This is a genomic window from Bacillus sp. YKCMOAS1 (genome assembly GCF_030268125.1).
GTDB lineage: Bacteria > Bacillota > Bacilli > Bacillales > Bacillaceae > Bacillus > Bacillus safensis.
In genome coordinates, this window is the sequence record NZ_BSEI01000003.1 from 171,450 (window position 1) to 229,120 (window position 57,671).

The following is a 57,671-nucleotide window of genomic DNA, read 5'->3' on the forward strand; positions in this document are numbered from 1 at the left end:
CATGAAAATCAATAAAAATAAACGGTGTCCGTTTGGATGCTTCCGCAATTAATTCATCTACTTTTTGAAATGGGCAGTCAATTGGCGGTAAAAACGTACGTCCTTGCAGGTTAATGACAGCCAATTCTTTTCCTTGTTTTTTAATAAACGTGAGACCTTTTCCAGGTGTGCCTTCTGGGAAGTTAGCAGGACGGACCATATGGGCTGCGTCATCGATGAAATCGAAAATGTCTCTTTTATCCCAAGTATGGTTGCCCATTGTGAGCACATCAGCTCCTGCTTGCAGGAGCTCATGATAGATTTTTTCAGTCAGACCTTTCCCGTGAGCAGCATTTTCTCCGTTGACAATGGTAAAGTGCGGCTGATATTTTTTCTTCAGCTTTGGCAAGTATTCTTTCAGTGTATCTCTGCCAGGTGAACCGACGATATCTCCAACAAATAATATTTTCATGCGCTTTTGAACCCTTTCTCTTATAAATTGATCTTCTTATCAGTGTTGCATATTTACACAAAAAAATAAAGCGGCGCTAAGCGCACCGCTCTATTTTGCATACTCTACTGCGCGAGTTTCTCGAATGACTGTCACTTTAATGTGACCAGGGTAATCGAGCTCGTCCTCAATTCGCTTACGAATATCCCTTGCTAGACGGTGAGCTTCAAGATCATTAATTGAATCTGGCTTCACCATTATACGTACTTCACGTCCAGCCTGTATCGCAAACGATTTTTCAACACCTTCATAAGATTCAGAGATATCTTCTAATTTCTCAAGTCTCCGAATGTAATTTTCAAGCGTCTCACTTCTTGCACCAGGGCGTGCTGCAGATAATGCATCAGCTGCCGCAACAAGAACAGCGATAATAGATGTCGGTTCTTGGTCACCGTGGTGAGAGGCAATACTGTTGATGACAACAGGATGCTCTTTATATTTCGTCGCAAGCTCAACGCCAATTTCTACGTGGCTTCCTTCTACTTCATGATCAATGGCTTTTCCAATGTCATGCAGAAGACCTGCTCGTTTTGCAAGCTTTGCATCTTCTCCAAGCTCTGAAGCCATGAGACCTGCAAGATGTGCAACCTCAATTGAATGCTTCAGGACATTTTGTCCATAACTTGTACGGAATTTCAAGCGGCCGAGAATTTTGATCAGATCCGGATGCAGACCGTGAACTCCGACTTCGAATGTCGTTTGCTCACCCATCTCGCGGATATAATCATCGACTTCACGGCGTGATTTTTCCACCATTTCTTCAATTCGTGCAGGATGAATGCGGCCATCCTGGACTAGCTTGTCCAGAGCTATCCTCGCTGTTTCACGTCTAATCGGATCAAAGCCCGATAGGATAACAGCTTCAGGTGTATCATCTATGATCAAGTCAATACCAGTTAACGTTTCTAACGTACGGATATTTCGTCCTTCACGTCCGATAATACGACCTTTCATCTCATCATTTGGAAGATTGACTACAGATACCGTTGTTTCAGCTACATGATCAGCTGCACAACGCTGTAACGCAAGTGAAAGAATGTTTTTCGCCTTTTTGTCAGCCTCTTCTTTCGCTCGGTTTTCAGATTCTTTCGTCATGACTGCAATGTCGTGGGAAAGCTCATTTTCAACTTGATCCAGAATGATTTGTTTCGCTTCATCTCGAGTTAGACTTGAAATGCGTTCCAACTCGGCTTTCTGCAAACGAATCATATCATCCACTTTGCTTTCCATCTCTTCAATATGTTGTTGTCGTTCATTCAGAGAATGATCTCTCTTCTCCAACAGGGACTCCCGTTTATCTAAAGATTCGTCTTTGCGATCAAGATTTTCTTCTTTTTGAAGTAAACGGTTTTCTTGTCTTTGAAGCTCATTTCGTCTTTCACGAACTTCTTGCTCCGCCTCTACACGAAACGAATGAATTTCATCTTTCGCTTCCAAGAGCGCTTCTTTCTTCAATGCTTCCGCATCACGCTTTGCATCCTCAACAATTTGTTCGGCCATGTTTCTTGCGCCGGATATTTTTGCTTCTGCAATGGTTTTACGAACAAAGTAGCCAACAACTAAACAGATTAGGCTCAGCAAAATGGAGATGATCGTAAACATCGTAGGCGACATATTTTCACCTCCTCTTGCTATGAACTTGGTTTTACAAATAAAGTGTCGGCATGTACATTGTTTTGTGTCTCAACATACAGGGCCTTCACAGGGAATGAGATCCTCACTGCCCTTGTCAAGTTTAAATTAGTTATCAATCATGTTAAGAAAAACAAGTGATACATTCCCATTGTAATTGTGTCGGAAATACTTGTCAAGCTAGCTATCTTAGCGTTTGCAAAAGCAGATCAGAATTATTCTTGATTCAGCAGCTGATATACTTTATTGTTCACTTGGCCCAGTTTAGTGTTATTTTGTATATTGGAGAACAAAACAACGATGGTTTGACCAGATTTGCTAAAGCTGTTCAAAATGTTGAAGCCCGGCATGACACCATGGCTTGAATAGCTACCGGGAGCAACATAAAATCCCATTCCGTATGTGGAGCTGCTTCCTGGCGTAAACATCTTTTTATAGCTCTTCTGCGAATACAGTTTGCCGTCAATCAGGGCTTGGTCAAATTTGTACATATCTATAGCACTCATATAAATATCTCCAGCACCGTACAGCTGAGATAGATCGGGCATATACGGTGTAACCGCTTTGCTGCCTTTCAGCTTATACCCGACAGCAGGATAAGGTTCTTTTTTATATGTTTTGTAAAAGCCTGCATGCGTCATTCCCGCCGGTTTAAAAATATGATTCTTTATATATTGTTCATAGGACTCACCGCTTACTTCAGCAACAATATAAGCAAGAACAGAATAGTTGGAATCCTTGTAGCTCCATACGCCCGGCTGACGATTAATTCCCTGACGTTCTATGTCTTTTATTAATTCGTCCGGAGTAATTGCGCCGTTTCCTTCAATATGTCCGTTTATTCCCGATGTATGTGTAAGCAGATTTTTCAAAGTAATTGTATGTCCGTTAGGGAAATGAGGTAAATACGTGCTTACCAGATCACTTGTCTGAAGTTTCCCCTTTTCCTCAAGCTGTAAAATGGCGGTTGCAATCAGCGCTTTTTGTGACGAACCGACATAAAAAGATGTTGATGGATTATTTCGAATTTTTCGTTTACGGTCTGCATAACCAAAACCTTTATTTGTTACGATTTCTCCATTTCTAACAATCATGGAGCTTCCGCTGAAACCAATCTCCTTTAAATAGCTGCTGATTTTGTGATTGCGGTCCACTGTTTTGATTTGTTCCTCTGATTTTTTGGCGGTTTTCCTTTTGACTTCTTTTTTCTGACTGTTTTCTAAAGCTATTGCAGTTTTTTGAAACGGGTTCTTCTCTTCACTATTTCGATGAAGCACATTCCACATCGTTAAGCAAATCATCGCTACTAAAAAAACAAGCACAATTTTTCCCTTCTGACTTGGTTGTTTCCGGCTACGTTTTGTATTTCTTCTGCGGGTCGGGCTTGTCATTAGTTTTTCCTCCCAAAATAAATGCCATTTTGTACACTTTAGACGGATGAAGTACTGAAAAAGTTGTCGAAAGTTTTTTGCAAAATAAAAAAAAGGCTGAGTTTTTTCACTCAGCCTTTTTTATCATTTCATACTGATTTAATTTTTATTCTAATTCTAATTGTTCTAGCGCCTCTTCAGCTTCCGGCTGCGCTACCCCGTTATTATCCAAACCGTAATGCTCGCGAATTTGCTCCTGGATCATCAGCATGATATCTTTGTTTTCTTTTAGGAACTGTTTCGCATTTTCACGGCCTTGCCCAAGACGTTCCTCTTGGTAAGAATACCAAGCACCGCTCTTTTGTACGATATCTAGTTCGCTTCCAAGGTCGATGATTTCTCCCTCTTTTGAGATCCCTTCACCGTACATAATGTCTACTTCCGCAATACGGAATGGCGGTGCTACTTTGTTTTTCACCACTTTAATTCTCGTTTTATTCCCCATAATATCATTGCCTTGTTTCAGCTGTTCAGCACGGCGCACTTCTAAACGAACAGACGAATAGAACTTCAGCGCACGTCCACCAGGCGTTGTTTCAGGGTTACCGAACATGACCCCAACTTTTTCACGAATTTGGTTAATAAAGATGGCAATTGTTTTTGATTTGTTGATAGCACCTGATAGTTTACGAAGTGCTTGGGACATCAAACGTGCTTGAAGACCAACGTGTGAATCACCCATGTCTCCTTCAATCTCTGCTTTTGGTACAAGAGCAGCTACAGAGTCAATCACAACAATATCAACTGCCCCACTGCGGACAAGAGCTTCTGCAATTTCAAGTGCTTGCTCTCCTGTATCCGGCTGAGAAAGTAACAGTTCATCAATGTTGACACCTAGTTTTTGAGCGTAAACTGGATCGAGTGCATGCTCTGCATCAATAAATGCAGCTTGTCCTCCCTGCTGCTGAACTTCAGCAATGGCATGAAGGGCTACTGTCGTTTTACCAGAACTCTCTGGACCATATACTTCGATAATACGGCCTCGGGGATATCCGCCTATTCCAAGCGCAGTATCAAGTGCTAATGAACCACTAGGTACTGTTGAAATACGTGTATCTGTTTGCTCTCCTAGTTTCATAATAGAGCCTTTACCAAACTGTTTTTCTATTTGTTTAAGAGCCATATCTAAGGCTGCTTGACGATCACTCATTCTATTGTTTCCTCCTTTATCAATTCCACTATCTATACTATACCTTGTTTTACGTCATTTGCCAAGAAAAAAACGAACACATATTCGATTTTTTCTTGGCAGATTTTTTAAGAAAAGAGTGTTTTCTATTAGAAAAAACGCTCTTTTATAAAGGAGTAAACCTAACAAAAAACAAAATTAACTCTCTTTTAATAAGTTGAGTAAGTGATGTAGACCATATTTCACAGCGCGCTTTCGAATGCCTGACCGGCTGCCCGTAAACATCCATTCAAACACGTCCGTCTGGTCTTTCATCGATAGTCCAATGAACACTTTTCCAACAGGCTGACCCTCTTGGGTATCAGGTCCTGCTACACCCGTAAAGCTAATGCCAATATCACTTCCGGTCAGCTTTCTAACCCCTTCAGCAAGCTCTAAAGCACACTCTTTGCTGACAGCACCATAAGAAGACAGTGTTTCCTCCCGGCAGCCAAGTACCTGCTGCTTTACTTGGTTTGTATAACAAACCACACTACCGTTCAAAATGGATGATGCTCCTTCGAGATCTGTCAGCCATTCGGAGAACATTCCACCAGTCAGACTTTCTGCTGCTGCTACTGTTTTCCCGTGCTCGTGCAAGGCTTTGGACGCTTCGCGGACAAGTGATGTATCCCCATATCCGTAGAAGTACTCTCCTACCCGCGCTAAAATTTGCGCTTCTGTTTCTTTTAACAGACGTTCTGTTTCTTTTTCATCCTCATGCTTAGCAGTCAGCCTTAGCGTCACTTCACCGTCAGATGCGAGTGGTGCAATCGTCGGGTTGGTTTGAGCATCAATTAAATCTTCTAGGTCTGTTTCAAGCTGCGATTCACCGATTCCGAAGAAGCGCAGAACAACAGACACAATTTTTTCCTTTAAGCCAAGCTTCTCAGAAATCAGGGGCTTTGCCTCGTTTTCAAACATCGGGTGCAATTCACTTGGCGGTCCAGGAAGAAGCATATAAAACGTATCGTCTTCTTGAACAAACATACCTGGAGCCATCCCGAAACGGTTCACGAGCACATCTGATCCTTCTAGAACGAGTGCCTGCTTACGGTTGTTCGGTGACATATCGCGGCCGGTCTTTCGAAAGTAGTCTTGAATCGATTCAAATGCTTCTTCATTTAGTACAAGCTCTTTACCAAGCGTGCTCGCAATTGTTTCTTTTGTTAAGTCATCTTTGGTTGGTCCAAGACCACCTGAGAAGATAATAAAATTAGATCTTTCCTGCGCTACCTGAATGGCCTGTTTTAAACGCTCTGGATTGTCACCAACTGCTGTGTGGTAATAAACATTCACACCAATTTCAGCTAGTTGTTTGCTGATGAATTGTGCATTCGTATTCGTAATTTGCCCTAGCAAGAGTTCGGAACCGACTGCAATAATTTCTGCTTTTCTCTCTGACTTCAAAGCGTACACGTCCTTTTTAATTAGAATTCTTTAAAGCTTCCCAGTTTTTCGCAAAGTAATCCCAGCCTGAGACAACAGTGAAGAACACCGCTACCCACATCGCTAGATCACCAAACGGAAATGATACAAGTTCAAACGGCAGGTTATGCAGTAAAAGTGCTGAAATCGCAATGATTTGCGCCCATGTCTTCACTTTTCCAAGCATATTCGCCGCCACTACTTCACCGCCTCCGGCTAATACAAGCCTTAGACCAGTTACAGCAAATTCACGGCTAATGATCACAATCGCCATCCATGCCGGTGTGAGATTGTATTGAACAAGTATAATTAAAGCAGCTGAAACAAGCAATTTATCTGCAAGCGGATCTAAAAATTTACCAAAGTTCGTCACTAAATTAAGTTTACGTGCGTAGTATCCATCAATCCAGTCTGTTGTTGAAGCGACAATAAACAGGATCGCTCCAACAAGGTGCGTCACTTCGATGCTGACGTCGCCAAAGCGTGCGACACCCCAATCAAACGGTGCAAGCATAATGATCATAAAAATAGGGATCAAGGCGATCCTAGAAAGAGTTATTTTATTCGGTAAGTTAAACATGAAATCCAATCCTCCAATAATGCAATTTTTTATGTATATATAATAGTAGGAACAAAAGAAAAGTCATCTACTTGCTTAAGATGACTTTTCCTTTCCTTTATTCACAATCACAATGTTTTGTGTCATGGTGTTCTTAGGGTCTAATTCGTACTTAAGTGTCTCGTCATTTACCTTGATATCAATTCCAGACGCATTGCCTAGACGGATATCGACCTGAGAAAGATCAGACAGGTCTGTTTTAAACGATTCGCCATCTTTTAGTTCACCCATCTTCAGCACTTTTCCAGATTCGTCTCTTACGCGCAGCCATGAAGCTTGCGAAGCAGAAATGGTTAACTCCATTTCGTCTGCACCTGATACTTCATACGTTGTTGTCGAGCCTTCTGTATTCGTAGCCTTTAAAGAGACAGTTTCATCGTCTTTTGATGAATCGTCTTTTTTAGATGATTTTTCTTTATCATCTGACGAAGTTTTTTCTTTTTTCTTTTGATCTTTTGCAAGAGATGAATCCTCAGATACTTCATATTTAGATTCTGATTGCTGAGGGGCCACCTGATTATTCTTCTGTCCGCTATCATGATTGACCGCCTGCACGATCACATAAATGATGGCGATGACCACAATGATGCCTCCAATAATTAAAATTGTCGGCAATAATTCAAGGACTTTCGAGGCAGGCTTTGGCAGCTCTCTTTGCGGCTTAATATTCGATAATTTATCAGATACTTCATCATTGTACGTGCTTGGAACATCTTTACGAAACTCTTCGAACAATTGTTCAGGATTCAGTCCAACGGCTTCGGCATATTGTTTAATAAACGCTCTGACGTAAAATTTACCTGGAATAATATCATAGTTTCCTTGTTCGATTGCTAGCAAATAGCGCTTTTGGATCTTGGTAACCGTCTGAAGATCCTCCAGCGACATCCCTTTTTCCTCTCTGGCCTCAACGAGCCGTTTTCCCAATTCAGTCAAAACAAACACCTACCATTACCATATTAAAAATCGAAGCCAGAAAAACCAGAATGATCAAACACTTGTGGTTCTTCAGCGTGTTCATATGTAATCTCTTCGTCTGCGCTATTACGCAATTCAATGATATAGTCGAAATCATCCATTGTATATTCTGAATTTTGAATAAAGATGTCTGGATGCTCGACCACCTTTGTTGCCGGCAGTCTCATAATTTCCCTTAAAAGCTGCAAATGCTTCTCAGAACCTCTTCTTGTCGATACAATCCCATCAATAATAAAGACGTTATCTGGGCTGTATTCATCTGCGATCAGCTGACTTCGGATCGTCTGTTTCAAAAGAGTAGACGATACAAACAGCCATCTCTTGCTTGCACAAACACTTGAAGCCACAATTGATTCTGTTTTTCCGACACGCGGCATACCGCGAATCCCAATCAATTTATGTCCTTCTTTTTTAAAGAGTTCAGCCATAAAATCAACAAGAAGACCGAGCTCGTCTCTTTCAAAACGGAACGTCTTTTTGTCATCCGCATCACGCTGTATGTATCTTCCATGACGAACAGCTAAGCGGTCACGAAGCTTTGGCTGTCTTAATTTCGTTACTTTTATCGTTTCCATTGTATTTAAAATTGATTCAAGCCGCTTAATTTGATCTGTGTGGTCACAGCGTAAAAGCATTCCGCGTCTTGATACATCAACACCATTGATTGTCACAATATTAATTGAAAGCATCCCCATTAGAGAAGAAATGTCTCCTAAAAGTCCGGGACGGTTTACCTGTATCTCATATTCAAAATACCATTCGAGCTTTGCCAAATGATATTACCCCCTTCATTGTGGCAAATTTTTACCTTCCTTTATCATAAAGCATTTTCACATTTTTAGAAAGCACAATGTTGTGAAACGGTTAAAATAAAAAGAGAGGCACAAACGACCCCTCTTTTTGTTTAGTGCGAGCTATTATTTTCAACTAACTTGACCATCATATTTGCAATGGCACGCTGCTCATCTTCTGATGCAACGCTCCAAAGGTCAGCAAGTACTCTTTCCTGCTCGTTCTTTGCCTCAACTTCGTTAGCTAGATATCCGCCAATTTCATATGCAAGGTTATTGATGGTCTCATCTTCTAAACCTTTATCCTGCGCATGATTTAAGCGATCACCTAAAAAGTTTTTCCAATGGTCCCAGTTCTCAAGTACAGACATGTCGATTCCTCCATTCGAAAAGATGAATTACAGCCATAGCTTTTGTCATGGAGAGACGAATTATACACGTTTTTTAACAGTACCAGCCGCCATTAACAGATAAAATTTGACCTGTGATATAACTTGACTGTTTTGAGGCGAGAAACCAAATGACATCGGCAACTTCCTCAGGCGATGCAAGCCGGCCAAGCGGGATTTCTTCTTCCAGCATTGCGATGTCTTCCTGCGTAAAACTATTCATCATGTCTGTTTTGACAGCACCTGGGGAGACAGCATTTGCTCTAATTCCACTTGGGGCAAGCTCTTTTGCTAATCCTTTTATAAAAGCATTTTGCGCACCTTTGACCATGCTGTACAGCACTTCACACGATGCTCCCGTTTCTCCCCATATCGAGCTGACCGCAATGATATGGCCTGCTTTCTTTTGGATCATGGCAGGTAAAAGGGATTGGGTAAGCTCATATGGACTTGTGACATGAAGCTGCACCATACTGGCTAATACATCTTTTTCTGTGTCTGTCACCAATCCGACATGGCTCCTGCCGCTATTTAAAACAAGTATATCTGGACAGAGTGGCAGGCGGCTGACAAGCTCATCTGCTCCGCCCGTTATAGCTAAATCTGCTTGAACGACATGCGTCTGAATGTGATATGCCTCATCCAAATGAGCGGCGAGGCGCATAGCTGCCTGTTCATTTTTATGATAATGAAGCATTAGGTTGCAGCCTTCTTGGGCAAGCTTTTTGGCTGCTGCCTGCCCAATCCCGCCACTGGCACCTGTTATCAGCGCCCAACGACTCATCACATTGATTCCTTCTTTCTATATAGAATAACTATTCTTTTCGTTTAAATGGGAACCAGTTGGCTGATCCGAACAATTTCACCATTACAGGTACGAACAATGGTAGCACAACGAGTGCGTACAATAAAAGTCCTGTGAGGACAAGTGTTGCAATCTGCAAGAGAGACAGCACACCTGATGGAAGCATTGCGGCAAATGTTCCTGCCAGAATAACAGCAGCAGACATAATGACAGACCCCATATTTTTCATTGATTCGGTCATGGCAAACTGGATGTCTTTTGTTTTGTATTCATTGAACCGCTCCATTAAGAAAATCGAATAATCGACTCCGAGCGCCATTAATATGACAAATCCAAAGAATGGTACAGCCCAGTTAATGCCTGGATATCCGAAGAAATGGGTGAAAATAAATTCTGTTATACCGATTGCTGTAAAGTAAGTCAATATGAGTGAACCTACCAAGTACAGCGGCATAACAAGCGAACGGAACAAGATCACCAAAATAAGGAAAATACCAATCATCATGTAAAGCACTGTCTTATTGAAATCTTGGTCTGACAGCTGTTTCAGATCAGCGTTCATACTTGATACACCTGAAACACCAAATGACGCATCTTTTAGGTTTGTTTCAGGAAGTGCCCTTTCAACAGAAGCTTCCACTTGTTTTATTGTCGACAGAGCTTCATTTCCATATGGATTTTTTTCTAAAATGACATCAATTTTTGTCATCTTGCGATCATCTGACATGTATGAATCAAATACTTGCTTGAACGCTTTATTTTTTAAGACGTCTTTTGGAATAAACCAGCCGGCCATGTCTTGATCTGGTGCATTTTTCAGTTCGTCTAAGTAGTCACCTGCACCCATTAAGCCGCTCGAAATTTTCTCAAGTCCAGTTACGCTTTTGTTCAGGCCATCTGTCAGCTTTGTCAGATCATCCCCAAAGCCGCCAATCTTTTCTTTCATTTGCTTTTGACCATTAATGATGTCGCCCGCTCCATTTGCAAGCTTTGGCATACTATCAGCTAATTGTCCTTGGCCTTTAGACGTTTGATCCAGTCCAGTTTCAACTGCATCTAAGCCAGCAATGAGTTCATCGATTTGACTCGTCAAGACTTTTTGCTGCTCTGAAGCTTTTGCGATAAAGGCATCAGCTGCTTCAAGCTGCTTTCTAGCTTCTTTCGCTTGTTTAGCATAGCTGTCTGCCTGTTTCGCCCCTTCTTGCAAAGTCGCAGAAAGTTCATTGTACGAAGCTTTGATCGCTTGATACGATTGATTTTCTTTTACCTGCGGGATTTGCTTTTCCAGTGTACTAAATTGTGTATTTGCTTGTTTGATTAACGCTTTTACATCTGCTGCGGCAGAGGATGATGTATCCACTTGCGCTAACGCCGCCTTTAGTTCTTTAGAAATGCTTTTATACAGTGAAACTTGCTGATTCACTTGTGCGACTTGAGCCATTAATTCCTTTTTCGCACCTTTGATTTCAGCTTTAATGGTTGCTACACCTTTTTTGTTTTGATCAATTCCGTCTTGCAAATCCCTTAAATGTTTTTCAACATTTTGAATGCCTGTTTGCACTGATTCTGTACCAGAAATCAGCTGGTTAATCCCTTTTCCTGATGATTTGATTTGCGGCGTTTGATCCTCAATGGATTGACTCATTGTTGTCAGTGCATCTTGGATGTTTTTCAATCCTTCATTGCTTTTATCAAGCCCTGTGTTCAGTTCCTTGGCTTGTGATTTCACGTACAGATCACTCAGCCCTTTACCGACAGGACGGGTGGCACTTCTGACTTTGCTGACGCCATCTGTTTGTTCAATTGCACGGCTAAGTTTTTCGATGGCAATCAGCCCTTCATTGTTGTCTAAAACATCAGCTGATTTCACGACCACTGTTGCCGGAAGTGCTTCACCCGGTCCAAACTTGTCAGAAATGGTATTGAATGCGTTGACCGATTCGTATTTGTTACCAATTTCATCTAAGCTGTTATAAGAAAGGGTTCCTTTATACATCAGAATGGGCGGAAGTGTAATGATTCCTACGATTAATAAGCTGAAAAGCGGTTTCTTAAATGAAAAGCGGCCTGCTGTTTCCCACATTTTTGACTGCGGGTGAGCAATATCGCCTTTAATCGGCCAAAATAACACCTTTCCTAAAACCGCCATAAAGAACGGTACAATCGTGAGAAGGGCCACAATGAGCACAGCAACCCCGACTGCTACTGCAACAGCTGATTTATAAAGCTGGAATTGTGCCAGACCAATACATGTAAAACCGATTAGAACCGCAATTCCGCTGAATAAGACGGTCTTTCCTGCTGTTTTATACGTAATGAGAATCGCTTCAATTTTATCTTTACCGTGTGCGATCTCTTCCTTAAAGCGGCTGAGAAGCAGTATACAGTAGTCCGTTCCAATTCCAAACATGATCGCGACCATAAAGATTTGAGTAAAGGTCGAGAGCGGAAAGTCTACATATTTTACTAAATAAGCCACGATCGATTGACTCACCAAGTAAGAGAGTGCCACTGCGACTAACGGAACGAAAGGCGCCACAGCTGATCTAAAGACAAGAACAAGGACGACGAGAATAAACCCAATCGTAATGAATTCTGTTTTCTTCAAGCCTTCCTGCGAACTTGTGATAACATCATCATCAATTAACGGCTGCCCTGTCATTTCAAATTTCAGGTTTAAGCTTTTCAGCTTTTCATTGACTCTTTCTTTAAAATCAGACGCTTTGATTTTGTTTGAGTCATATGTAACTGGAACAAGAAGTGTCGTTTGATCTTTGGAGAGCATTTGTTTTTTAATATCTTTATTGGCTTCAAAGTAAGAAGTGATGTCCTCTATGTGGAGGTCTTGATCCTTTTCTAAAATGTCCATTGCCTTTTTTAAAGAAGTTTCTCTTTCTTTTACAATGTTCTTTTCTTGAAAGACAATGATGATTGATTTTTCTGTATCGCCGTTTTCAGACATTTTCTTTAATAACTGATTGGCATATGAGGACGGATAGCCGTCTGGTACAGAAATTTGCCCCTTTTCTTTTGTTAATTGCGCCATATTAGGAGCGGTGATGAGTAACACTGCCGCTAATACGACCCACAGGATCGTGATCAGCCATCTACCCTTTATGATTGCTCTCATTAGTACTTTGTGCCTCCTCTTCGATGATCACTTGATAGATCTTTTCATATGTTTGAATAAATGATTCCATTTCTTTTTCTTCAAGCTTTTCAAAATAAGATCGAACTAGGTCTTGAAGCTGCTTTTCCATTCGGCTGACTACATCTTTGCCCTCTGGCGTGACGTACAGGTGAACATTTCTTCTGTCAGCTTGATCATGTTCACGAAAAATATAGTTTTTCGTAAAAAGACGATTGGTCATGGATGTTACAGCACTTTTGTTTACATTACATACATAAGCCAGATCCGTTGATGTACACCCCGGATGTAAATTGATGTATCGAAGGGAGTAATATTGATCAAGCGTCAGCTCTTTATCAAGCTTTTCTGTGATCATACTCGATACTTTTTTCTCCATCATGAGATAGACATCTGCATACCTCTGGATGAGCTGGGCAATTTTATTTTGTTCCATACGCTACTCCTTTTTAGTTTAAGTGTTTAACTATTAAAGAGTTTAACTAACGAACAAAACAATTGTCAATGAATATCCTCGCAAATAAAGCGGGTTTTTCAATGAACATAAAAAAAGACAAACTCTGCCGATATGAGTTTGTCTTTTTACATTTATTTTGTTTTTGGGACGACTTTGAAAACGGACATCCGTTCTTCATCAATTTCTTCATCTAAAATTTGCTGAATATCAGCTAATTGAATTTGTTCCAGCACTGTGACGACATCAAATAAACTCATGTCTAAGAAAGCATATCGAGTAAATTGGTTCGCAATGTATTCTGGAGAATTCATGGCTTTTAAAAAGCTACCGATTTTTTTCTTGCGTGCAAGCTCAATTTTCTCCTCTGTCATGAGGCTTTTTGCTTGAAGAAGGGTTTCTTTTAATACTTTTGCAAGTTGATCGGGATCATTTGTATCCCCGCCAACAGAAGTGAAGCCAAAGCCGCCTTCTTCTGTATAATCGTAGCTGAATGTTTCATCAATTAAGCCTTTTTCATACATCTGTTCATATTGTAAAGAGCTTTTGCCAAACAGCGTCTCTAAAATGAGGTTCATCCCAAGCTCATGCTTTAGCAGCTGATTTCCTTTTTTATGCGGATTTTTTGTTTTCAAACCGAACATACATTTAGAGCCTTGTACGTTCATTGGAAGTTCGTATTCTTTCCGGTATACACCTTCAGGCTCATTGATGTCTTTTCGTTTGATCTCCGGCTGGTCTGTAAATGGCTTTTTCGCCTGGTTTGCTCTGACTTGATCTAAAATTTGCTTCGGATCAACCGGACCGACAACGAATAGAAGCATATTGCTCGGGTGATAGAACGTTTCATAGCATTCATACAAATGATCTTTTGTAATAGGGGCAATGCTCGCTACTGTTCCAGCAATATCTATTCTCACAGGATGTTCTTGATATAAATTTTCAATCAGACCAAAGAATAAACGCCAGTCCGGATTGTCATCATACATGTTAATCTCTTGGCCAATGATGCCCTTTTCTTTTTCGACTGTTTTTTCAGTAAAATAAGGCTCTTGAACAAAGTCAATGAGTGTCTCAAGGTTTTGTTCGACATTTGAGGTGCTAGAGAATAAATAAGCCGTTCTCGTAAACGTTGTAAAAGCGTTTGCGGATGCTCCTTGTTTACTAAAGGTATGAAACACGTCTCCATCTTCTTTTTCAAACAGCTTATGCTCTAAGAAATGGGCAATTCCGTCAGGCACTCGAATCATGTCTTCTTTGCCAAGCGGCACAAATTCATTATCAACTGAGCCATATTTTGTTGTAAAGGTTGCATAGGTTTTGTTAAACCCTTGCTTTGGCAGCACATAGACGTCAAGTCCGCTTTCCATTTTTTCGTGATAGACCGTTTCTTGCAGCTGATCGAATTGAATTGTTTTCACTGTCATGAAGCACCCTCCGTTCCTTTAAGAAAATAGGTCGTATCCCATTCGATTTTCTGACCCACTTTGATGATGTCCTCTTTTGTCACTCGGTCTAATGCTTCTAAAAAGGAATCAAGGGTTTCCCCAGTTGGCACAACGGCATGCTGATACAAATATTCTGCTGTCCCATAAGACGTATCGATCGTTTCAAGCAGCTGGTTTTTGACGACTGCTTTTGTTTGATCAATTGCTTCATCAGAAAAATCACCTTTTTGCATCGCTTCAAATTGTTCTTTGATGATGTCTACTGCCTGCTGGTAGTTGCCGACTTCAATTCCTGACATGACCATCATCAAGCCTTTAAAGCTCTCAAGTCTAGACACAGCGTAGTACGCAAGACTTGCTTTTTCACGAACATTGATGAATAGCTTAGAATGCGAGAAACCGCCGAATATACCATTAAACAAATGCAGCGCCGGATAATCTTTATCTGCAATCGTTGTATGTGTGCGAAAACCGATGTTCAGTTTGCCTTGTTTTACGTCCTCTTCATCAATGACCTCTTTTGGTTCATTTTGAGGTCTTGCTGATTCAGTCTGTTGTTTGACCGGTTCTCTTTCACTTGTTTTAAAGTATTGGGAGACCATTCGGCTGATGTCTTGTTCGTCAACATCTCCTACTACATAAAGATCAAGCTGATTTGATTGAAGCGCATGCTCATAAGCTTCAAAGAGCGAGTGAGCGGTGATTGCGTCGATGTCTTCCATTTCACCATTGACGTGCAGTGCATATGGTTCACCTTTACACATTTCCTGCACGAGTCTTAAATTCGAATAACGCATTTTGTCATCATAGACTGCCTGAATTCGCTGTTTTAACGTGCGTTTTTCTTGATCTACATATAATTGACTAAACACCCCATCTTCAACATACGGGTGGAATAATAGGTCAGATAGTAAGGTAATCCCTTTTTCTAGTAAAGGGGTTTGATCCTTTAAATATTTTTCATTCGCCATTTCCAAGCGGAAGGTAATGATGTGATTCTCACCTTTTTTCGCCATGTCTGCTGAAACGGTTGCTCCATAGAGCTCATCAAAATAAGCACGCAATGCACCTGTTTTCGGCATCTTTTCTGTTCCTCTTAACAACACATGCGGGAAAAGAGAACGCATGGTGACGTCATCTTTGGATAACGGTGCAAGCATTTTAAAAAGGATTGTCACGGTTTTAAATTTTTCTGTTTTGACAATATGAGTATGAAGACCAGGTGTGTCCAGTGTCTTCTCTTGTAAGTACGTCATGAGAAACCTCCTTTGTTCATCCTATTTATTATGTATTAGAACATAGCTGATATATACGTGAAACAGCCATTTAATAGACATTATATCAATCAGAGGAAAGGATAGGAAATAAAAACGCCTCTGCTCAAAGCAGAGACGCCAGTCATTATTTCGTTCTAAACGGCCACCAATTCCATTTACCAAAAATACGAACCATAACCGGAATAAAGAGCGGCAATACAACAAAAGCATATAATAAAAGTCCAATGAGTACGACCGTTGCAATTTCAACAAGTGATAATACTCCTGATGGCAGCATAGCGGCGAACGTACCTGCTAGAATGGCCACTGCAGAAATAATGACAGAACCCATATTTCTCATCGCTGATATCATCGATGCTTGCACATGCTCTCCCTTCCATTCATTAAAACGATCCATGAGGAAGATGGAATAATCGATCCCGAGCGTCACAAGAATAACAAAGCTGAAAAATGGGACAGCCCAGCTGACACCATCGTAGCCAAAAAATGTTTTAAAGATCCATTCTGTTAACCCGATCGATGTAAAATACGTTAAAATCAGTGAAAGTGTTAAGTATACCGGCATGACGATTGACCGTAATAAAATAATTAAGATAATAAAAATACCAATTAACATGAAGATGACAGTTCGAATAAAGTCACCGTCAGACGTTTCTTTTAAGTCCACATTTAAACTTGAGATACCAGATACACCGTATTTGGCATTTTTGAGTCCACTTACAGGTAAATATTGATCAAGGGTTTCCTCAATTTTTGCGACACCTTTCATCGCTTCATTGCTGTATGGATTCACATTTAGGATGACTTCAAAAGTCGTTAATTTACGATCTGGAGACATATACGTATGGAAGATTTGCTTAAATTCTTGGCGTTTCAGCACTTCTTCTGGAATAAACCAGCCCGTTATTTCTTCATCTGGCGCTTGCTGAAGCTGCTTTAAGTAGCCGTCAGCCTCGGTGAAGCCGCTTTTGACCTGCTCAAGCCCTTCAATACTTTCATCTAATCCATCTGTTAATAATGTAAGTTTTGATGAAAGCTGGCTAAATCCTTTTTTGATGGCTTTTTGGCCGTCTGTCAGCTGATCTGCACCATCTTCAATTTTAGGCATTTCTTTAATCAATTGTTTTTGGCCCTCATTTGTTTGGTCAAGACCGTCATAAATTTGATCAAGCCCATCCATGAGCGCTTGCACTTGTCGTTTTACTTCTTTTTGCTTGCTTGATAAGGTTTGGATCACTTGATCTGCCTGCTTGATCTTTTGCTTAAAGTGAGAGGCTTCCTCTTCATATACACTCATTTGATCCCCTGCTTGATCAAGCATTCCTTTTGTTTCTTTGAATACTTTCTTGATTTCTTTATATTCTTCCATGTCTTTTACTTCTGGAAGACGATTTTCTAGTGCTTCAAATGAAAGATTTTCATAAGATTTCTTTACTTTCTTAATGGTTGTCATCAGCTGTTGATTCGATTTCGCATGGCGTTCCAGTGTATTCACCACTTGCTCTAGCTCTTGAATCATCGTTTCGCTGCTGCGATATTCTTGCTCTAATTCTTTTTTCGCTTCTTTGATTTTACTTCGAATCGTGCCGACGCCTTCTTTACTGCGCCTCACCCCATCTTCTAATGAGATAAGGGATTCCCTGACTTCTCCGATACCGCTTTTGATTGCTTTCGTTCCATCAATCAGCTTGTCAATGCCTTGAGCGGATTCTTCAATTTTTGGTTTTTGTTTGAGAAGGGCCAGATTTGTTTCTGTCAAGCCATCAGAAATTTTCCCGATTCCTTCATGTCCTTTGCCAAGTTCTCCTCCCAGTTCTTTCGCTTGAGAGGTGACATAAAGCTGGCTCAGCCCGTCTCCAACAGGGCGCGTGACACTGCGGACTGTTTTGACTTCGTCAATATCATTTAATTTACGGGTCAGTTTTTCAATGATCACAATCTTTTCTTGATTATCTAGCTTATTGTCACTTTCAACAAGCACATTCAGCGGCAGCGCTTCACCAAAGCCAAATTGCTCTGATATCGTATTAAATGCAGACACCGACTCATACTTATTCCCAATTTCATTTAAACTGTTATAAGATAGGGTGCCGTCGTACATCAGAATAGGAGGCACCGTAATAAGAGCGACTAAACCTAAGCTGATCAGCGGGCTTCTAAATGAAAAGCGCCCAGCCCATTCCCACATTTTACTTTGCGGGTGCCGAATGTTTTCTCTTTTAGATGGCCAGAATAGAGATTTTCCGAAAACAGACATAAAAAAGGGAACGATGGTGACAAGGGCTATCAGCAGAACACCCACTCCAACGGCAACACTAACGGCTGATTGATACAATTGGAATTTAGCAAATCCAATACTTGAGAAGCCGACTAACACGGCTAAGCCGCTGAAAAATACCGTCTTCCCTGCACATTGATACGTGACGATAATCGACTCTTTGACATCACGGCCTTGACCGATCTCCTCTTTAAAACGGCTTAACAGCAGGATGCAATAATCTGTTCCGATACCGAACATAATGGCTACCATAAAAATCTGAGTAAAATTAGATAGAGGAAATTGTGTATATTCTACAAGAAAAGCCACAATACACCGGCTGACAGCGTAAGAAATGCCTATCGTAATGAGCGGAACAACAGGTGCCAATATCGATCTGAAAACAATTATTAAAATAAAGAAAATAAAAATCATCGTGATAAGTTCAGTTTTCTTCAGACCTTGTTGAGAGCTTTTAATGACATCTGAATCCACAAATTTTTGACCCGTTATTTCATATGAGACATGATAGGGCTTTAAAACTTCCTCAATTTGTTCTTTAATCTTCACAGCTTTTGTTTCGTAGTGGTCGAATTTGAATGGAACAAGAAGTGTACTTTTATCCTTTGATAAAAGTTGTTTTTGAATGTCCGGATCTACATGAAAATATGAAGTAATTCCGTCAATGTGGAGTTCTGGGGCATGTGTCATGAGTGCAGCTAAAGCCTTTTTTAATTCCTGCTCTTTCGCAGGGAACAGATGTTGTTCGGAGAATACAAGCACACCTGTATCTTTTTTCCCGTTCTTATCTGACAGCTTATCCAATAGGTGAAGTGCCTCAGCTGTTGGTGTCCCCTCCGGAACCTTTAATTGCCCTTTTTCTCTTGTTAATTCCTCTAAATTGGGCGCAGTAATAAACAGTATCACAGCTGTTATCATCCACACCACTAATACAATCCATCTTGCTTTAATTATTTGCAACATAGCTGCTTCAAGCTCCTTCTAGTTCATCAATCAATTTGCTGTATTTGAGCGTGTCTGAAGTGCTGACTGCGTCTCCTTCAAATGGCAGGATGACCTATTCAATTGTCCTTACGTGTTGAAGAAACACATCTCCATCATCAGCACGCGAGCTCAATTTCTGCCTAAAGAAAGACAGAAAATGAATGTTTTTGAACACCTCCAATTTGGGATAATTTAAAAGATATTACTATACATTAGTTTAACTATCAAAATTTTACATGTCAATTTATAAAAAAGAAAAAAGATGGCAAAATGCCGTCTTTTTTCTATATTTAAACTGTTTTCAATTGTTCACTCTCATCCTCTTCATCTGGCTGGATGAAAAAGAGGACCAAAAATAGTGAAATGAGACTGCAAATGGTCGAGAGAATAAAAACAATGGAGTCCCCTTTATCCATAAGATAGGCAAAAATCGGAGGTCCTAAAGCAACACCGATAAAACGCATACTGCTATAAAATGACGTAATGGTACCGCACTGTTCTTTTTCAATTCCTTCAGTAATCAGCGCATCAAGTGCAGGCAACACAATACCGATACCAACACCGCCAATGCTTAAACAGATAAACAATACGTAAAAGCTGTGATTCCACCATAAAAAAATATAAGAAAGTGATAACAAAGCCATACCTGCGATTAAAAAGATTCTCATTTTGCCTTTTTCTTTTCCAATCGTTTTTCCAGCAACGAAGGAACTGATTGATAGAAAAAGGAGCGGAATACTCAGCAGGAACCCTTTTTTGACACCTTTTATTTGATAAGCAGCCTCTAGATTATCGGATAAGTAAAAAAGCACACCAAAAAGAAGAAACATAATAAAACCGCCAATAGCAAAAATGGCATAAAGCCAGCGTCCTTCATGCTTAAAAATGGTCTTTGTTGATTTTAAAAATTCTTTAAATGAGGGCGGGTCCTCCTCTTTTTTTGCCGACTCTACCATGAACAGTACCATGAGAAAGCTGATGGCCGAAAAGAACGGAATGAACCAAAACGGCACATACCAAAACCATGAAGCAAGAAGTGCTCCAATAATCGGGCTTAGTACCTTTCCCGCTGTGTTGGAGGTTTCAATGGCGCCAAGTCCCGCACTGACCTCTTCATCATCATGAAACAAATCTCCTATAAATGGCATAACAACAGGTGCCGCTCCAGCTGAACCGACACCTTGAAGGACCCTGCCAAGAAGAATCCACATATACGGTTCTTTCATGATTGTTGAGGCGACTGCTGCCACAGCCCCTCCAAGTCCGGCGATTAAAAGACACGGCAGCAGTACCTTTTTCCGCCCAATCCGGTCTGATAAATAACCGGCGATTGGAATACATAAGATTGCTACAACCGAATATACCGTAATAATGAGAGAGACTTGAAAGGAAGTGATCGAGAGTTTCTTTTCTATCTCTGGCAATACAGGTATTAACATCGAGTTCCCTAGTGTCATGATTAAAGGGACTGATGATAACGCAATGATATTCTTTTTACTGACTGTTTTCTCGCCCAACATCATTCACCCAATTCTATATACTGTTACGTATTAGTGTGGCAAGTTTGACGAGTATTATGTATGGCAAACAAAAAGCAGCCGCCTATGAAAGCGACTGCTTTTTAAAATCGTTTGCGTATGACATGAAAGCTGAATTTATCTGCTCGAAAATAATTGAGGGAGTATAAGACCGGCTGATCATCCTGATCATAGTGCATTTGTTTGAGTAATAATAACGCCGTTTCAGGGTCACAATCTAGAATCGGTGAGACCTGATCGTGGTATCCAATTGGTTCAATGTCTGCAACTGCATATTTAATCCCACTGTGCGGTTCTCTTCCAAAAAGCTCAAAAAGAGACTCTTCTTCATGTGTAAAAGATGCGGGAAGGTGTTTGACTGGAATTTTATCTAAACAATAAACAACTGGCTGTCCATCTGCCGTTCGAACTCTTTCCATTGAAAAAATCCCATCAGATTCATCACACTGAAAACGAATGACATCATTCTCTGTTGGCTCCCCTTCTTGCGAGGATAAAAAGATGGTACCAGGCGTCATATTGACCTGCTCAATCATTTTCGTGACACTTGTCAGCTGTTCTATGCCTGTCGAAAAAAGTGGTCTTGAGTTGACGAAAGTCCCCACACCATGCCTTCTTATTAAATACTTTTCTTCTTCTAATATACGAAGGGCTTCACGCAGTGTCGCTCTGCTCACACCTAAAAGCTTTGAGAGCTCAAACTCAGAAGGCAGCTTTTCTTTTTCGGCATATACACCTGTTTGAATATCTTCTTTAATACGGTCAATCACTTTCAAATATAAATGGCGATTGTCTGTTTTGGTCGACATGTTTTCCCTCCGTCTAATCAATGCAAATGATAAGATGAGAAATCTCTATTCCGAGATAAGTTGAACATAACTATATCATGTTTTTGCAAATAAATAAATAGTCTGACATCCAGTTAACATAATCATACTATCGTTTACTGCTTTTCACGAAAGCTCTCTTCAACTTATGAAGAGAGCTCGTCATATTGTTCTTTTGAGAGAAGAACCTCTCTTGGTTTACTTCCTTCATATGGGCCTACAACGCCTCGCTCTTCCATTGCGTCAATGAGACGTGCTGCCCGGGTATAACCGATGCGGAACCTTCTTTGCAGCATAGAGACAGAAGCCGTCTGCATACCAATGATCAGTTCAACTGCTTCATCATATAGATCATCTTCCACAGCTGCAAGCTGATCCTGCGTTTCTTCGCTTGGAATCATTTCCTCTTGGTATTGGGCTTTTTGCTGTGTGATCACATGATCAACAACATGTTCCACTTCTTCATCTGATAAAAAGGCGCCTTGCACACGAACCGGCTTGTTTGCACCAACAGGTAAAAACAGCATGTCCCCTCTGCCCAGCAGCTTTTCTGCGCCCCCCATATCAAGGATCGTCCTTGAATCTGTTTGGGAGGATACGCTAAAGGCAATGCGGGACGGGATGTTGGCTTTAATGACACCAGTAATGACATCAACAGAAGGTCTTTGTGTAGCGATAATCAAATGAATTCCCGCAGCACGAGCCATTTGAGAAAGTCTTGTAATGGAATCTTCCACATCAGAGGAAGCCACCATCATTAAATCTGCAAGCTCGTCTACAATGACAACAATATAAGGAAGCTCTGGCTGTTTGGCATCTTCTGTTTGATTCATTCGTTTAATGTAATCATTGTATCCTTCAATATTTCTTGTCCCCGTATGAGAAAACAATTCATAGCGGCGTTCCATTTCGCTGACTACTTTTTTAAGTGCTTGAGAAGCTTTCTTAGGGTCTGTTACGACAGGTGCCAAAAGGTGCGGAATACCGTTATACACATTTAATTCAACCATTTTTGGATCAATCATCATCATTTTCACTTCATGAGGCTTCGCTCTCATGAGAATACTTGTGATAATGCCATTGATACACACACTTTTTCCGCTTCCAGTCGAACCTGCTACAAGTAAATGCGGCATTTTGTTCATTTCAGCAAGCACGGCTTCACCCGAGATATTGCGGCCTAAGCCAATAAGGAGCTTAGCATTTGGACGGTCATTTTGCTTCGATTCTAATACCTCTTTTAATGAAACCATGGCAATTTCTGCATTCGGAACTTCAATCCCGATGGCTGATTTACCAGGAATCGGTGCCTCAATTCGAATGTCCTTTGCTGCAAGTGCGAGGGCTAAATCATCACTTAAATTGACGATTTTGCTGACCTTCACGCCGACATCTGGATATACTTCATATTTGGTCACAGCTGGACCTAAATGAACCTGTGTGACTTTTGCTTTCACACCAAAGCTTTGAAATGTTTTTTCAAGCTTTCTTGCATTTTCATATATATTTTTCTTATCTGTTTGCTGACCTGAATGCTGCGGCTCTGCCAAAATATCAAGTGATGGCAATTCGTAATCTTTGTTTTCAAGTTCTGTAAATGTCATCGGCGGTGCCTGTTTTGGTTCATCAGCTGTATCTGATTGAACTGGTGCACTTTGCACAGACTCTTGAAGAGTCTCTGTCTCTTTTGCCGCCTGCTTCTTTTGAACGGGCGGGGTGAGAATGTCATCTCTGTCTGCAAAGCTTGAAATAATCGGCTGGCTATTCTCAGAAGACGGCGTTTCCTCTTCGATCAAGATCAAATCATCCTCATCTTCTTCTTGAATGCGTGAACGTTTTTTCTTTTCACCTGTTTTCTGAGAGGACGCGCTCTTTTTCGCCTGCCTGATTCCTTTCATATCTTCAACAAACGCCTTCCACTGCTTCACCATAAATTGTGATACAGGAATCGTCACTTTTTTCACCATTTCCTGAAGGGATCGGTTTGTAATCAGAACAATTCCAATCAGCATCAGAACAATCGCCATGATTTGCGAGCCTGCTTGCGCAAATAAGAAATAAGAAGCAGCAAACAATACAGCTCCGATCATGCCGCCCCCTAAATCAGGTGACCCTGTTTCACCTTTCATATCCATCAAGAAAAGCTCAAATGTATTTCTAATTACACTTTGAGAGCCAATGACGCCAGCAGATGAAAGATGCTGGAAAAGCTTCACATGTGACAAAAGCAAGATGCTCGCAATGATGCAGTAGAGACCTGCTTTTCTTCTTGTCAAAATATCTGGGATTTGTTTTTTCCAGAAAATCGTCACACCAAAAAGAAATAATCCGATAAGGCAGAGAATAAACCATTCACCTGCAAAGAATCGGAATAGATGTACAAAGGTTTGTCCAACAACGCCCAGCTGTAAAATGGCAATGATCGCTATGGCAATACAGACTAACCCATTTAATTCATATTTCAGTTTTAGCTGTTTATTTTGTTTTTTTCTCGTTTTCCGTTTTCTCTTTTTAGCCATACTCATCACCTTACTACGAAAGAAAATATAACCTACCGAAAGATCAGAAAGAATGCAGCCTGGTTTTGGCTGCATCTTGTTGTAAGTTTTCCCTTTATTATAGCATAGAATCATTCATATGAGTCGGTTTGATTGGTGCCTAAATGTAACTTCAATCGCTTGCCTGGTGCAAGCTCTTGATTGAGAAAATCCATTGGATTGGTGCTCATGACTTGAACGATTTCTGCTTCATCTTCTTTCATTTCAACCATCACTGGCACACCTTGAATGTTTACCTGCTGGAGTTTACGTTCTCCCTGTTCCTCAGCGTAAATGGCTTCATATGGCATAGGCGTATATAAAATCATTGGATCAGCCCCTCGTTTTGAGATGCCCTGTCTCCGATAAGTTCATTCAACTTTTTAATCGCTTGTCCTACACCGCCGACTTCATTCATGAGTCCGTATTCCGCTGCCTCATGACCAACGACATTTGTTCCGATGTCTCTTGTCAAATTGCCTTTGGAGAACATGAGCTCTTTAAACTTCTCTTCTGTAATGTTGGAGTGGCTTGTGACAAAGTTAATGACTCTTTCCTGCATTTTATCTAAGTATTCAAAGGTTTGCGGAACACCAATGACAAGACCTGTTAATCGCACAGGGTGAATGGTCATCGTGGCTGTTTCGGCAATATACGAATAGTCACACGATACAGCAATCGGGACACCTATCGAGTGGCCGCCGCCAAGCACAATCGAAACAGTTGGTTTCGATAAAGAAGCAAGCATTTCTGCAATTGCGAGTCCCGCTTCAACATCTCCCCCTACTGTATTTAAGATGATCAAAAGGCCCTCTATTTTCGGGTTTTGTTCAACGGCTACGATTTGTGGAATGACATGTTCGTATTTGGTTGTTTTATTTTGCGGTGGAAGCTGCATATGGCCTTCAATTTGTCCAATAATGGTGAGGCAATGGATATTTGTATCTTGCGGCAGCTGCGGAACGGCTGTTTCACCGAGCTGCTGTATTTTGCTCATAATGCTGTCTTTTTCTTCTGGCTTTCGCTCAGGCTGCTGTTCATTCTTTTCGTCCATTTGTCTCCATCCTTTCCTCAAACTCTTCTCCTATTATGAACAAATAGCCCATATTCCATCCGCATTCCTCACGCCACATCAAAAAAGCCCAAAGAGCTTATACTCTTTGGGCTTTATCATCACACTTCCATAATAATTGGAATGATCATCGGCTTACGTTTTGTTTTTTCATATAGGAATTGATTGAGTACATCGCGCATGGATTGTTTCAATGTTGACCATTCAACAATTGAATTTTCCGTTTGCTCTTTGACAATCCCTTTGACCATTTCTGTTGCTTTCACAATCAGCTCTTCGGATTCTCTTACATAGACAAATCCTCTTGTGATGATTTCAGGTCCAGAAATTAATTGTTTCTTTTGTTTATCGAGCGTAATGACAACGATCAAGATGCCGTCTTGAGACAACAGGCGTCTATCGCGTAGCACGATGTTTCCGATATCACCAACGCCAAGACCATCGATTAAAATGTTCCCTTGGTGAACTTTTTCACCGATTTTGACGTTCTGTCCTCTAAACTCAACCACATCTCCTTTATCAATCAAGAAAATGTCGCTGCGTTTCATACCTACTTCTTCGGCAATACGAGAATGTGCTTTTTGCATACGATATTCGCCATTCACCGGAATTAAATACTTCGGTTTTAGTAAGTTCAGCATCAGCTTTAACTCTTCTTGGCAGCCATGTCCAGATACATGCACACGTTTTTGTGCAAAAATGACTTGTGCTCCGCTTCTTGTGAGGAAATCCACTGTTTTAGAGTATGTGAGTTCTTGTCCAGGAAGTGGTGTAGATGCAATCACAACAGTGTCATCTTTTTCAATATGAAGCTGTTTGTGATTTTGCTTCGCCATTTTCGTTAAAGCAGCAAGAGGCTCTCCGTGGCTTCCAGCAGTCAGGATGACTACATCGTTTTTCGCCATTTTCTTCACTTCTTGAACGGGTACAAATAATTCTTCGTCTGCTGTCACATAACCAAGCTTGATCGCCAGCTGAAGGGTTGTCATCATATTCTTCCCTGCAACGGCAAGCTTACGGCCATTTTGATTTGTTGCATTAATGATCTGCTGCACTCGGTTAATATTAGATGAAGACACAGCAACAATCACCCGATTTTCAGCATTGTACATCGCATTTGAGATTTCGTCTTGGACGAGCGCCTCAGAAGGTGTATAGCCTGGTTTTTCAGCATTTGCACTGTCTGAAAGTAGTGCTAAAACGCCATTGTTTCCAATTTTCGCAATCTCTCCGATGTCACAGGCTTGGTTAAGCGCTGGGGTTTGATCAAATTTAAAATCACCTGTGCATACGATTGAACCAAGAGATGTTTTGAAGCTGATCCCTACTGAATCAGGGATGCTGTGATTCGTTCTAAAGAATGATACTTTTGTTGTTTCAAAAGTAATGACTGATTTTGCATGTACCTCACGCAAATCAGCTTTTTGATTGAAGCCATACTGCTTTAATTTTTCTCGAAGTAACGCAAGGGTCAGCTTCGTTCCGTAGACTGGTACAGACAATTTGCTTAAGCAATGGAATACGCCTCCGATTGCTTCATCATGTCCGTGGGTAAGAAAAATTGCTTTCACCCGATCAGCACGTTCTGTTAAATAAGAGATATCAGGAATGACGACGTCAATGCCTAGCATTTCGTTTTCTGGATGCATTAAGCCTGCATCTACCACGTATATGTCCGAATCAATCTCAATGACATATAGGTTTTTCCCGATTTCTCCAACGCCTCCGAGTGCAATAATTCTTACGTTCTCTGTATTTTTCTTTTTCAAAATTCTTATCCTCCTAGTCTCAAGCCCGTCCATCATCGCTTAATGCTATTATAACTGAATCTAATTTTAGAAAACAAGATGAAGTCACATTTTAAGAAAGTGTTTATGTATAAAAAACGGTCATACTCAGGGACATCTGAGAATGACCGCTTACGAAATCTTTTGTTTTGATCAGCTGTTTAAAACGCTGCTTAAATTCAGTCTCTCTTCTTCTGACAAAGGCAAAAGCGGAAGACGAACAGATCCGACGTCTAGTCCTTTCAGCTGAAGGGCTGTTTTGACAGGCGTTGGATTTGGCGCTGAGAAAAGCTGTTTCATGATTGGAAGCAGCTTTTGATGGATCAATGCTGCATTCGCTGTTTGGCCTGAAGCATAGCTTTTCAGCATTTGCTGCATATCCAGTCCTACGATATGAGACGCAACAGAGACAACTCCTTTTGCACCAACAGATACAGCTGGAAGTGTTAAGCTGTCGTCCCCTGAATATACGTCGAAATCTTCTGGCGTCTCTGCAATGATTTTTGTCATGGCATCAAGATCGCCGCTTGCTTCTTTAATGGCAACAATGTTTGGTATTTGTGCAAGCTTAATTGTTGTTTCTGGTGCTAATGACGCAGCCGTTCTTCCTGGTACATTGTAAAGCATGACAGGAAGAGATGTAGACTCGGCAATTGCTTTAAAGTGTGCATACATGCCTTCCTGTGATGGCTTGTTGTAATAAGGTACGACAAGCATCACTGCATCAACGCCCGCTTCTTCTGCTTTTTTCGTTAGTTTGATAGACGCATTTGTATTATTACTGCCTGTTCCTGCAATGATTTTACAACGACCATTTGCTAATTTGACCGATTGCTGAAAAAGAGCAACTTTTTCTTCATTCGATAAAGTTGGCGATTCGCCTGTTGTCCCTGCAACGACTAAAGAGTCACTGCCGTTTTTTAACAAGTAATCAATGAGAATTGATAGCTTTTGGAAATCGATGTTGCCCTTTTTATCAAAAGGTGTAATCATAGCTGTTGCGATATTTCCGAAATTCATTTTTTTCACCTCATCATGATTCAATCACATTTATCTTGAAAGTTCAAACACTTCATGCAGGGCATTGACAGCCGCTCTCATGTTTTCTTCGTTCACTAACACCCAAATGGTCGTATGACTGTCAGCTGATTGTAAAATCGGAATGTTTTGCTCGGATAGAGCCGATACAATTTTAGATGTGACACCTGGTACACCCATAATGCCTGCGCCAACAGCTGATACTTTCGCACAATTTGTTGTCACAATTGGCGTATAGCCAAGATCTTTTAGGATCGACGTTGCCTTTTCAGTCATTGCACCTGTCACTGTATACACAATTTCACTCGGTGTGATGTTGAAGAAGTCGACACTGATTTGTGCGTTTGCCATTGCTTTGAAGACCTCTGTTTGTACGCTGTACTGACCTTCTTTTGCAGGAACTTTGATTTGCGTCACATCATTGACATGTGCAATACCCGTAATGAGGCGATCGTACACATCATGGCTCATTTTATCTGAGTAGTGTGATGTAACGAGTGTGCCCTCATCATCAGAGTATGTTGAACGGACCCTCATTGGTACTTTTGCTTGCATCGCAATTTCGACAGCTCTTGGGTGAATGACTTTTGCCCCTTGATATGCGAGGTTGCAAATTTCCGTATATGTCACGACTCTCAGCGGTTTTGCATTTTCAACAATACGGGGATCTGCTGTCATAACACCTTCTACATCTGTAAAAATATCAATAAAGTCTGCCTGCAATGCAGCGCCTAAAGCAGCAGCGGACGTATCACTGCCACCTCGTCCGATTGTTGTCACGTCTCCATTTTTCGCGGCTCCCTGGAATCCAGCAACAACGACAACATCATGTTCAGATAGTGCTGCCTCCAGACGTTCGCACTTCATGTCAATAATTTTCGCACTTGAATGCTCCTTATCTGTTACAAAACCCGCCTGAGCTCCAGTCATCGCTACAGCCTTTAGACCGTTTTCATTCAGCATACTTGAAAACACAACAGCTGAGATATTCTCTCCGCAGGAAACAAGCAAATCTTTTTCTCGGTTTGTCATATGCTGCGCGCTGCCGTAAAGCAGACCAAGCAGCGTATCTGTCGCATAGGGATCGCCTTTTCGTCCCATTGCAGAAACGACGACAACCGACTTATAGCCTTTCTCTTTTGCAGATAAGATATGTGCAAGTGCCCTTTTTCTACCTTGATCATCTTTGACAGATGTACCGCCAAATTTTTGGACAATTATTTTCACTGTTTTCACTCCAAGTTCATTCTGACGTAACAGAAGAGAGCAGGCGAAAGATGCCTAACTCTCTTCTGTTCGTCCTCATCATCCATTGAATGTTAAACTAATTTTAATGCTTTTAAGCTTTCTGCAATTTGAACTGAGTTCCATGCAGCACCTTTAAGCAGGTTATCAGATACAATCCACATATGGAACCCGTTTGGACGGTCCAAATCTTTCCGAATGCGGCCGACAAAGACGTCGTTTTTCCCAACAGCATCTGCAGGCATTGGATAAATTTGCTGAGACGGATCATCTTGAAGCGTAATTCCTGGTGCATCTTTTAGAATTGATTTGAGGTCTTCCACTGTTGCATCATTTGATTCTAGTTCGACGTAGACAGATTCTGAATGTCCCGTTTCAATTGGAAGTCTCACGCATGTTGCCGCTACTTCCAGCTCTGGCATATGCATGATTTTTTTCGTTTCGTTGATCATTTTCATTTCTTCGAATGTATAGCCATTGTCTTGGAATTTATCAATTTGCGGAATCGCATTAAATGCAATTTGATAAGGCATAACTTCAGGTGTTACAACTTCTTTATTTAAAATGGCTTGTGATTGGCTGTATAGTTCGTCAATGGCCTCATGTCCCGCACCTGATACTGCTTGATACGTAGAGACAATGACTTTTTTCATTCCATACGCCTGACGAAGCGGTTCTAATGCCGCTACCATTTGAATCGTTGAACAGTTAGGGTTTGCAATGATCCCTTGATGATCATGCAAATCTTTTTCGTTTACCTCTGGTACGACAAGAGGGATGTTTTCGTCCATACGAAAAGCACTAGTGTTGTCTACAACAATCGCACCTCGTTTGACTGCTTCAGGAGCCAGCGCTTTAGAAACATTTCCTCCAGCACTGAATAATGCAATATTCACTCCTTCAAAACTTTCAGGTGTTGCTTCCTGAACAGTGTACTCTTGGCCTCTGAATGTCACTTTTGTTCCAGCAGAACGTTTTGAGGATAGTAGAGTAAGTGTATCCATTTCAAAATCTCTGTCAGCTAGTGTTTTTAACATTTGTTGACCGACAGCTCCAGTCGCTCCAACTACAGCTACATGCAATCCTCTTCCCATCAGTAAAACTCCTTCCGACCCATCCATGATTCTTTTCTTTCGGATGGCCATCCTATGACTTTTTACATTTTATTTTACCATAGAAAAGCAAGGCTTGAAGCATCTTTTTTGAATCTTTCATGATTTTCTAGTGAATCTATTATTCGTTTGGTCCAATTAAAATTGGTTGAATTTGTCTATGCTGGAGTGCCTCTTCTACTGTTTGAGATAGCAGATCCATATTTGCGACCATAGAGGTCGGTTTTTTGAATGGATCATCCTGGCCAAACGGAATAAAGAAAATATTCTTTGTCGACATCAGTCTCATCAGATTTGTACCATTTAAGCCTAACGCATCATTTGTTGAGATACCTAAAACGACAGGTTGATGATTTCGAATGGTCGCTTTAGCAGCCATTAAAACAGGACTGTCTGTCATGGCATTTGCAAATTTCGCCATTGAGTTTCCAGTTAAAGGAGCAATGACCATACAATCAAGCGGCAGCTTAGGTCCAAGCGGCTCTGCTTTCACGATTGAGTCAATCGCTTGAAATCCAGTCAGCTTCTCAATCCGCTCGATCCACTCGGCTCCCTCTCCAAATCTCGTATTCGTGCTCTGCACCGTGTACGACACTACTGGACGCACCTCTGCCCCTTCTTTTACAAGCGCTTCGATTTGCGGAAAAACGGCTTCATACGTACAGTGGGAACCTGTTAAACCAAAGCCGATTCTTTTCCCTTTTAATGTTGTCATGATTCCATCCCCCTTTTTTCCTCCGCAAGTTCACATAAAAGCCCGGAAAGCACTTTTGCAATGATTTGTCCTGCTGTCTTTGGTGCAACAATCCCTGGGAGTCCTGGTGCAAGAAGTGCCTTCACTCCGTGCTTTTGTGCAAAGTCAAAGTCTGTTCCACCTGGGCGGGAGGCGATATCCAAAATGAGTGTCTTTGGTGTCATGCTGACGATGACAGATGAATCTAAGACAAGACTTGGAATGGTATTGATGATAATATCAACATCCGTTACTTCCTCTTTTAACTGGTCCATTGAAAATGGATCAAGCCCCATCTCAAAGGCCCGCGCTAAATGTGCTGTGTCTGCCGCCCCTACTTTTACGTCTGCCCCTAGTGCCCGAAATGTGCGGGCAATGGTGAGTCCTGTTCTTCCAAGTCCGAGAACAGCGACGTGAGACCCGTGAATCGTATAGTCCGTTTGCTGAATGGCCATCATGATAATTCCTTCAACTGTTGGAATAGAGTTATATATGGCAATATCATCTCGCTCAAACAGCTTCACAAGCTTCCGGTTCACCTGCTTTGCCAGATTGTCTAAGTACGTATTTGAAATACCTGAGTACAAGGTACAATGGGCAGGGGTTCTTTCTAAATATTTCGCTTCCAGCAAGACCTGCTCGTTTGAAAAAACTGTAGCAACAGCGCCTTCATCCGTTGCCCCTGATACTGGCAGGATCATACTGTCTACTTGTTCGAATGGAAGTTCAGACATTTTCAGCTTTTCAGCACCGATAAATCCATGATCCAGCTGATCAAATCCGACCAAAAACACTTTGGCATGCTGCTGTGACAACTTGCGAATAATTTCAAGCTGCCTTGCATCTCCCCCGATCACCGCAACCGTTAAACCGCTCAACATACTGACCGTTCACCTTCTTTATTTAAAAAAGTCTGTAATATTTTCTGAATCTCCCTTTCAGCATATGAGGAGAGGATTCAGCCTGTGAACGAATCAGAAAGAGAAAAGAAAAAGAGCACCCATTATTGTGGGTGCTCTTTTTCTCCGTGCGGCTGAAGTTCTTCAGGCACATCGAGAATGATCATATCTGATCCTATTTTTTGAATGTGATTCCACGGGACGCGGATGTCATTTCCTTGTTTTCGAAAGCCAAACCACTTCACGGAAGGTATAATGAGTGCTGTAATTTGACCGTCCTGTTCATTGATTTCAAGATCAGTTTGTCCAAGCACGCCAAGCCGCTCCGCTCTTTTAATATCGACAATCTCTTTTCCCGACAGTTCACTCAGCCTCAAAATCGCATCACTTCCCTTCCGTATCATATATGCAGCAGACAAGGGGAATAGACCGGATCTCTTTAATGACTCGTTTGGAGAGAAAGCTGCGTCCCTTTCATATAGTGATCATGCCATAATTCCAAGTTGTACAGCATCCAGACTTTTTGATCCGCTCCATTTTTGTTTTTCTGATTCGAATGATTTCGTAAAAATTGTTCTAGTGGCTTTCTTTGAAACAGTTCTGTTGCAAAGCTTTGTTGATCAAGAAGCTTCTCTTCGATTTCTTTCATTCGTTTGCTCATCCAATGATACACTGGAACCGGAAAACCCATTTTCCTTCTATATAATATACGCTTATCCACCGTTTGCTCCATTGTCTTTTTTAACATATATTTCGGAATGTCTTGTACCTCACTCGTTTTGAGACTCGACTGAAAAAATGCTTGCAGCCTGCTAGGCAGTCCTTTATAAGGAAGCTTATATTTGAAGGGCATGTCATTGACAAATTGGATGATGCGATGATCAAGAAATGGAACACGCGCTTCTAGTCCATGTGACATCGTCATCATATCAAGCCGGTCTAACAGATTTGGTAAATGAATCTGCTGGAATAAATAGAGCAGTTTATTTTCATACGACGCACCCTCCATCTTTTGAAAGCAATGGGCAATAAACTGGTTCATGTGTGAGTCAGGAGGGTCTATTGAACCAGCGTGCCGACTTAAAAGCTGCTCTTTTTCGCCAGCAGTAAACCATGCATACCTTTTTTTGTAATGATCCATCTCACCTTCAAGGTCGATCAATTGATCCACCTGCTGCTGAAAGGATGGTTCAAATAATACCTTCGAAAGGATAGAGGACAGTTTTCGGTTTTTTTGAAGCCATACAATTTTCCGCCAATCTGCTGGACTCCTAAAGACACGTCCATAACCTGCAAACAATTCATCCGCTCCTTCACCACATAGAACTACCGTCACGTGCTTTTTTGCTTCCCGTGACATATGGTAAAAAGCGACTTCATGAGGAATAGAAAGAGGATGATCTCTTCGCTTCACAACTTCAGGCAATAATTGAAAATACTCTTCTTCACTCATTCGATGTGAGTGAAGCTTCACATTGTATTGATCTGCCGCGAGTTTGGCATAGCTTTCTTCAGAAAAGCCCTCCTCTTCAAAGCTGGTCGAAAAACAATGAATATTCTCGTTTTTGTATTTGGACATCAAAGCGACAATCGAAGTCGAATCCACTCCCCCGCTCAAAAAAGCTCCCACAGGCACGTCAGACATCATCTGTTTTTGCACACTATCTTGAATTAATTCAAACAATTCCTTTTGATAATAACGTTCTCCCCGATCGATCCCATCAGCTGGGAGCGGATATTGCCAGTAGGTCTCTTTTGTTATGCCTGTTTCATCTATTTTCAAGATGACACCTGGGGGTAATTTTTGAATGCCTTGAAAAAAAGTCTGCTCGCCGATCGAATAACGGAAGGATAAATAACTAAGAACAGCGTCCGGCTCAATAGCAGTTTGTATGTCTGGATGCTGAAAAAGAGCTTTCATTTCCGAACCAAAAATAAGCCCTCCCCGGCATTCTGAAACATACAGCGGTTTAATCCCAGAACGGTCTCTAAACAAATAAAGTGCTTTCTTCTTTTTATCCCATATCGCAGCTGCAAACATTCCGTTTAATTGCTCAACAAAGGAAATTCCGTATTCTTCATAGCCATGAACAAGCACTTCTGTATCTGTCTCTGTGCGAAACAAATGGCCTTTATTCCATAAGTTCTCTCTTAATTCTTTGAAATTATAAATCTCTCCATTTAGAATCACACATATAGAATCATCTTCATTTGTTATTGGTTGCGGCCCAGATTGAATATCAATTATTGAAAGCCGCGTATGAACCAGACCAACTGAGTCATCTTGATAGACACCACTATCATCAGGTCCACGCACAGCAAGTGCGTTTTTCATCTTCAGTAAGATGTGAGGATCAAGTGGCGCTTGGTTAAAATGACAATAGCCTGCAATGCCGCACATAGACATGGCTCCCTTCCATTAATGATCTGACTGCTGAATCGTCATTGCGAAAATATGCATAAATGGATTATCTTGAAAGCGAATTTCATCAAAAACTACTTTTTGCGAAAAGGTGAGCGAATCAAGCCATAGGTTTGATGTCAAATGATGATTAATGCCGGATACCGTATGAATATAATCAAATGCATATGCCGCTCGATCATGAAATGCAGGTTCACGTTCAATCACATCCGTTAATGAAAGCCGAGTCTCACAGACAACGTTCCCCTCTCGTAATAACGAAATCTCTTCGTAAAGATTGCCATTGGATGAACAGCCAACGACATGAAGCGCTTCTGCTTCAAGTGGCGGAAAACGAAGAGACTGTCCCTCTAATTCAATATTGTCTCCTTGATCTTGATATATGAACTGAAAAGGAATCCCTTCGATCATAGGATCTTGCACGTTCATGATTAACTCAGCCGGTAAAGAAGCTCCGCCAATTGTTAATTGACCTTTGTCATATTCATTTTGATATGTGATGCCTCTATTATTGACATAATCATGAAGAGAGAGAGTTTGATAGGTCTTCATTTTGAATCACCTCTTTTAGTTCTGTAAGCAGGCGGGTCTCCACTTCTAATGTTTTTTGAAACCGATTCGCCGTCCTGTCTATCATACTGCGAGGATTTTTACTGAGGCCTACTCTAGCCGTAAAATTGGCGAGCACTGTCCAGCTTTGATAAGCATCTTCAAACGCTTGAATAACGTGATGTAAAAGCTCATTTTCGTAAGAAGATAAGAATGTCACCATATGTTTTCTAGAGTTGGCCACATCCTTTAGTCCTTCAAAATAAACATTGTCTAATAAATTTCCATTTTCATTGTCTTTGATACTATCAATATAATCCTTTTGAATGACTGAAATAGCACCTAGCCCTGTGACAGCTCCAGGCAAATCAAAATGCGGCGGTGCTCCTTCTAAGATGGCAGCATGCTCCTTTAATATCACCAGTACATCCGGTTCTTTCTGAAGTTCCACATGTTTGATCCACTTATAACGATTCTCGGTTCGAGGTGTATGTTCATATACAGAGCGGGCAGCTTTCATCAAGTGGTCTTTACTCAATGTGCCATGATAGGAGTAAGCATGGTCACTGACCACTGCATGATCATCATTTACCTCAAGTACTTCCAATGTGTGATACCCATGTTCTCTTTCGTAAAATGGACAGTACGGTAATTCAAATATATCTAAGGAAACAGAGACAGTCCCTGTGCTTGGATGCTGTTTAAACACACGGTTGATATAGAGGTCTAATTCCTCTTCCGTGTAAAAAATTTCTTCTAAATGAATGCCATTATGATGGAGAATATCCTCGCGAAAATGTTTAAAGGAACCGATCAAAACAAACCCTTGATCTTGAGGTCTATAAACAAGGCCTGCCTGCCTCCAAACCCTATCAATTTCAATCCCTTTTCTAAGAAGCATGGCTGCAATCGTTAATTGAGAACAGTTTAAATAATTGTTCCGGTAAATAGGTGCTGCAGTAGCCACATATGTCTCCTCCTTTTTATACCCAGCGATTTTTTAACGGGATAATACCCAGCTCTTTTTTCGCAATCACTTCTTTTAATAAATCTTCAGAAGGCGGATGAAATTTTGCCGCTTTCACATCTCGGCTTAAACGTTCAAGCAACGATCCTTGCTGTAATGAAGAAAAGCCCTCGACCTGAGAAGCTAGCTGCACGATTTCTTCTGCTGCTTGCGTCACAAAATGTTTTGTAATCAGCGTCTTCGTATACAAATCACTTGTGTAATGATTTTGTCTCTTTTCTTGATCTGCTTGCTGAGCGCAGGCCATAAGCTGAGAATGTGCAACATCCAATTTAATTTTCATATCTGCAATACGAAATTGCTGGCCTGGTAAAAAGGCTGATTTTTTCTTGGAAATTCGATCATTTCTTTTATATGCCATACCGAGGGCATGTTCATATGCTGATTTTGCAATGCCATAATAAACAGCTGTAACAGCTAGACGAAACCAATAGATTAAATTTTCAGTATCTTCTATTGCGTAGCCTTCTCGACCGATGAGCTGATGATCGGGTATAAACACTTGATCAAAATGAATGTGATGACTCATCGATGCTCTCATACCCGAATAATTCCACGATTCCTCAATCGCAGCGCCTTCACTCGGTAATGTCATTAAGAGCGCAGTCATTCCATATTGAGATGTGCATGACGACGGCGCATACTGACAATAAATCGGTAAATATTTAATGCGCGGTGCTCCAGTCACTGTGAATTTAGTTCCACTCACAAGATATCCGCCATCTGTTTTCTCTGCGGTAATGGTCGGAATCCCGTCCATTTGCTTACGCTGATAAATAAAAATCACATTCGGATCGCTAACAGAAGCGATCAGCTCTCCTGAACGCCAAATATCTTCAAAAACTACGGCCTGCTGCTCACTTGTAAGCACTTCAGAAAATGCGCCGAGCGAATAGTAATGCATCGCCATAATGAGTCCTGTCGACGCGCATCCTTTAGATATGTGTGACAAAAGAGTCACCGTTTCTTCAAATCCATATCCAAGACCCCCGTCTTGTTTCGGCATATTGGCGACATGTAATCCACAATTAATCAGCTCGTCTAGATTTTGATGCGGGAACTGAAATTCATCATCAAGCTGACTCGCCCTTTCCGAAAATTGCAAAACAAGACGATCAATCGTTTCTTGACGAAGCTCCGTCAGTGTCATATTCATCCCTCCTTTGTATAAAAAATAATCTATTTTGTTTCAATAAAAGATCATCCGGGGCCCCTCTATCTCGAATGACATAATCGTTTCCTTCAAACAAAAGCAGCTCTAGCGGAGAAGAATGACCTAAAAATAAGGTAGGGCTGTAGCAAAGTCCGTATGCCCCAGATTTCTCAATACAAAGAAGATCACCTACATCGCCTTGCGGAAGCTCTACCTCTCTGCCGATTAAGTCTTCTGGGGTACAAAGTGGACCAACAATCGATTGTTTCACTACAGCCGAAGGTTTGCTGGAAGGTTTAATGAGCCGCATTGGATAATTATTGCGGAGCAGCCTGCCTCTAAACGTCATCGCTTGATGATGATGCATTCCTCCATCTGCAATTAAAAACGTCTGCCCTTTTGATTCTTTTACATATTGTATAGTTGTTAAATAAACACCACATTCCGCTAAAAGGAATCTCCCCATCTCAATAATAAACCTCGGAAATTCCAGCTCAGTTTCGTACGCTCGAATCAATTCCGCTACGTTTTGAAATAACCGTTCAGCATGAAGAGGTGTCTCATGCTGAAAATACGGAATTCCAAACCCGCCGCCTAAATCAACCATCTGGCATGTTAGTCCATATTCTTTTTTGATTCGAACAGCTGTATTAAGCGTGTATTCAAACGATGATAAAAGCGATGTTTCATCAAGAACTTGGGTTCCCAAATACATATGAATCCCTTTAAAAACAAGCGAATGATCATACTTCTGAAATAGGTCAAATACGTCTTTCAGTTTGGATTCATCTATCCCAAATGGACTTGGAACTCCGCCCATTTTGATTTTTGCTCGTGACTCAATGGATTCAGGGTTAATTCGAATGCCTACTGATGCCTGTTTGTTTTGATGCTTTGCAGACTCTGCGATATAAATAAGCTCTTCCTTTGATTCCGCGATAATACAATAGATCTCATGCTGGATAGCGACATCGATCTCTTGCTTCTGCTTACCTGGTCCAGAAAAAATGATATGCTGCGGCGAATAACCTGCTTTAACAGCCATAAGGAGCTCTCCTGCAGAAGCCACTTCTATACCAGCGCCAAAAGACCGTAACAATGACGCAATCGAGACATTTCCATTGGACTTAAATGAAAAGAACACCTCAGCTGATTGATGGAGCCATGCTGTAATGTGATCATAGTGATCTTTCAATGCATCTCCATCGTATACATACATCGGCGTCCCATAACCATTCGCTTTCTCTAAGAGCGTAGAGTCATTTTTCGGCAAATTCTCTCCCCCTTTCTGCTGAAAATTCCATATCATCAAACTTTGTCAGCATATGAATCTGCTTATCCTTCTTCATATGGTAAAACAATATAAACAGGCGATAATGCCACATATCATCCGCTCTCGTTTTACCGAAAGTATAAATAAAAAACCCACCATCTTCTCCCGGATCGAGTGCTTCGGTTACCTCCGTTAACACATCTTCAAACGGCAGGTCGGCACTGCATGAGAATCTTTTAAAGCGGCTTTCAATATATTCGTAGGTTGAAAAAAAACGACAAATGATTGGGAGTAAATAAGTAACTTGCGTGAACCGGGCATTTATTTCAATGATCGGTATGAGCTGTTCATTTATATCAATGATCGAATCAACGCCAACCACACCTCGATACCCTTCTTCATATAGTAGTTCTATAATTCGATGCATGCTTACTTCATATTCACGTTTTTTGTCCTGTTCATAAATAGGCGCAAAATCGGTCCCTAAGTAGATGCCGTCCTCATTGATTTTCTGTTCTGTAATTGAAAGTAAGTGTGATCCTTCCTCTTGAATGAGCAATTGGGCATTTAAAGATCGCTTAATTGGATGCCACCCCTCTAAGAGAAGGTCTGTTTGGATTTTTCTTCTTTCAATAAAGGTCACTAGCTGCTTGAATTCTCTCTCGTTTTTTAAAATACGAAGTCCCTTACCAGATGATCCATAAGGTATTTTCAGAACCATTTTTGAGAAATGATTCGCTCTTAATTCTTCATACGTCTGTTTTAACTCGTCAGCATTTTGACAAATAGCACCACACGTGACGGTAAACTGATGTTCTTCTGCCCATTTTCTAGTCGAAATCTTATGATTGAATCGCTTTACGAGTGTTGAATTTGAGCCATAAATCTTTCTTTTTTCAAGCGATGATGCTTTTTCAACCGATTCATCTAAAAGATAAGGTACAATGAGTCCCTTTAATTTCAAGGCATCTTCTTTTTGAACCATATGCGGAAGCTCGACACCTTGCTTTTCCAAATAAGCTAAAAAAGCAGGTTCAGGCTGATGATGCATGATGACATGATGATCCTTAGAAGCAATCAAAAGCAGTTGTTGTTCTTGCTGGAGAACTAGTTCATTTTGAACATGGTCTGTCATAACAGGTAAAGCCTTTGTTTGATCCCAGCTTTGTTCTTGATTCATATTCCCAAACCATATGACGTCGTTTCTTCCCTTAAAATCAAATAGCGCTGCCGGATCTTTCATCACACTACTCCTTATGAACAGAATGCTTTTGTATTTCTAAAGACCGATTAATGTGAAAGAATCGTTTACGGATGGGCTGATTCCAGGTATGAACGACATCATTTGCATCCAGTACTTCGGATAAATAAGCAAGTGATTCAGGCTGAAGTGCATCCATGACAAGATCAGGTATCGTATGAGGAAAGACTTCATTCACATAATGCAAAGCAAAATAGACCATCTTTTCAAAACCATACGCTTTCGTTCGACGGACAAACAGCTCCACATCCAATAGATCTTCTCTCATAAACATGCCATATATATCAAGCAGCTTATAAAGCAGTAAATCTTTCATTGACTCGACTTCATTTAAATAAATCGCCTCTTTGTAGAAATGAATACATAAGAAAATCAGCATATCCTCTTCTTTTAATGACCATACAAGGTGCTCGTCAACAGACGTTTGAATTCGTCTAGACAGCATTTCTTGGACAATTGAATCTGTCCGGTTTCCTGTCATGAGGTCAACTGAAAACTGAACATCGATTTTATGACAGTCAATAAAGCGGCATTCTGGTGTAGGTTTCATGTAGGTGTAGGTTTGATGTGAGTTCATGATGAGGTAAAGAATGTCTTTTCGTTTCGCAGGTGTGACTGTCTCCGTTTCATAATTCCAAGAACCTTGAATATAGCCTAATTCTTTTAATACATGTCCAGTTTCTTGCAGCTGATCTTGTGAGATAAAGAGATCGTTGTCCCCAAATAAGCGAAGCCCTACATCGCCGTATGCCCACTGACCAATCACACTTCCTTTTACAATGGCATACTCAATTCCTTTTTGATCTAGTGCTTGGAATAACTGATCGTTTAACGTGATATTGTCTCGTGCCGTTTCTAATTGCCCCTTATACATAATCTCTAATGACTTTAAAAAATAAGTTGCTTTAAAATCTTTTCTTAAATGAATGGCGTAACGTTTAATATTTTTCCATGCAATACCTGCTGTCCGGTGAACATGCAGCATTCCGAGAATGACATTCCAGTCTTGCTGCTGATATAGAAGCTCCTGCATCTCTTCTATCTGGCTGTCTTCTAAAAAGGGATTAGATAAAATGAGGGCTGTGTGCTCTTCTTGAGTCAGATTACTTTGCAGCATATTGCCCCTCCTTTATATGAAACATTTCATCCGGCCAATTCTTTCGATTTCGACCGTAAGTTTGTAAAAACACTTGAACCCATCGATCGATACCAAATGCGGCACAACCTGAATAAAGCGGCATATCATCTTCTCCCTTGATTTGGAACCTTTCACAAAGCATCTCTCCACAGTCGTTAAATGAAGCGATCGAAACGTCTTTCTTTTCTGTCACAGCTACTAACTCATATTTGCTGTTCGCCATTAATTGATAATTCGCTTTATCCATATCATCATAAAAGAAAAAGGGATCATTTGCGGTGGTAACCTTTCCACTAAGGCCAAGATGATGAAAACATTGCCATGTGTGTTCAAGAAGTGTTTTTCTTGTTTCGTTGATGTACTCGTTATCACCGATAAAGACAATTTCACGCATACTAAATTCTAGTTTCCTTAGAGGATCTACTTTCCAAGAAATTTCATGTCTAAAACACTGCCCAGCTGCTGTCATCATTTGATTGTCTGTATAGGTCTTCCCTTCCCATTCCTCATAGCAGTGATAACAAATACATGGCTGTAAAAAACGACCTGCTTGCTGGAAGTGTTCAGGCAAAAAACCATGATGCTTTTCTCGAATGTCATCAATAACCTGGTAATCATGAGGTATTTCAAAGACAGAATAAATATTTTGCGGGAAATTCGTATGGTATTTACACTTTTCCATTAATTCTTTACTCATCGTAGAAGGGTATCTTCTTAATTTGGCTCCAAGTGAAGCCCCCAAACTTAAGAATAATTGATCAAAATAGTGTGCGAGCTCCATTTCAATTTCATCATAGAAGGTTCTCTTTTGGTCATCCCCGTTTAGTTTCGAATGAACAGGCTCACTTTTTAAATGAATATTTGATTTCATTTCCTTTTCACGAAATCTCCGCAGTTGAGCTACATTTGACGATAATTTTAAAAACGCAGCTGATATTGCCTCTGTATCTCCCGTATGATCGACTGTTACTTCAATAACAGATTCCTCTTCAAGAAGATCAACGTGCAAAATGTGGGCAGATAGAAAAGAAACTCTTTCCACAAAATCCGGTATCATTGTATCTTCTAGTGCATCTGGTAAAGGCAGCTGAAGGGTTCTCAACTAAATTCCTCCCTTTTCATTGATCACTTCTGGTACTTCTAATGGTTGTAAAACTTTATTGAGATAGTCATAAATTGGCTCTTGCAGATGAACATCACATAACTCAATCGCCGATGGATGGCTATCTTGAACTGCCAGCCCCCACTTGGCCTTCTTCAGCAGCAGTCTGTCATTATGACCATTTCCAAAAGCAATCACACGATTTAAATCATTTTCTCCAAAACAATCTAATAAATGGCGTTCAAGCATATCTGCCTTACAAATTCCTTTCGGGGATATCACTTGTGCATTTAAAAACTGGGCATCCGCAACATCACAATGACAATCTCTTAATTGATGAGCGATATCTATTTTTTCTTTCGGTAAAATAAATAATTTTGTCACACGTTCAAATTTAAATTCTTTCTGATGACCAACCTCTATTTTTTCTCGTGGAAATGTGTAAAGCATGCAATATTTCAACTTAGCGCTTTTACTTGATGCCACATGCTTCCCGTGTGATTCCATGACAAATTCAGCTTGACCATCAAGTGATGAGATGACCTGCCGGCATATAGCAGCATCTAGATATTGTATAACGTCAAATGTTTTCTTTTGATGGTGGCAAATCACATTTCCATCATTCAACAACACATCATGATGAAATAAATCGAGTAAAGATGGATCTAAGTTCAGAGAGAAAAAAGAATCATAGGTTCTGCCTGTGACAATAATTGAAATAATGCCTCTTTGGCGCAGCATGTTCACTGCGCCATGGACATCACCAATAAGCCTGCCTCTGTCATCAATTAATGTTCCATCCAAGTCAAAAGCGGCAAATTTTATCTCGCAAAGATTTAGTTCTGCTACCACCGATCACACCTTTTTCAGCTCAGCATTTGCTACATATTCATTGAATAGACGCAATGATTCTGAATCTACTTGTCCAACTGGAGGGCTTTTGAATAAGAACGGGCAGACGTCATGTATGACACCGCTGTGATTCATGTCTTTAGCTGCTTTTGCTACACGCATTGCGTTAGCGATAACACCAGCTGAATTCGGAGAATCTTCTACTTGTAAACGGATTTCAAGCGAAATGTCTGAATCTAAAACAGAATTTCCCTCCAAACGCAGGAAGCAGACTTTATGATCCCCTAAGTAGCTGACATATCCATTTGGACCTGCTGCCACTTCGCTGGCATCAATACCAGAGGCAAATAATGCTTTTCTCTTCGATTTTTGTTTACTCGTTGATCTCATTGGGTTGGCAAGGTTTAAAAAGTCTGTATTGCCTCCGACATTCAATTGGTACGTATTGGTAATGTCAATCCCTCGGGATTTTAATAGCTCAATTAACGCTGTATGCAGTGTTGTGGCACCTAAATGACTTCTTAAATCATCTCCAAGGAGCGGGGTATTCGACTCTTCAAACATTTTGACAAATTCAGGATCGTTTGCCACCGGTTCAGGTGTCGCATTAATAAAGGCAGTTTGCGCGTGTGCACACGCCTCTGCGTATACTCGAACAGCTTCAAATGAACCCGTCGGTAAGAAGCAGACTAGTACATCTGCCTGAACGTCCTTTAATCTTTGCGTCACATCATGTGTGTTCATTTTTAATGAATGTTCATGCGGCTGAATGCAGTTGGACAAATCTCCTTCAAGACCATCACACAAAGGACCTGCTTCAACGGGTACTTGGAAAAACGGAACATCAATATGTTTTACTGCAGCCGTTGGTTTAGTAAAAATAGCCTCTGATAAGTCTTTTCCTACTTTATTTTGATCTACTTCAAAAGCTGCAACAAATTCCACATCAGACAAGTGATAACCTCCAATGACATCATGCATAACACCGGAGAGCGTATCCATCTTTTCCTTTGCCAATTCTACAAATTGAACGATACTTGAAGCGCATGATCCTACTCCTGCAATTGCTACGCGAACTTTTGTCATTTTCATAACCCCTTTTTTTAGAATTTATAGAGCCAATTTTCGCTTTTGACGAGATTGAAAGATATACCATTCCTCGTAACCTAATTCCTTCAGCGTCTGTTTTACTTTCAGCCAATCATCTGCTACTCGGGCTGGCTGATGTGCATCTGAGCCAAACGTGACATCCACACCATAAAATTTGGCTCGCTCTAATAGATCCAATGATGGATACCAGCCGCCGCAGTCTTTTGTTTTGCCAGAGGTATTCACTTCAATGACAGAACCACTCTCCGCAATTGCTTGCAGTGCATCATCGACAGCTTCTGTTTTGAGATGAGCAATCTCTGGATAAAAACCTTTTAAGGCGTCAATATGGCCTAAAACGTCGAACATTCGACTCTCAGCAGACATTTTAATTAACTCGTAATACGTTTCTTTTTCAATGATGGCTTGCTGCTCTGTGATTCGTTCCCACCGTTTCCGGTTAAATAGGTCATATCCATTACTGACATGAACCGAGCCAATGATATAATCAAATGGATAATGTCGATACACGTCTCGGTAAAGGGCCTCGTGTTCTGGAAAATAGTCAGATTCGACACCTAACAGCACGTGAATTTTTCCGTCATATTCCTTTTTCAACTGCAGGACTTCCTCTATATATGATTGAAATTCACTTTTAGCCATCGCTACCCAGGGTTTAAAGTGGTCAGCCTCTTCACCAAAGAACGGGGAGTGATCTGATATTCCAATAAAATCCAGACCTAATTTGACAGCCTCATCGATATATTCTCTGATGTTCCCTTCCGCATGACCACAGCGTTGATGATGTGTGTGCAGATCAAATTTCATGCAATTTTTACTCCTCTACATGGCAGTATAGCCGCCGTCAACCATCAAATTTTCTCCTGTAATAAAGCTCGCTTCATCTGAAAGAAGGAAGATGACAGCAGATGCGATCTCTTCTGGATCAGCGGTTCGTTTCAACATGTGCATCCCGCCAATATCAGGATGCTGATTTGCTTGCTCTCTTGTCAAACCAAGCTCTTCTAAATGGAACCGCTCGTTATTTTTGTTCCATACCGTGCCTGGATTCACTGCGTTTACACGAATACCCGCATCCGCCAAATCCATTGCCATGCACCGCGTCATATTGACAACAGCTGCTTTTGTCGCGTTATATGTTAAATATTTCGGCTGGGCAATGTGGCCTGAAATGGAGGCAATATTTACAATCGATCCTTTTCCTATTTTCTCCATGTAATGCGCAGTATGTTTGACACAAAGCGCTTGTCCCATAATATTCAAATCCATGATGCGCCGCCATTCTTCAACGGTTGCTTCAAGACCCCGCATGATAAACACGGCTGCACAATTCACCAGCATATCAATTTTCCCAAAATGATTGGCTGTTTTTTCGATCATTGAAACAATTGATGCTTCATCAGCAATATCAGCCTCTATAAACAAAACATCATATCCATTTTCTTTGAGCTGTTTTTCTGCTGCAATTCCGTAATCTACATGGTGATCAGCAATGGCGACTTGTGCACCTTCTTGTGCGGCTCGTTCTGCGACCGCATATCCAATCCCCTGAGCTCCGCCTGTCACAATAACCGTCTTTCCTTTCATACCTCTCATGTAGCTGCCTCCTCTTACCACTGAAGTCTTTGCCCGTCTCTCAACAATTCTCCTGTTGGTCCATCTCGGGGCAGCTGTGCCGCCCACACGATTCCTGATGCACCTTCCTGTATGGTTTTAACAGCCTCAGATGTCCCCATGTCCGTTTGTACCCAGCCAGGACACACCGCATTCGCAAGGATAGAATAGGGTGCCCCCTCTAAAGCTGTGACTTTTGTGAGAACATGCAGCGCCGCTTTTGACATCCGGTAGTAAGGGCCGCTTTTTCCGTCACGCCTGATATCGCCTGAAGCGTAGATAGCAGAGAGCCTTCCCATACCGCTAGATACATTGACAATCCGTCCATATCCAGCCTCTTTCATGTAAGGGAAAACGGCCTTGGTCATTCTGACTGCACCATACACATTCACATTCATCGTTTCTTGGAGTGTCGATACAGGAAGATCTAGAAAGGATGGAAATGTGTGATCCTTTATGTTGTCATGAAAGACACCCGCATTATTAATGAGCACATCCACTCTCCCGAACGAATCTTTCATAAATATCGAAAAGCGTTCAACCGATTCTTCATTTGTTACATCCAGCTGAAATGGCACAACATGCTCAGTCATTTCAGACGCAGCGATTTTGGCACTTTCAAGCTGCCGTGCAGTTAAAATAACAAGCATTCCACACTGCGCAAGCTGTTTGCATACTTCTTTACCTATGCCCCTATTTCCGCCAGTGACAACAGCGACCTTCATATTCTCATCTCCTTTTGGAGATACCAATCTTCCTTCAGCTGGTTGGATGCAGATTCTAGTGCTTCGAAAGACCAATCAATATACCAGTTTAGTAAGTGAGGTGTAAAGGTATGCAGCAGTGTTAAATACCGCTCTGTTGGAATATATAAAAGTCTGATAAAAGCAGATATAGAACGCCATTCATATTGGGATAAGTCATCTGCATATGCCTTTAAAAATTGAATCGTTTTCACAATATCTAGTTGAAACGTTCCTCTCTTGATTCTCGTTAACAAAAAAGCAGATATGGCTGCATCATATACTCGCGGTCTATAGCCTGCTGTATCAAAGTCAAGAACCATGGCAAGCTTTTTGTTACGAATTAACAGGTTGCCAGAATGAAAGTCACCATGTGTAACAGCATGAGGTAATGCTTCATATATACTAGGGTTTAGCAGCGTGATGATATTCATTAGTTCCCGTTCATATACTTTGAGCAAAGCAGCAGCCTTTTTAGAAGAAACTACCTTTTTTAGGGAGTAAGCCGTCTTGCCGAGCGTTTCGTCCGGAGAAGTAATCCAGTTCTTCAATTCGCAGTTTGGATTCACAGGTCCTTTCGGTAAGTTCTTCAATGAATGGAGCTGTTTTAATACCCGGATGGCTTCTTGTTCATCTGAACGATTGCCCATTTCATATGGTCTTCCTTCGAAATAGGGCCGCAGCTGCCAAAAGTGTTCTTTGAATAAAATGGTCTTACGACGGTCTTCTGCCTCCATCATAGGTTGAATCGGGAAGCCATGATCAAGCAGAGCATCTGTTAATTCCTCTAAATATTGAAGCCACTCCGCATCATGATTTCTCGCACATTTTTTTAAGACAAAACGGTTTTTGATCGTTTCGACAAGCCATCCTTCATTAGGGCTTCTCCCGTTTAAAGGTGTTAAACGAATCGGCTGTTCCGAAAACCAATATTTCAGGACATTATTAGCATCATCTAATGTCGTCATGTCCTCACCCCTTTTTCTCAAGGTTTTTGATTTTCATTAGCACCTGGTCTGCATCGTCCCGTTTGTCTATGCGCAAGCATTTCACATGAGATTGTTCTTTTAATTTGTGAAAAAGCTTTTCGTTTTGATGAATCACCTCTGGATAGACTTGAAAGGCATATGAGAAAAATTGGAGCGCGTTACCCATTCGCTCCTTATTTCCATTCCAAAGTTTCTCCCTTGTGATGAGCCGTTTGAATGTCCTTTTCATGAGGCGGGGGAATGTCTGTCTTCTCTTGACATCAAGCCAAATGATCGTATCAGCATATTCAGCCAATATGTGATGAACAGATGAATATTGACCATCAACGACCCATTTCTTTTCTTTGACAATTTCATGGACACTATCGATAAACACCGTCTTATCTGTTTTTTTCCAATTCGCTTGCCAGAATAGGGCATCGAGTTCATAGTGAGGTAACGTTAACTCCTGCTTCAATTGATGTGCAAGGGTTGTTTTTCCAGATCCAGGCGGACCGACAATCCAAATTCGCTGGCTAGCTCCGTTATTATTCAAGTTGTTCCCTCCGTTACAGAACACGTTGATGCTTTTGAATGTCGTTTCTCACTTTTACTAGCAGATCAAGTGCTTCATCCCAATTTAGGTTTTCTGTTAATTCAAATACGGGCGTTTCGCTTGAATGAATGGATACATCTTTACATAATAGATCTAATACTTCCGCCGAAAAGCCATTTTTCTTTAACAGCTGGCCAAAAAGTGTATGCGCGGGAGTCAGTCTTGTATCAGGTGTACTAAAATAGTGAATCATTCCCGCCATTGCTTCTACAGGACCCGGTGATAGGTGAATGCCATTAAACCGAGTACACACGTTAGATAAACCAAACCGTTTTTGCTCCGACAGCAGCATGTGTTTAAAAGAACCCGCTTTAGCCTCTTTAGGGTCCGTTGCACCGATGAAATCTTCTCTCAACATCCTCATTGGCTGCTTTGAAAAACATTCAATGACGATAATAGACTTTGCAGGTGCAGTGAACCACTCGATTTGACAAGGGTGGAACGAATTGAGCAGAAGCATTTTTTCTCCATCCACCTCGGCCTCTATGGCGTATGTGCCCGCACCCAACTTGTCTACCTTGACGTTTCGGGTTAAAAGCTCTAAACCATATGGAGTGAGCTCTTTGTACTTTTGTAAAAATTGATGGCCTCCATATATGAAATGTTCCTTCTTTTTAAACTCTGGGTATTTCAAAGCCAGCATCTTTTTTGCTGCATCTGACACTTCACTCAGACCGTTTTTAGAAATTTTATTTAGCATCCCATATTGATTTTCAATGATTTTCTTTTCTTTCAAATATAAGGATGATATAACGCGCACGGCTCCTATTTCTACCTCACGATCATCTAATCGGTGGAGAAGTTCCTCTAGTATTAGATCAAGCTGTACACCTTTATTGATGCTTGTTAATTCAGGCTTTAGCATCAACAGAAGATGGTGCTGGTTCAATTGTTGTTGTTTTTCAATTTCATATGGATGAATGGTCACTGCCATAGGTTCTTTTGTATGAATACATGCATGAACGGCATCAATGACTCTTTTTTTCATCCTTTTTACCACATTGTCACGCCTTTAAAAATTAAATCTGTTGTCACATCGCCCATTGAATGAACCGCATTCATGACGAGGTCTTCAATTCTTTTTCTATCCACTTCATTTCCATCCCACTGCTGAATACGAACGGAAATTTCATCCGGGTTGTGGAGCGGTGCCTCTTTTGAAGTAAAGATATGCACTTCTGTTGGCTTTTGAATGGTCTCAAAAATTTGATCTGCCAGCCGTTGTGCGAGCACCCCATATAATTTTCCTGTATGATCAAGCGGGTTTTTCCCAGCCGGCGCTTCAATACTCATAGACCGCATTGGGGTGATCAGTCCATTTAATCGATTTCCTCTTCCAACAACTCCTACATCGCCGGTATCTGCTACAGAACCTAGCGCTGTTAAGTACGGACGGCCATTGCGATCTGTAGCGTTCAGCATGAGATCAGGCGTGAGGCCTAACGTTTCATGGATATAGCGAGCGATTTGATCTTGGCATTCTTTTTTGCGGGCAAAATACTCCTCAAGACTATGAATATCTTTAGCTAGAAATGGCATGTTCACTATGAGTTTAAAATCTTCATGACGTCTGCTTCCAAATATTTTTACATCCCATCCGGTATCTGGATTGACCTTTTTAAATTCTGGTCCATTCACATAACGCTCTGTATAAAGAACCAGTTTCTCAAGACGGCTTAACGGGGCATGAGCATGCAGTAAGTTACAGTCGTTTGACACAAGCTTTGGATCACCGATTTCAATCATGTCCGTTTCAACCATCGGACGATATCGTGAATTTTTGCGGCCTGCCCCCTGATGATCAACGATTCGGCAGTCAATGACGAGATGTTCTTCAGGATCAAATCCTGTTGTCACCTCTGATAACACATCCTTTGCCGCATCGAAGAGAATCTTTTTAAGAGGAATGGACTCATCGCCGTATGCGTATGCGCCTTTTCCAGCAAATACAACTTGATACGGTTTGACCATTGTCCCTTTCCCATACGAAACATCAGCATCTCCGCCAAGAAGCATGACTTTGTCAAACCAGTGGTGTGCCACTCTGCCGAAATGCTCCATGCAATATTGAGAATAGTATTGAGAAGCTCTTTCTGCTATAGCGTCACACATCGTATCTGGATGTCCTACACCTTTACGTTCCACAAGCTCATATGGAATTTGTTCGATATCTTGTCCATCACCTTTTAAAATATCAAGAATGGTTTTTTGAATTGTTTTCATTATCTATCGCCCGCTCTCTTTTAAAATATAAAAATATTAATCATTCATCTTAAAACAACATGAAACATTTGGTAATATATATATATTCTGTATGAAAGAGGTGTCTATTTTGATCAATGAATCGATCGTGCAGCGTCTGCAAGATACAACCACCGATATAAGGAAATTATTAGAACAACATCAAATTCCCGGCTGTTCCATTTGTATTTCTCATGAAGATGAGCACATTTGGTCGTGGCATGAGGGTCTCGCTGATATTGAAAGCGGCACCCCTGTTACAAAAGACACAACCTTTCGAATTGGTTCTGTGACTAAGCCTTTTACTGCAATGGTTATGATGAAATTGCGAGAGGAAGGATCTATTCAACTCGATGCACCCATTCATACTTACGAACCACTACTTTCTTTCATAAAAAGTCACTTGTCTGAACCAATTCCACTCACTTTCCGAATGATTGCCTCTCATATCTCAGGCCTGCCCAAAGCACTCGACAAAGCCAATCATTTACGAGATATGACTCTAGCTCAGTGTATTGAAATACTCACTATTTTCACACCGCCTTGGTCTATCATCAATTATTCTAGTCTTGGCTACTCTATATTAAGTAAAGTGCTAGAAAAGGTGAGTCATCAGCCATATAGAGAATTAGTGCACACCCATATACTAAAACCGCTCGATTTGAGGCAAACTGGATTTATTGAAACAGCATCCACAGCTAAAGGGTATACAGCTTCTTCCTCAGGCCTGTCCGGCGTATCCTATCCAAGTGCTGAAACACCATCTTGGGAGGACGGTTCAAGCGGACTAATCTCCACAGCAGATGATCTGATTCAATTCATTCAAGATCAATTCGGTGCAAACAGCCTGCTTCAACAGCATTCACTAAAAGAAATGCAAAGCCCCGTTATGGTTGAAGAAGATTTCAGCAGAGGTGTTGGTCTTTCATGGTTTTTGAGACCTTTTAACGGATTCACCTTGGCTGAACATAGCGGAGAAATTAAAGGGTTCACCTCCTATATTGGATTCATTCCAAAGAGAAAATTAGGTGTTTGCATTCTAATGAACTCTGACGAAAGGCTCGCACGGCCAATTGCCGAAATGCTCTTTCAAATTTTGCTGCCAGCAGATCACGAGCAAATGAAAAAACGTGAAGACCGGCTCAAACGAATGTTTAGACAATCGTCTCTTTAAATCGAACTGACTTTTTTGTTTAACAGATCTGGAATTGCTTCTTGCAGGTGACGCGGATCACCCTCTAAATAAAAGCATGGCATGTTAAACAAGTGATGGATAAGCTCAGATGCCTTTTGCTCCAGAAAGGTATCTGACACATGCCGAAGTCCGAGCCAGCCTTTTAAATAGTCGGGATCTTCTGGTTCTCTTATATTTGCTGCCATAATGTCTTTTGCTCTTTGATCATCTCTTTTTACTGGCACAAGCCTAATCTCACCAGAACCTATTTTGAGTGAGGGGAAAATCACCATATCTACTTTCGTAGAGCTTCTAATCGTTGTTCCTGTCATTTCAGCAGCTTCTTTTGGTGTAATTTCAAACTTACAGCCGCTCGCCCATTTTTCTTTTGCCTCTTCCTCTGTTGATATGGTTTCATCCCATATTCTTTTATCTTGAGACCGGCTGAATTTTTTGTTTTTCAGTTCCTGTATATTTGTTGTGGCTTGGACAGTTCCTACTCCAAGCGCCAAACACATCGGCCATCCATACACAGTAAGTTCCTGATCTTCAAGCACTGAAATGGAACGATCGTTTGTGATAAAATCTGCTCCTCCATAATGCAAAAACTGCCACATAGTAGTTGACTTCCCAGCACCTTTATCGCCGATAATGAGCGCTCCTTTTTGGCCATCTTCAAAAGAGACAGCTGCTGCGTGCGTAAAACAGCCACCTTGATTTTCTAATGTTCTAAGGGCAATTTCTCGAACGATCCGCAGTGGACAGCGTATCGCAGACTCATTATTGTTTTTTCCAATCACAGCATAACGCCCTTTATTGACCGCCACACTGTGCGGTTCGTCACCTTCATGTGAGGCAAATAATACTTGATCGTCTAATTTTAATCGTTTGTAGGTAAACTTCCTTTTTGCTGTAATGGTTTCACCCTTTTGAAAGCAAGCACTGCGAACAGACTGTTCAAGCTCCGGATCAATGATAAACCGTATCTCAATCTGTGAAGGGATATCTCCCTCACGGCGATCCAATTCTTTTGGGATATAATGTTCAATATCTTCAATCGCCTGCAATTCCATTGATAGAATATGAAAATGAATACCTGCAAACACAAATGATTTTTCATAAGGAAAATCGTTCTTCGGCTTTTCAAAAAACGCTTTTATATCCATATCGAATCCTCCTCTTCAATTTGCTATTGCCTTTCAGGAAATAGCTGTATCGCTGGTTCCTCTTCAAGCTCATCGCGATTATCCAAGCTGAAAAAGCGTTCAACAAAAGATTTTTTCCATATTTTCAAAGAACCGAAATCATTCTCTCCATAGGCTTCTAAAAATGATTGGTCACTCATGTCTAGCTGCTTCAATTGGTCAATATAGTTCGTTTGATACAATAAATCTAAAAACGTAAACGTGTAAAAAAGTGCTTTCTCGGCCCCTAATTCCTTCGCTCTTTCTTGCAAAGCGTGCCAATCAAGCTGATTTTGCTCTTCAGCAAACATGACGTACTCCCTTACATCACAAAACTTAATCAAATTAAGATCTGCATGTAAGTAGACATACTGTACGTTTGTTGCCTCCTTATATAGATGAAAGGCAAGATGGATAAGAAAATCTAACGGCTGAAGCAAATAGACATCTGTTTGAAAGAAGGATTTTTCTTCAGCAGCATCCAGCAAAGCATTTGTTGCTTCGTAGTTTTTTTTCAGCTCAACATCATAAGAGAAATCGACTCGGTGTACCTTTAGAAAATCTTCTCCGCTTCGTTTAATATGTGAATAAAGATTCCCGGCATTCATTCTCCACATCATTTCTTCTTCTCTTTCAATCGGTATTTCCTGATCGGCTGCCCAGTCATATTTCCCGATGATAAACCCTTCTTTCTTGAGCAATGATGAGGCACTTTTCCGGTCATCTGGATGAATTAAGAAATCAAGGTCTGACATCATTCGCAGTCCATAATCTTTGTACACAAGCGGGGTTAAAATGGCGCCTTTAAGGGGGACCGCTTTCAGCTTTGCATTTCGGAATGTTTGTAACAGACGCTTGAATTCTTTGAATCTCTCCACATTTTTTTGCCGATTCCCTATATAGTGATAGTGAAGCAAAAATTTGTATGTTGTCGTCATGCTCTTTTCATCATCAAGGCGAATTAAATGAGGTGTCATCAGCTGAAGTACCTTATGTCTTGATGCCAGTCCAATTAATTTAGGCATATCGATGCCATCTTTCAATAGAGCTCTAATAGACTCTTCTTCTTGTTCATTCAATTGAATACGTGAGCTAAGTAATAACAGCCTCTGCTCGTTTGAGAGAGTGGATTGATCCAAAACAGACTGCATGTTTGACTACTCCTTCCCGTAAAACGATTGATATCTAGTGATAAATCGAGAGCGCTTTCCTTTTCGATTGACTGGCATGTCCAAATCATCAGTTAGTGTATGAAACAATTGTTCTGCCTCATATGCTTTTTCACTGTCATATTCAATTTCCAGTTCATAATCTGTAATGCCAAGATAGCTGCTTTGATCCAAATCCACTTTGATGCCTTTCTCAATGTAAAAGGTTGTTCGTTCAGTGACTAATAGTCCTAACAATTCTGGCTGTTGAGTGATTGTTATCGGTAAAGACGTCATGATGTTCTGTATATCTAGTTTTTGCGGTAGCTCCTCAATAGGTAATGACGTCTCTTCTCTTACTCTTTTATAGCCAGACGTTTGACTGGGGCGTTTGATTTCAAGTGTTAGTTTGCCGCTGATTTGACGGATACGTACGGTATAGCCAAATCGTTTTAATAAAAAATCTGGTGTGTCGTAATAGTAATTGAAATTAAGTACATAAGTAGGGGTATGACTTTGTATGAACATGTCATATATGTGCTGAAAATCTGCTTGTGACAACAAATATTTGTACTCCTGCTCAACCATAACTCACCTCCAAAAAGTCTTACACGACAATGTCGGATTGTTCAAGAAGCTCTTGAATGAGGACAGTACCTTTCTCTAAAGAAGTAAATGCCTGCTTTAATGAATAACAAGGCACCTTTTCCGCTAGTGCGTTAAGAAATGGTTCTAGCTCTTCGGGTGTCGGCAATGTGAAAAACGGTAATAAGAATTCATTATGTCTTCCAGGATTAATGACTGCATGCTCGTTCAGACGTTTCGCTGCTTCATGCGGAGTCATTTTAGATAGTTCTGCACCAGTTTGCCCGTGAGGTAAAAATTCAGGAAACACAATCACATCGATTTTCCCCATTGTTTTGACTTCACGTGAAAACCATTTTTCTAACTCCTCTGGATATACAAAATGATAGCTTTTATCATCCTCGTTAAATGGATGACTCGATGTTTGGAGTCTGTATGGGGTACCAAGCTTTTCAATGGCTTCAAACGAATCTTTCCGAATACTCATAGACCTCGGCCAGCCAGTTCCTGTGTACTCGGTGTTCGTATATGAAACACCGATATCATCGTTTGTGATATACCGGGCATCGGTTAATGATAATAAGGATAAGATGGTGGACGTTTTCCCTGCCCTTGATCCGCCTACTAGGACAATTCCATTTTGATTCAACTCCATCATGCCCCCATGCAAATAGATGAGTCCATCCTGATAACACAAAAGGCGAAGCAAAACTCTTATTAACCGGAGTGCATGCTGGGCTGCCCATCTGACATCTTTTGGTTCATCTATGACAATGACTTTTTTCTCTCCGTCATATAGGTAGCGGCAGCGGGGCTCCATCTTCGTTTCGTAAAAGACTTCTTCAAGTGGTATTTCTTTTTGAATTTCTTGTGCATATTTACTGGTGAAAATCGTCCAAACGTCACCTTCATGTTTTTCTGTTATTTTGCTGCAATCAATATAGGGATGCACTTTACTTATAACTAAATTCTGAACTGATTCATCTGCACCTAATACGACACGAACATCATTTTTTTGATAGCTTACATATGACAATGGATGCCACCCCTTATGATAGATTTATAAAAACAATTGCATTTTTTTCCTTCATCAACCAAAATGTAACATATATCAATCTCTTAGAAAGGAGCCGCGGCATGAATGAATTGACACTAACTGAAGTTGAAGAAAAAATCGTCCAGCTTGTCATGAATAAGTTGTCTCTCAATGAGCAGCCAGGCCGGGATGATAGTTTAAAAGCTTTAGGATTAAATTCTGTCCAAATCGTCTCTTTTGTTATTTCATTAGAGGACACCTTTCATATTGCCTTTGAAGACGAAGAATTACATCCCGACCACTTCCGCACCTTAGATCGACTCTTCACTTTGGTTAAAAACAAACTGACTAAGACGCTGTAATCACCTGTGCCATAAATAAAGAGCGGTAAAGCGAGGAGGCTTCCATCAGCTCCTCATGAGTACCGCAGCTTTGAACAGCACCGCCTTCAAGTACATAGATCATATCTGCATTTTGTATGGTCGATAATCTGTGTGCAATAACAAGCAAGGTGCCGCCCCCTTTGGCATCATCTATCCCTTGTTGAACCTTCCTTTCTGTCTGCCGATCTAGCGCGGAGGTCGCCTCATCTAATATAAGTAAATCAGCCTGTTTTAAAAGTGCTCTGGCGATAGCTAAACGCTGTCTTTGTCCTCCTGATAGGGAAATCCCCCTCTCTCCAATGACTGTATCAAAACCTTTTTCAAGCCCTTTGATGAAGGAGAGAATTTGTGCAACTTCACAAGCCTGTTCAAGTTGTTCCTCGCTCACATCATTTAATCCCATGATTAAATTCAGGCGTATAGTGTCTGGGAAAAAATAAGGTTCTTGCGGAACAACGGCTATTCGCCTTAATAAATGAGATGGATTTATCTCTGATAGATCAATCCCATTCACTAAAATTCCCCCGCTATCTGGCTGGTAAAGTCCAAGTGTGAGCTTTGAGATTGTCGATTTCCCGCTGCCGCTCGCTCCAACAATCGCCACTTTCTTTCCCTTTGGAATATGAAGATTCAAGCCGTCTAAAGCGCCTTTAGAGGTTTGTTCATAAGAAAAGCAAACATCTTCAAACATCACGTCTTCTACAGCATCTATTCGTTTTGTTCCTTTTTCTTCGTTTTCCATTTGCAGCACTTCTGCGATTCGATGAACAGATGCACGCTGCTGGAAAAATTCAAATATATACTGGAATAACTCTTGATAACTCTTCATTAATTGAGATGCATATTGGTAAATGACGACAAATAAACCGATGGACATATTTCCTGCTGCTACTTGATATGTGCCAAACACTAGAACTGATAGTATCCCAAACCATTTCAATGGCTCTGTTAAAAAAAGAAGCTTGTTTTGAAACTTACCTTCTTTCATGACACGATCCATCATTTTGTTAAATAGCTTTTCATACAAACCGATTTCCCACTTGCGTCGATCAAATGCGACAACTTCCCTCGTGGAAGAAATTCCCTCTTCTACATGCACGAATAGGTCTGATTTTCTCTCCTGCACATCTTTTGCTATGTTTGTTGCCGTTTTCGCCATTTTTTTACCGATAATGAAATAACAAGTGCTTGCAAAGAGAAGCAAGAAAAATAAGACATAACTCACAGATAGTAAAACGATAGATAAAACAACGGCCATAAAAATCGTTTGGACAATTTTCGGTATATGTAAAGCAGCCGTGACAGCAACTGTCTTTACATCTTGATTAAGCTTGTGTAAATAAAAACTAACTGGGTGAGTTTTATATGATCTCATGGATACTTGCTGAAGCTGATCTAGCATCATTTTCTGCAATGAATGGTGGATGGTCAGATAGTTTTTATGCATCACATACGGACTCGCCACAAACATCACAACATACACAAGAAATATAATGGCAAACAGCATCAAGATCTGGGAAAAATGTGGACTGATACCACTATGCAAAAGAACATCATCAATGAGCCACTTTTGCAGTCCTATCATGGCTAAATTAGCTGCTGCTTCAATCAAAACGAGTAAAAGAGCAAGGAGGAGCATCCATTTTTGCCTTGTGATTAAAAGAAACAGCCAATTTTTTCTCATGTTACACCTGCCTCCTTTTCTGAGCGGTCAGACGCTAATTGGTAAAAATGCCCCTTTTTCCTCATCAATTCATAAAAAGATCCAGTCTCTAACACACAACCATCTTTTATAAAAATAATTCTGTCAAAATGTCTGACTGTTGATAAACGGTGTGCAACTGCAATGACAGTAGAATCCTTAAATGTTTGGTGTAATGCCTGCTGGACTTTTTGCTCACTGACATTGTCAAGAGATGCTGTGGCTTCGTCGAGTAATACAACACTTGGATTTTTAGCAAATAGCCTGGCAATCGCTATTTTTT

General features: G+C 40.9%; 52 protein-coding genes (2 of these 52 cut by a window edge). 2 read left to right on the top strand and 50 right to left on the bottom strand.

Annotated elements, in window-relative coordinates:
* The 44 genes from QSJ46_RS09965 to QSJ46_RS10180 all read right to left on the bottom strand — a co-directional run.
* Positions 1-451, bottom strand: partial view of a TIGR00282 family metallophosphoesterase gene (locus QSJ46_RS09965; protein ID WP_047202212.1) — the 5' portion only. The gene continues 344 nt to the left of window position 1, outside the view; the window shows 451 of its 795 coding nt (coding positions 1-451); its start codon is at positions 449-451; its stop codon lies off the left edge, out of view.
* A gap of 90 nt (positions 452-541) precedes the next feature.
* A complete protein-coding gene (gene rny, locus QSJ46_RS09970; RefSeq protein ID WP_003211958.1) occupies positions 542-2,104 on the bottom strand; it encodes a ribonuclease Y in 1,563 nt (520 codons plus the stop codon).
* Between the two features lie 233 nt (positions 2,105-2,337).
* Complete coding sequence (locus QSJ46_RS09975; RefSeq protein WP_285604674.1) at positions 2,338-3,513, bottom strand: serine hydrolase domain-containing protein; 1,176 nt, start codon at positions 3,511-3,513, stop codon at positions 2,338-2,340.
* A gap of 145 nt (positions 3,514-3,658) precedes the next feature.
* Positions 3,659-4,702, bottom strand: coding sequence for a recombinase RecA (recA, locus tag QSJ46_RS09980; protein ID WP_047202210.1), 1,044 nt, complete (start codon positions 4,700-4,702; stop codon positions 3,659-3,661).
* A 177-nt stretch (positions 4,703-4,879) separates the two neighbouring features.
* Positions 4,880-6,130 (bottom strand): competence/damage-inducible protein A, encoded by a 1,251-nt coding sequence (locus QSJ46_RS09985; RefSeq protein ID WP_107163704.1) that lies wholly within the window; start codon positions 6,128-6,130, stop codon positions 4,880-4,882.
* A 16-nt stretch (positions 6,131-6,146) separates the two neighbouring features.
* Positions 6,147-6,728 (bottom strand): CDP-diacylglycerol--glycerol-3-phosphate 3-phosphatidyltransferase, encoded by a 582-nt coding sequence (gene pgsA / locus QSJ46_RS09990; RefSeq protein ID WP_285604675.1) that lies wholly within the window; start codon positions 6,726-6,728, stop codon positions 6,147-6,149.
* Positions 6,729-6,803: 75 nt separating this feature from the next.
* Positions 6,804-7,703: a helix-turn-helix domain-containing protein gene (locus QSJ46_RS09995; protein ID WP_047202207.1), complete on the bottom strand. Its 900-nt coding sequence runs from the start codon at positions 7,701-7,703 to the stop codon at positions 6,804-6,806.
* A 23-nt stretch (positions 7,704-7,726) separates the two neighbouring features.
* Positions 7,727-8,518 (bottom strand): DUF3388 domain-containing protein, encoded by a 792-nt coding sequence (locus tag QSJ46_RS10000; RefSeq protein WP_003211480.1) that lies wholly within the window; start codon positions 8,516-8,518, stop codon positions 7,727-7,729.
* A gap of 131 nt (positions 8,519-8,649) precedes the next feature.
* Positions 8,650-8,907 carry a DUF3243 domain-containing protein gene (locus QSJ46_RS10005; RefSeq protein ID WP_024424114.1) on the bottom strand — a complete coding sequence of 86 codons (258 nt, stop codon included), beginning with the start codon at positions 8,905-8,907 and terminating at the stop codon, positions 8,650-8,652.
* A 73-nt stretch (positions 8,908-8,980) separates the two neighbouring features.
* A complete protein-coding gene (gene ymfI, locus QSJ46_RS10010; protein ID WP_285604790.1) occupies positions 8,981-9,709 on the bottom strand; it encodes an elongation factor P 5-aminopentanone reductase in 729 nt (242 codons plus the stop codon).
* A gap of 31 nt (positions 9,710-9,740) precedes the next feature.
* The gene (locus QSJ46_RS10015) at positions 9,741-12,860 is read right to left on the bottom strand and encodes an MMPL family transporter (RefSeq protein ID WP_285604676.1); all 3,120 of its coding nucleotides are present in this window, start codon (positions 12,858-12,860) and stop codon (positions 9,741-9,743) included.
* On the bottom strand, positions 12,838-13,314 hold the full coding sequence (locus QSJ46_RS10020; protein ID WP_041084797.1) for a MarR family winged helix-turn-helix transcriptional regulator: 477 nt from the start codon (positions 13,312-13,314) through the stop codon (positions 12,838-12,840). The genes QSJ46_RS10015 and QSJ46_RS10020 overlap by 23 nt, the downstream gene beginning before the upstream one ends.
* 152 nt (positions 13,315-13,466) lie before the next feature.
* A complete protein-coding gene (gene yfmH / locus QSJ46_RS10025; RefSeq protein WP_107163701.1) occupies positions 13,467-14,759 on the bottom strand; it encodes an EF-P 5-aminopentanol modification-associated protein YfmH in 1,293 nt (430 codons plus the stop codon).
* Positions 14,756-16,036 carry an EF-P 5-aminopentanol modification-associated protein YfmF gene (gene yfmF / locus QSJ46_RS10030; RefSeq protein WP_285604677.1) on the bottom strand — a complete coding sequence of 427 codons (1,281 nt, stop codon included), beginning with the start codon at positions 16,034-16,036 and terminating at the stop codon, positions 14,756-14,758. The genes yfmH and yfmF overlap by 4 nt, the downstream gene beginning before the upstream one ends.
* 145 nt (positions 16,037-16,181) lie before the next feature.
* Complete coding sequence (locus tag QSJ46_RS10035) at positions 16,182-19,298, bottom strand: MMPL family transporter (protein WP_285604678.1); 3,117 nt, start codon at positions 19,296-19,298, stop codon at positions 16,182-16,184.
* 311 nt (positions 19,299-19,609) lie between these two features.
* Positions 19,610-20,839, bottom strand: a complete 1,230-nt coding sequence (gene bcbE / locus QSJ46_RS10040) for a bacillibactin exporter BcbE (RefSeq protein ID WP_224929260.1) — start codon at positions 20,837-20,839, stop codon at positions 19,610-19,612.
* A gap of 101 nt (positions 20,840-20,940) precedes the next feature.
* Entirely contained in the window at positions 20,941-21,666 is a 726-nt protein-coding gene (locus QSJ46_RS10045; RefSeq protein WP_039178693.1) for a GntR family transcriptional regulator, read from the bottom strand.
* 164 nt (positions 21,667-21,830) lie between these two features.
* The gene (locus QSJ46_RS10050; RefSeq protein ID WP_285604679.1) at positions 21,831-24,203 is read right to left on the bottom strand and encodes an FtsK/SpoIIIE family DNA translocase; all 2,373 of its coding nucleotides are present in this window, start codon (positions 24,201-24,203) and stop codon (positions 21,831-21,833) included.
* A 110-nt stretch (positions 24,204-24,313) separates the two neighbouring features.
* The gene (locus QSJ46_RS10055) at positions 24,314-24,550 is read right to left on the bottom strand and encodes a YlzJ-like family protein (protein WP_008344712.1); all 237 of its coding nucleotides are present in this window, start codon (positions 24,548-24,550) and stop codon (positions 24,314-24,316) included.
* Positions 24,547-25,275 (bottom strand): ClpP family protease, encoded by a 729-nt coding sequence (locus QSJ46_RS10060; RefSeq protein ID WP_024424124.1) that lies wholly within the window; start codon positions 25,273-25,275, stop codon positions 24,547-24,549. The genes QSJ46_RS10055 and QSJ46_RS10060 overlap by 4 nt, the downstream gene beginning before the upstream one ends.
* A 119-nt stretch (positions 25,276-25,394) precedes the next feature.
* Complete coding sequence (rnjB, locus tag QSJ46_RS10065) at positions 25,395-27,062, bottom strand: ribonuclease J2 (RefSeq protein WP_012010007.1); 1,668 nt, start codon at positions 27,060-27,062, stop codon at positions 25,395-25,397.
* Positions 27,063-27,233: 171 nt separating this feature from the next.
* Entirely contained in the window at positions 27,234-28,100 is an 867-nt protein-coding gene (gene dapA / locus QSJ46_RS10070) for a 4-hydroxy-tetrahydrodipicolinate synthase (RefSeq protein ID WP_047202199.1), read from the bottom strand.
* Positions 28,101-28,130: 30 nt separating this feature from the next.
* The gene (dapG, locus tag QSJ46_RS10075; protein ID WP_212039846.1) at positions 28,131-29,345 is read right to left on the bottom strand and encodes an aspartate kinase; all 1,215 of its coding nucleotides are present in this window, start codon (positions 29,343-29,345) and stop codon (positions 28,131-28,133) included.
* Positions 29,346-29,437: 92 nt separating this feature from the next.
* Positions 29,438-30,457, bottom strand: a complete 1,020-nt coding sequence (asd, locus tag QSJ46_RS10080; protein WP_047202197.1) for an aspartate-semialdehyde dehydrogenase — start codon at positions 30,455-30,457, stop codon at positions 29,438-29,440.
* A 139-nt stretch (positions 30,458-30,596) separates the two neighbouring features.
* Entirely contained in the window at positions 30,597-31,190 is a 594-nt protein-coding gene (dpaB, locus tag QSJ46_RS10085) for a dipicolinate synthase subunit B (protein ID WP_285604680.1), read from the bottom strand.
* Entirely contained in the window at positions 31,187-32,089 is a 903-nt protein-coding gene (dpaA, locus tag QSJ46_RS10090; RefSeq protein ID WP_047202196.1) for a dipicolinic acid synthetase subunit A, read from the bottom strand. Before dpaA ends, dpaB begins: the two co-directional genes overlap by 4 nt.
* A 122-nt stretch (positions 32,090-32,211) precedes the next feature.
* Entirely contained in the window at positions 32,212-32,484 is a 273-nt protein-coding gene (locus QSJ46_RS10095) for a YlmC/YmxH family sporulation protein (protein ID WP_024424130.1), read from the bottom strand.
* A gap of 62 nt (positions 32,485-32,546) precedes the next feature.
* Positions 32,547-34,514, bottom strand: coding sequence for an asparagine synthase (glutamine-hydrolyzing) (gene asnB, locus QSJ46_RS10100; RefSeq protein ID WP_212039845.1), 1,968 nt, complete (start codon positions 34,512-34,514; stop codon positions 32,547-32,549).
* 12 nt (positions 34,515-34,526) lie between these two features.
* Positions 34,527-35,081 (bottom strand): hypothetical protein, encoded by a 555-nt coding sequence (locus QSJ46_RS10105; RefSeq protein ID WP_048239793.1) that lies wholly within the window; start codon positions 35,079-35,081, stop codon positions 34,527-34,529.
* Positions 35,050-36,045 carry a hypothetical protein gene (locus tag QSJ46_RS10110; protein WP_285604681.1) on the bottom strand — a complete coding sequence of 332 codons (996 nt, stop codon included), beginning with the start codon at positions 36,043-36,045 and terminating at the stop codon, positions 35,050-35,052. The genes QSJ46_RS10105 and QSJ46_RS10110 overlap by 32 nt, the downstream gene beginning before the upstream one ends.
* A gap of 16 nt (positions 36,046-36,061) precedes the next feature.
* The gene (locus tag QSJ46_RS10115; protein WP_212039842.1) at positions 36,062-37,255 is read right to left on the bottom strand and encodes an acyl-CoA dehydrogenase family protein; all 1,194 of its coding nucleotides are present in this window, start codon (positions 37,253-37,255) and stop codon (positions 36,062-36,064) included.
* The gene (locus tag QSJ46_RS10120; protein ID WP_224928328.1) at positions 37,221-38,531 is read right to left on the bottom strand and encodes a type III PLP-dependent enzyme domain-containing protein; all 1,311 of its coding nucleotides are present in this window, start codon (positions 38,529-38,531) and stop codon (positions 37,221-37,223) included. The genes QSJ46_RS10115 and QSJ46_RS10120 overlap by 35 nt, the downstream gene beginning before the upstream one ends.
* Positions 38,518-39,774 (bottom strand): ATP-grasp domain-containing protein, encoded by a 1,257-nt coding sequence (locus QSJ46_RS10125; protein ID WP_224928325.1) that lies wholly within the window; start codon positions 39,772-39,774, stop codon positions 38,518-38,520. Before QSJ46_RS10125 ends, QSJ46_RS10120 begins: the two co-directional genes overlap by 14 nt.
* Before the next feature lie 4 nt (positions 39,775-39,778).
* Complete coding sequence (locus QSJ46_RS10130; RefSeq protein WP_224928322.1) at positions 39,779-40,909, bottom strand: nucleotidyltransferase family protein; 1,131 nt, start codon at positions 40,907-40,909, stop codon at positions 39,779-39,781.
* The gene (locus QSJ46_RS10135; protein WP_285604682.1) at positions 40,896-42,032 is read right to left on the bottom strand and encodes an aminoacyl--tRNA ligase-related protein; all 1,137 of its coding nucleotides are present in this window, start codon (positions 42,030-42,032) and stop codon (positions 40,896-40,898) included. Before QSJ46_RS10135 ends, QSJ46_RS10130 begins: the two co-directional genes overlap by 14 nt.
* A complete protein-coding gene (locus QSJ46_RS10140) occupies positions 42,033-42,884 on the bottom strand; it encodes an HAD hydrolase family protein (protein ID WP_285604683.1) in 852 nt (283 codons plus the stop codon).
* 3 nt (positions 42,885-42,887) lie between these two features.
* Positions 42,888-43,970 carry an inositol-3-phosphate synthase gene (locus QSJ46_RS10145; protein WP_268429895.1) on the bottom strand — a complete coding sequence of 361 codons (1,083 nt, stop codon included), beginning with the start codon at positions 43,968-43,970 and terminating at the stop codon, positions 42,888-42,890.
* A gap of 24 nt (positions 43,971-43,994) precedes the next feature.
* The gene (locus QSJ46_RS10150) at positions 43,995-44,801 is read right to left on the bottom strand and encodes a histidinol-phosphatase (RefSeq protein WP_224928311.1); all 807 of its coding nucleotides are present in this window, start codon (positions 44,799-44,801) and stop codon (positions 43,995-43,997) included.
* Between the two features lie 15 nt (positions 44,802-44,816).
* Positions 44,817-45,590, bottom strand: a complete 774-nt coding sequence (locus tag QSJ46_RS10155) for an SDR family NAD(P)-dependent oxidoreductase (RefSeq protein ID WP_212039835.1) — start codon at positions 45,588-45,590, stop codon at positions 44,817-44,819.
* Positions 45,591-45,604: 14 nt separating this feature from the next.
* The gene (locus tag QSJ46_RS10160; protein ID WP_212039834.1) at positions 45,605-46,333 is read right to left on the bottom strand and encodes an SDR family NAD(P)-dependent oxidoreductase; all 729 of its coding nucleotides are present in this window, start codon (positions 46,331-46,333) and stop codon (positions 45,605-45,607) included.
* Positions 46,330-47,319 (bottom strand): phosphotransferase enzyme family protein, encoded by a 990-nt coding sequence (locus tag QSJ46_RS10165; RefSeq protein WP_285604684.1) that lies wholly within the window; start codon positions 47,317-47,319, stop codon positions 46,330-46,332. The genes QSJ46_RS10160 and QSJ46_RS10165 overlap by 4 nt, the downstream gene beginning before the upstream one ends.
* A gap of 4 nt (positions 47,320-47,323) precedes the next feature.
* The gene (locus QSJ46_RS10170) at positions 47,324-47,875 is read right to left on the bottom strand and encodes an AAA family ATPase (protein WP_285604685.1); all 552 of its coding nucleotides are present in this window, start codon (positions 47,873-47,875) and stop codon (positions 47,324-47,326) included.
* Between the two features lie 13 nt (positions 47,876-47,888).
* Entirely contained in the window at positions 47,889-48,923 is a 1,035-nt protein-coding gene (locus QSJ46_RS10175) for a hypothetical protein (protein WP_285604686.1), read from the bottom strand.
* A 5-nt stretch (positions 48,924-48,928) separates the two neighbouring features.
* Positions 48,929-50,158 carry a methionine adenosyltransferase gene (locus QSJ46_RS10180; protein ID WP_285604687.1) on the bottom strand — a complete coding sequence of 410 codons (1,230 nt, stop codon included), beginning with the start codon at positions 50,156-50,158 and terminating at the stop codon, positions 48,929-48,931.
* A gap of 109 nt (positions 50,159-50,267) precedes the next feature.
* Between QSJ46_RS10180 and QSJ46_RS10185 the strand changes: the two genes are divergently transcribed.
* Positions 50,268-51,350: a serine hydrolase domain-containing protein gene (locus QSJ46_RS10185; protein WP_285604688.1), complete on the top strand. Its 1,083-nt coding sequence runs from the start codon at positions 50,268-50,270 to the stop codon at positions 51,348-51,350.
* Here QSJ46_RS10185 and QSJ46_RS10190 read toward each other — a convergent pair.
* From QSJ46_RS10190 to QSJ46_RS10205, 4 genes are read right to left on the bottom strand one after another with little or no spacing between them, the layout of a single operon-like run.
* Positions 51,347-52,516: a hypothetical protein gene (locus QSJ46_RS10190; RefSeq protein ID WP_212039831.1), complete on the bottom strand. Its 1,170-nt coding sequence runs from the start codon at positions 52,514-52,516 to the stop codon at positions 51,347-51,349. The two genes, QSJ46_RS10185 and QSJ46_RS10190, sit on opposite strands and share 4 nt — an antisense overlap.
* A 23-nt stretch (positions 52,517-52,539) precedes the next feature.
* Complete coding sequence (locus QSJ46_RS10195; RefSeq protein WP_224928294.1) at positions 52,540-53,685, bottom strand: nucleotidyltransferase domain-containing protein; 1,146 nt, start codon at positions 53,683-53,685, stop codon at positions 52,540-52,542.
* A gap of 6 nt (positions 53,686-53,691) precedes the next feature.
* The gene (locus QSJ46_RS10200; RefSeq protein WP_107163680.1) at positions 53,692-54,270 is read right to left on the bottom strand and encodes a CYTH domain-containing protein; all 579 of its coding nucleotides are present in this window, start codon (positions 54,268-54,270) and stop codon (positions 53,692-53,694) included.
* 19 nt (positions 54,271-54,289) lie between these two features.
* On the bottom strand, positions 54,290-55,303 hold the full coding sequence (locus QSJ46_RS10205) for a hypothetical protein (protein ID WP_285604689.1): 1,014 nt from the start codon (positions 55,301-55,303) through the stop codon (positions 54,290-54,292).
* Between the two features lie 101 nt (positions 55,304-55,404).
* Between QSJ46_RS10205 and QSJ46_RS10210 the strand changes: the two genes are divergently transcribed.
* Positions 55,405-55,665, top strand: coding sequence for an acyl carrier protein (locus tag QSJ46_RS10210; RefSeq protein WP_165585039.1), 261 nt, complete (start codon positions 55,405-55,407; stop codon positions 55,663-55,665).
* Here QSJ46_RS10210 and QSJ46_RS10215 read toward each other — a convergent pair.
* Complete coding sequence (locus tag QSJ46_RS10215) at positions 55,652-57,370, bottom strand: ABC transporter ATP-binding protein (RefSeq protein ID WP_285604690.1); 1,719 nt, start codon at positions 57,368-57,370, stop codon at positions 55,652-55,654. The two genes, QSJ46_RS10210 and QSJ46_RS10215, sit on opposite strands and share 14 nt — an antisense overlap.
* On the bottom strand, positions 57,367-57,671 hold the 3' portion of the coding sequence (locus QSJ46_RS10220) for an ABC transporter ATP-binding protein (protein ID WP_285604691.1). Its footprint extends 1,465 nt past the window's final position; 305 of the gene's 1,770 nt are visible here — the last part of the coding sequence; its start codon lies off the right edge, out of view; it ends in the stop codon at positions 57,367-57,369. The genes QSJ46_RS10215 and QSJ46_RS10220 overlap by 4 nt, the downstream gene beginning before the upstream one ends.

Excerpts from the sequence above, each read along its gene's own strand:
- QSJ46_RS10060 (WP_024424124.1), bottom strand. The coding sequence starts at position 25,275 with ATGGACGAAAAGAATGAACAGCAGCCTGAGCGAAAGCCAGAAGAAAAA.
- QSJ46_RS10180 (WP_285604687.1), bottom strand. The coding sequence starts at position 50,158 with ATGAAAACAATTCAAAAAACCATTCTTGATATTTTAAAAGGTGATGGA.
- QSJ46_RS10050 (WP_285604679.1), bottom strand. The coding sequence starts at position 24,203 with ATGGCTAAAAAGAGAAAACGGAAAACGAGAAAAAAACAAAATAAACAG.
- QSJ46_RS10020 (WP_041084797.1), bottom strand. The coding sequence starts at position 13,314 with ATGGAACAAAATAAAATTGCCCAGCTCATCCAGAGGTATGCAGATGTC.
- QSJ46_RS10160 (WP_212039834.1), bottom strand. The coding sequence starts at position 46,333 with ATGAAGGTCGCTGTTGTCACTGGCGGAAATAGGGGCATAGGTAAAGAA.
- recA (WP_047202210.1), bottom strand. The coding sequence starts at position 4,702 with ATGAGTGATCGTCAAGCAGCCTTAGATATGGCTCTTAAACAAATAGAA.
- yfmH (WP_107163701.1), bottom strand. The coding sequence starts at position 14,759 with ATGACAGTGAAAACAATTCAATTCGATCAGCTGCAAGAAACGGTCTAT.
- dpaB (WP_285604680.1), bottom strand. The coding sequence starts at position 31,190 with ATGACAACATTAAAAGGGAAAAGAATCGGCTTTGGTTTAACAGGTTCC.
- QSJ46_RS09975 (WP_285604674.1), bottom strand. The coding sequence starts at position 3,513 with ATGACAAGCCCGACCCGCAGAAGAAATACAAAACGTAGCCGGAAACAA.
- QSJ46_RS10035 (WP_285604678.1), bottom strand. The coding sequence starts at position 19,298 with ATGTTGCAAATAATTAAAGCAAGATGGATTGTATTAGTGGTGTGGATG.
- QSJ46_RS10175 (WP_285604686.1), bottom strand. The coding sequence starts at position 48,923 with ATGAAAAAAAGAGTCATTGATGCCGTTCATGCATGTATTCATACAAAA.
- QSJ46_RS10015 (WP_285604676.1), bottom strand. The coding sequence starts at position 12,860 with ATGAGAGCAATCATAAAGGGTAGATGGCTGATCACGATCCTGTGGGTC.
- QSJ46_RS10005 (WP_024424114.1), bottom strand. The coding sequence starts at position 8,907 with ATGTCTGTACTTGAGAACTGGGACCATTGGAAAAACTTTTTAGGTGAT.
- QSJ46_RS10150 (WP_224928311.1), bottom strand. The coding sequence starts at position 44,801 with ATGAAATTTGATCTGCACACACATCATCAACGCTGTGGTCATGCGGAA.
- dpaA (WP_047202196.1), bottom strand. The coding sequence starts at position 32,089 with ATGTTGAGCGGTTTAACGGTTGCGGTGATCGGGGGAGATGCAAGGCAG.
- QSJ46_RS10105 (WP_048239793.1), bottom strand. The coding sequence starts at position 35,081 with ATGAAGACCTATCAAACTCTCTCTCTTCATGATTATGTCAATAATAGA.
- asd (WP_047202197.1), bottom strand. The coding sequence starts at position 30,457 with ATGGGAAGAGGATTGCATGTAGCTGTAGTTGGAGCGACTGGAGCTGTC.
- QSJ46_RS10165 (WP_285604684.1), bottom strand. The coding sequence starts at position 47,319 with ATGACGACATTAGATGATGCTAATAATGTCCTGAAATATTGGTTTTCG.
- QSJ46_RS10115 (WP_212039842.1), bottom strand. The coding sequence starts at position 37,255 with ATGACACTGACGGAGCTTCGTCAAGAAACGATTGATCGTCTTGTTTTG.
- QSJ46_RS10195 (WP_224928294.1), bottom strand. The coding sequence starts at position 53,685 with ATGCAGTCTGTTTTGGATCAATCCACTCTCTCAAACGAGCAGAGGCTG.
- QSJ46_RS10200 (WP_107163680.1), bottom strand. The coding sequence starts at position 54,270 with ATGGTTGAGCAGGAGTACAAATATTTGTTGTCACAAGCAGATTTTCAG.
- QSJ46_RS10125 (WP_224928325.1), bottom strand. The coding sequence starts at position 39,774 with ATGAAAGATCCGGCAGCGCTATTTGATTTTAAGGGAAGAAACGACGTC.
- dapA (WP_047202199.1), bottom strand. The coding sequence starts at position 28,100 with ATGAATTTCGGAAATATCGCAACAGCTATGATTACACCTTTTGATAAA.
- QSJ46_RS10145 (WP_268429895.1), bottom strand. The coding sequence starts at position 43,970 with ATGACAAAAGTTCGCGTAGCAATTGCAGGAGTAGGATCATGCGCTTCA.
- bcbE (WP_224929260.1), bottom strand. The coding sequence starts at position 20,839 with ATGTTGGGCGAGAAAACAGTCAGTAAAAAGAATATCATTGCGTTATCA.
- asnB (WP_212039845.1), bottom strand. The coding sequence starts at position 34,514 with ATGTCTATGTGCGGCATTGCAGGCTATTGTCATTTTAACCAAGCGCCA.
- pgsA (WP_285604675.1), bottom strand. The coding sequence starts at position 6,728 with ATGTTTAACTTACCGAATAAAATAACTCTTTCTAGGATCGCCTTGATC.
- QSJ46_RS10045 (WP_039178693.1), bottom strand. The coding sequence starts at position 21,666 with ATGTCGACCAAAACAGACAATCGCCATTTATATTTGAAAGTGATTGAC.
- QSJ46_RS10215 (WP_285604690.1), bottom strand. The coding sequence starts at position 57,370 with ATGAGAAAAAATTGGCTGTTTCTTTTAATCACAAGGCAAAAATGGATG.
- QSJ46_RS10155 (WP_212039835.1), bottom strand. The coding sequence starts at position 45,590 with ATGAGAGGTATGAAAGGAAAGACGGTTATTGTGACAGGCGGAGCTCAG.
- rny (WP_003211958.1), bottom strand. The coding sequence starts at position 2,104 with ATGTCGCCTACGATGTTTACGATCATCTCCATTTTGCTGAGCCTAATC.
- yfmF (WP_285604677.1), bottom strand. The coding sequence starts at position 16,036 with ATGACGTACTTACAAGAGAAGACACTGGACACACCTGGTCTTCATACT.
- QSJ46_RS10055 (WP_008344712.1), bottom strand. The coding sequence starts at position 24,550 with ATGATTTTATATACGCCTATGCCATATGAAGCCATTTACGCTGAGGAA.
- QSJ46_RS10130 (WP_224928322.1), bottom strand. The coding sequence starts at position 40,909 with ATGCTGCAAAGTAATCTGACTCAAGAAGAGCACACAGCCCTCATTTTA.
- QSJ46_RS10190 (WP_212039831.1), bottom strand. The coding sequence starts at position 52,516 with ATGGATATAAAAGCGTTTTTTGAAAAGCCGAAGAACGATTTTCCTTAT.
- ymfI (WP_285604790.1), bottom strand. The coding sequence starts at position 9,709 with ATGAGTCGTTGGGCGCTGATAACAGGTGCCAGTGGCGGGATTGGGCAG.
- QSJ46_RS10210 (WP_165585039.1), top strand. The coding sequence starts at position 55,405 with ATGAATGAATTGACACTAACTGAAGTTGAAGAAAAAATCGTCCAGCTT.